Annotated in this window: 50 protein-coding genes (2 of these 50 only partly in view); 25 read left to right on the forward strand and 25 right to left on the reverse strand. The window is 64.4% G+C overall.

All coding sequences use genetic code 11. From position 1 onward, the window contains the following. Positions 1-442, forward strand: the final stretch of a protein-coding gene (locus OKW27_RS15165; RefSeq protein ID WP_090805964.1) for an ABC transporter permease. The gene continues 497 nt to the left of window position 1, outside the view; only the last 442 of its 939 coding nucleotides appear in the window; its start codon lies beyond the left edge, outside the window; it ends in the stop codon at positions 440-442. 213 nt (positions 443-655) lie between these two features. Beyond that, positions 656-1,648 (forward strand): sugar-binding protein, encoded by a 993-nt coding sequence (locus tag OKW27_RS15170; RefSeq protein ID WP_090805965.1) that lies wholly within the window; start codon positions 656-658, stop codon positions 1,646-1,648. A gap of 811 nt (positions 1,649-2,459) precedes the next feature. Here OKW27_RS15170 and uppS read toward each other — a convergent pair. Continuing rightward, positions 2,460-3,200, reverse strand: coding sequence for a polyprenyl diphosphate synthase (gene uppS / locus OKW27_RS15175; protein ID WP_090805968.1), 741 nt, complete (start codon positions 3,198-3,200; stop codon positions 2,460-2,462). A gap of 242 nt (positions 3,201-3,442) precedes the next feature. On the opposite strand from uppS, the gene OKW27_RS15180 reads away from it, so the two are divergent. Beyond that, positions 3,443-3,580, forward strand: coding sequence for a hypothetical protein (locus tag OKW27_RS15180; protein WP_429333970.1), 138 nt, complete (start codon positions 3,443-3,445; stop codon positions 3,578-3,580). 1,105 nt (positions 3,581-4,685) lie between these two features. On the opposite strand, the gene ribA is transcribed toward OKW27_RS15180, so the two are convergent. Beyond that, the gene (gene ribA / locus OKW27_RS15185) at positions 4,686-5,336 is read right to left on the reverse strand and encodes a GTP cyclohydrolase II (RefSeq protein ID WP_090805969.1); all 651 of its coding nucleotides are present in this window, start codon (positions 5,334-5,336) and stop codon (positions 4,686-4,688) included. Between the two features lie 338 nt (positions 5,337-5,674). Here ribA and OKW27_RS15190 point away from each other — a divergent pair, with 338 nt between their 5' ends. Further along, the gene (locus OKW27_RS15190) at positions 5,675-6,118 is read left to right on the forward strand and encodes a CBS domain-containing protein (protein ID WP_090805971.1); all 444 of its coding nucleotides are present in this window, start codon (positions 5,675-5,677) and stop codon (positions 6,116-6,118) included. Positions 6,119-7,074: 956 nt separating this feature from the next. On the opposite strand, the gene OKW27_RS15195 is transcribed toward OKW27_RS15190, so the two are convergent. Together OKW27_RS15195 and OKW27_RS15200 are read right to left on the reverse strand one after the other, a co-directional pair. After that, on the reverse strand, positions 7,075-7,416 hold the full coding sequence (locus tag OKW27_RS15195; RefSeq protein ID WP_090805972.1) for a DUF4148 domain-containing protein: 342 nt from the start codon (positions 7,414-7,416) through the stop codon (positions 7,075-7,077). Positions 7,417-7,719: 303 nt separating this feature from the next. After that, positions 7,720-8,349, reverse strand: a complete 630-nt coding sequence (locus tag OKW27_RS15200) for a DNA-3-methyladenine glycosylase (protein WP_429333971.1) — start codon at positions 8,347-8,349, stop codon at positions 7,720-7,722. Between the two features lie 370 nt (positions 8,350-8,719). Here OKW27_RS15200 and OKW27_RS15205 point away from each other — a divergent pair, with 370 nt between their 5' ends. Together OKW27_RS15205 and OKW27_RS15210 are read left to right on the forward strand one after the other, a co-directional pair. After that, positions 8,720-9,079, forward strand: a complete 360-nt coding sequence (locus OKW27_RS15205; RefSeq protein WP_429333972.1) for a BON domain-containing protein — start codon at positions 8,720-8,722, stop codon at positions 9,077-9,079. Between the two features lie 298 nt (positions 9,080-9,377). Then, complete coding sequence (locus tag OKW27_RS15210; RefSeq protein ID WP_184069344.1) at positions 9,378-10,460, forward strand: calcium:proton antiporter; 1,083 nt, start codon at positions 9,378-9,380, stop codon at positions 10,458-10,460. Positions 10,461-10,495: 35 nt separating this feature from the next. Here the strand turns inward: OKW27_RS15210 and OKW27_RS15215 are convergent, their stop codons facing one another. Beyond that, positions 10,496-11,389: a LysR substrate-binding domain-containing protein gene (locus tag OKW27_RS15215; RefSeq protein WP_018420889.1), complete on the reverse strand. Its 894-nt coding sequence runs from the start codon at positions 11,387-11,389 to the stop codon at positions 10,496-10,498. Positions 11,390-11,881: 492 nt separating this feature from the next. Between OKW27_RS15215 and OKW27_RS15220 the strand changes: the two genes are divergently transcribed. The 7 genes from OKW27_RS15220 to OKW27_RS15250 all read left to right on the forward strand — a co-directional run bounded on the left by OKW27_RS15220 (position 11,882) and on the right by OKW27_RS15250 (position 18,348). Beyond that, positions 11,882-12,976 carry an ABC transporter substrate-binding protein gene (locus OKW27_RS15220; RefSeq protein ID WP_187610264.1) on the forward strand — a complete coding sequence of 365 codons (1,095 nt, stop codon included), beginning with the start codon at positions 11,882-11,884 and terminating at the stop codon, positions 12,974-12,976. 5 nt (positions 12,977-12,981) lie between these two features. Beyond that, positions 12,982-13,965, forward strand: coding sequence for an ABC transporter permease (locus tag OKW27_RS15225; RefSeq protein WP_429334611.1), 984 nt, complete (start codon positions 12,982-12,984; stop codon positions 13,963-13,965). Continuing rightward, a complete protein-coding gene (locus OKW27_RS15230; protein ID WP_429333973.1) occupies positions 13,962-14,855 on the forward strand; it encodes an ABC transporter permease in 894 nt (297 codons plus the stop codon). The genes OKW27_RS15225 and OKW27_RS15230 overlap by 4 nt, the downstream gene beginning before the upstream one ends. A gap of 25 nt (positions 14,856-14,880) precedes the next feature. Next, positions 14,881-15,975, forward strand: a complete 1,095-nt coding sequence (locus OKW27_RS15235; protein ID WP_429333974.1) for an ABC transporter ATP-binding protein — start codon at positions 14,881-14,883, stop codon at positions 15,973-15,975. A 62-nt stretch (positions 15,976-16,037) separates the two neighbouring features. Beyond that, entirely contained in the window at positions 16,038-16,859 is an 822-nt protein-coding gene (locus tag OKW27_RS15240) for a transporter substrate-binding domain-containing protein (protein WP_090805986.1), read from the forward strand. Between the two features lie 62 nt (positions 16,860-16,921). Then, the gene (locus tag OKW27_RS15245) at positions 16,922-17,689 is read left to right on the forward strand and encodes an amino acid ABC transporter permease (protein WP_429333975.1); all 768 of its coding nucleotides are present in this window, start codon (positions 16,922-16,924) and stop codon (positions 17,687-17,689) included. A 2-nt stretch (positions 17,690-17,691) separates the two neighbouring features. Further along, positions 17,692-18,348, forward strand: coding sequence for an amino acid ABC transporter permease (locus OKW27_RS15250; protein ID WP_090810062.1), 657 nt, complete (start codon positions 17,692-17,694; stop codon positions 18,346-18,348). A 25-nt stretch (positions 18,349-18,373) separates the two neighbouring features. Here the strand turns inward: OKW27_RS15250 and OKW27_RS15255 are convergent, their stop codons facing one another. From OKW27_RS15255 to OKW27_RS15270, 4 genes are all read right to left on the reverse strand, one after another. Beyond that, positions 18,374-19,696, reverse strand: a complete 1,323-nt coding sequence (locus tag OKW27_RS15255; protein WP_429333976.1) for an MFS transporter — start codon at positions 19,694-19,696, stop codon at positions 18,374-18,376. Between the two features lie 273 nt (positions 19,697-19,969). After that, positions 19,970-21,274, reverse strand: a complete 1,305-nt coding sequence (locus OKW27_RS15260; RefSeq protein WP_429333977.1) for a c-type cytochrome — start codon at positions 21,272-21,274, stop codon at positions 19,970-19,972. Between the two features lie 17 nt (positions 21,275-21,291). Next, the gene (locus OKW27_RS15265; protein WP_429333978.1) at positions 21,292-23,544 is read right to left on the reverse strand and encodes a molybdopterin cofactor-binding domain-containing protein; all 2,253 of its coding nucleotides are present in this window, start codon (positions 23,542-23,544) and stop codon (positions 21,292-21,294) included. Position 23,545: 1 nt separating this feature from the next. Continuing rightward, complete coding sequence (locus OKW27_RS15270; protein WP_018420878.1) at positions 23,546-24,001, reverse strand: (2Fe-2S)-binding protein; 456 nt, start codon at positions 23,999-24,001, stop codon at positions 23,546-23,548. A gap of 361 nt (positions 24,002-24,362) precedes the next feature. Between OKW27_RS15270 and OKW27_RS15275 the strand changes: the two genes are divergently transcribed. Continuing rightward, positions 24,363-24,761, forward strand: coding sequence for a hypothetical protein (locus tag OKW27_RS15275; RefSeq protein WP_429333979.1), 399 nt, complete (start codon positions 24,363-24,365; stop codon positions 24,759-24,761). A gap of 249 nt (positions 24,762-25,010) precedes the next feature. Here the strand turns inward: OKW27_RS15275 and OKW27_RS15280 are convergent, their stop codons facing one another. Beyond that, complete coding sequence (locus tag OKW27_RS15280) at positions 25,011-25,958, reverse strand: peptidoglycan DD-metalloendopeptidase family protein (protein WP_429333980.1); 948 nt, start codon at positions 25,956-25,958, stop codon at positions 25,011-25,013. A gap of 428 nt (positions 25,959-26,386) precedes the next feature. Continuing rightward, a complete protein-coding gene (locus OKW27_RS15285; RefSeq protein ID WP_429333981.1) occupies positions 26,387-27,565 on the reverse strand; it encodes a porin in 1,179 nt (392 codons plus the stop codon). A gap of 527 nt (positions 27,566-28,092) precedes the next feature. Between OKW27_RS15285 and OKW27_RS15290 the strand changes: the two genes are divergently transcribed. Together OKW27_RS15290 and OKW27_RS15295 are read left to right on the forward strand one after the other, a co-directional pair. Further along, positions 28,093-29,202, forward strand: coding sequence for an OpgC domain-containing protein (locus tag OKW27_RS15290; RefSeq protein ID WP_429333982.1), 1,110 nt, complete (start codon positions 28,093-28,095; stop codon positions 29,200-29,202). Between the two features lie 212 nt (positions 29,203-29,414). Then, complete coding sequence (locus OKW27_RS15295; protein WP_429333983.1) at positions 29,415-30,287, forward strand: alpha/beta hydrolase; 873 nt, start codon at positions 29,415-29,417, stop codon at positions 30,285-30,287. 57 nt (positions 30,288-30,344) lie between these two features. On the opposite strand, the gene OKW27_RS15300 is transcribed toward OKW27_RS15295, so the two are convergent. Further along, the gene (locus OKW27_RS15300; protein WP_090806004.1) at positions 30,345-31,439 is read right to left on the reverse strand and encodes an AI-2E family transporter; all 1,095 of its coding nucleotides are present in this window, start codon (positions 31,437-31,439) and stop codon (positions 30,345-30,347) included. Positions 31,440-31,782: 343 nt separating this feature from the next. Between OKW27_RS15300 and OKW27_RS15305 the strand changes: the two genes are divergently transcribed. Together OKW27_RS15305 and OKW27_RS15310 are read left to right on the forward strand one after the other, a co-directional pair. After that, entirely contained in the window at positions 31,783-32,070 is a 288-nt protein-coding gene (locus tag OKW27_RS15305; RefSeq protein ID WP_429333984.1) for a DUF3331 domain-containing protein, read from the forward strand. A gap of 283 nt (positions 32,071-32,353) precedes the next feature. Then, positions 32,354-34,939, forward strand: coding sequence for an adenosylcobalamin-dependent ribonucleoside-diphosphate reductase (locus OKW27_RS15310; protein ID WP_429333985.1), 2,586 nt, complete (start codon positions 32,354-32,356; stop codon positions 34,937-34,939). A gap of 57 nt (positions 34,940-34,996) precedes the next feature. On the opposite strand, the gene OKW27_RS15315 is transcribed toward OKW27_RS15310, so the two are convergent. The 5 genes from OKW27_RS15315 to OKW27_RS15335 form a co-directional block, all read right to left on the reverse strand. Beyond that, on the reverse strand, positions 34,997-35,950 hold the full coding sequence (locus OKW27_RS15315) for a dimethyl sulfoxide reductase anchor subunit family protein (protein WP_187610247.1): 954 nt from the start codon (positions 35,948-35,950) through the stop codon (positions 34,997-34,999). A gap of 19 nt (positions 35,951-35,969) precedes the next feature. Next, a complete protein-coding gene (locus tag OKW27_RS15320) occupies positions 35,970-36,740 on the reverse strand; it encodes a 4Fe-4S dicluster domain-containing protein (protein WP_090806011.1) in 771 nt (256 codons plus the stop codon). A gap of 21 nt (positions 36,741-36,761) precedes the next feature. Beyond that, positions 36,762-39,713, reverse strand: a complete 2,952-nt coding sequence (locus tag OKW27_RS15325) for a molybdopterin-dependent oxidoreductase (RefSeq protein WP_429333986.1) — start codon at positions 39,711-39,713, stop codon at positions 36,762-36,764. A 220-nt stretch (positions 39,714-39,933) separates the two neighbouring features. Continuing rightward, positions 39,934-40,236 (reverse strand): Ldh family oxidoreductase, encoded by a 303-nt coding sequence (locus OKW27_RS15330; RefSeq protein WP_425273254.1) that lies wholly within the window; start codon positions 40,234-40,236, stop codon positions 39,934-39,936. Continuing rightward, on the reverse strand, positions 40,230-40,571 hold the full coding sequence (locus OKW27_RS15335; RefSeq protein ID WP_429333987.1) for a UxaA family hydrolase: 342 nt from the start codon (positions 40,569-40,571) through the stop codon (positions 40,230-40,232). Before OKW27_RS15335 ends, OKW27_RS15330 begins: the two co-directional genes overlap by 7 nt. Before the next feature lie 269 nt (positions 40,572-40,840). On the opposite strand from OKW27_RS15335, the gene OKW27_RS15340 reads away from it, so the two are divergent. Further along, positions 40,841-41,599, forward strand: coding sequence for a GntR family transcriptional regulator (locus tag OKW27_RS15340; RefSeq protein WP_184008499.1), 759 nt, complete (start codon positions 40,841-40,843; stop codon positions 41,597-41,599). A gap of 123 nt (positions 41,600-41,722) precedes the next feature. Then, complete coding sequence (locus tag OKW27_RS15345) at positions 41,723-43,201, forward strand: diguanylate cyclase domain-containing protein (protein ID WP_429333988.1); 1,479 nt, start codon at positions 41,723-41,725, stop codon at positions 43,199-43,201. Positions 43,202-43,247: 46 nt separating this feature from the next. Here the strand turns inward: OKW27_RS15345 and OKW27_RS15350 are convergent, their stop codons facing one another. The 3 genes from OKW27_RS15350 to OKW27_RS15360 form a co-directional block, all read right to left on the reverse strand. Next, positions 43,248-43,550, reverse strand: a complete 303-nt coding sequence (locus OKW27_RS15350; protein WP_090806017.1) for a putative quinol monooxygenase — start codon at positions 43,548-43,550, stop codon at positions 43,248-43,250. 104 nt (positions 43,551-43,654) lie between these two features. Continuing rightward, a complete protein-coding gene (locus tag OKW27_RS15355; RefSeq protein WP_429333989.1) occupies positions 43,655-45,055 on the reverse strand; it encodes a heavy metal sensor histidine kinase in 1,401 nt (466 codons plus the stop codon). Next, positions 45,052-45,723, reverse strand: coding sequence for a heavy metal response regulator transcription factor (locus OKW27_RS15360; RefSeq protein WP_090806021.1), 672 nt, complete (start codon positions 45,721-45,723; stop codon positions 45,052-45,054). The genes OKW27_RS15355 and OKW27_RS15360 overlap by 4 nt, the downstream gene beginning before the upstream one ends. A 231-nt stretch (positions 45,724-45,954) precedes the next feature. Here OKW27_RS15360 and OKW27_RS15365 point away from each other — a divergent pair, with 231 nt between their 5' ends. From OKW27_RS15365 to OKW27_RS15375, 3 genes are read left to right on the forward strand one after another with little or no spacing between them, the layout of a single operon-like run. After that, positions 45,955-46,596, forward strand: a complete 642-nt coding sequence (locus OKW27_RS15365; RefSeq protein WP_429333990.1) for a hypothetical protein — start codon at positions 45,955-45,957, stop codon at positions 46,594-46,596. 43 nt (positions 46,597-46,639) lie between these two features. After that, positions 46,640-47,290 (forward strand): cytochrome b/b6 domain-containing protein, encoded by a 651-nt coding sequence (locus OKW27_RS15370; RefSeq protein WP_090806025.1) that lies wholly within the window; start codon positions 46,640-46,642, stop codon positions 47,288-47,290. Further along, the gene (locus OKW27_RS15375) at positions 47,287-48,093 is read left to right on the forward strand and encodes a molybdopterin-dependent oxidoreductase (protein WP_090806027.1); all 807 of its coding nucleotides are present in this window, start codon (positions 47,287-47,289) and stop codon (positions 48,091-48,093) included. Before OKW27_RS15370 ends, OKW27_RS15375 begins: the two co-directional genes overlap by 4 nt. Here OKW27_RS15375 and OKW27_RS15380 read toward each other — a convergent pair. Further along, positions 48,090-49,058, reverse strand: coding sequence for an AraC family transcriptional regulator (locus OKW27_RS15380; protein ID WP_429333991.1), 969 nt, complete (start codon positions 49,056-49,058; stop codon positions 48,090-48,092). The genes OKW27_RS15375 and OKW27_RS15380 overlap by 4 nt on opposite strands. Before the next feature lie 337 nt (positions 49,059-49,395). Between OKW27_RS15380 and OKW27_RS15385 the strand changes: the two genes are divergently transcribed. Together OKW27_RS15385 and OKW27_RS15390 are read left to right on the forward strand one after the other, a co-directional pair. Next, entirely contained in the window at positions 49,396-50,448 is a 1,053-nt protein-coding gene (locus OKW27_RS15385; RefSeq protein WP_429333992.1) for an NAD(P)-dependent alcohol dehydrogenase, read from the forward strand. A 742-nt stretch (positions 50,449-51,190) separates the two neighbouring features. Beyond that, a complete protein-coding gene (locus OKW27_RS15390) occupies positions 51,191-52,147 on the forward strand; it encodes a LysR family transcriptional regulator (RefSeq protein ID WP_429333993.1) in 957 nt (318 codons plus the stop codon). A gap of 32 nt (positions 52,148-52,179) precedes the next feature. Here OKW27_RS15390 and OKW27_RS15395 read toward each other — a convergent pair whose 3' ends face one another. The 4 genes from OKW27_RS15395 to OKW27_RS15410 form a co-directional block, all read right to left on the reverse strand. Further along, a complete protein-coding gene (locus OKW27_RS15395; RefSeq protein ID WP_429334612.1) occupies positions 52,180-53,325 on the reverse strand; it encodes a nucleoside hydrolase in 1,146 nt (381 codons plus the stop codon). 170 nt (positions 53,326-53,495) lie between these two features. Then, positions 53,496-54,977, reverse strand: coding sequence for a glucose-6-phosphate dehydrogenase (gene zwf, locus OKW27_RS15400; RefSeq protein WP_090806032.1), 1,482 nt, complete (start codon positions 54,975-54,977; stop codon positions 53,496-53,498). 236 nt (positions 54,978-55,213) lie between these two features. Continuing rightward, complete coding sequence (gene lhpI / locus OKW27_RS15405; RefSeq protein WP_429333994.1) at positions 55,214-56,146, reverse strand: bifunctional Delta(1)-pyrroline-2-carboxylate/Delta(1)-piperideine-2-carboxylate reductase; 933 nt, start codon at positions 56,144-56,146, stop codon at positions 55,214-55,216. An 82-nt stretch (positions 56,147-56,228) separates the two neighbouring features. After that, positions 56,229-57,135, reverse strand: partial view of an FAD-dependent oxidoreductase gene (locus tag OKW27_RS15410; protein WP_429334613.1) — the 3' portion only. It continues 53 nt past the right edge of the window; the window shows 907 of its 960 coding nt (coding positions 54-960); its start codon lies beyond the right edge, outside the window; it ends in the stop codon at positions 56,229-56,231.

The following is a 57,135-nucleotide window of genomic DNA, read 5'->3' on the forward strand; positions in this document are numbered from 1 at the left end:
CCTGCTTGGGCTGTTGTTCTGGTTCGCGTTCGGCTGGACCCGCTGGGGCCGCTATGTGTTCGCGATCGGCGGCAACCGTCATGCGGCGACTCTCACCGGCGTACCGGTGCGCCGCATCGTTTGTTCCGTCTACATGCTCTGCGGCCTCATGGCGGGCGTCGCGGCGATTCTCGAAGTCGGCTGGCTAGGTGCGGTGACGACAGGCCTCGGCACGGGCGACGAACTGCGTGTGATCGCTGCTACCGTGGTCGGCGGGACCAATCTGATCGGCGGGGTTGGCAGCGCCTTCGGCACGATCGTCGGCGCGGCGCTCATCGAGGTCATCCGCAACAGCCTGATCCTGCTCGGCGTCGACGCGTTCTGGCAGGGCACGGTCGTCGGCAGCTTCATCGTCGTCGCGGTGCTCTTTAACAGGCTCGGTGGCGAGCGGCAAGGTGATTGAAATGTCGTTGGACGCGCCGGCCGCTTCCCGGCCGGTGCCGCGGGAAGGGGGTGCGGCCGGATTAAGCGCGGAACTGCCGCACGCATGGGTTCACAAGACCGCGAGGATCCGCTCCAAGGCCGAGTTCCGATTTCGGGCCTGACGTTGGATCGTTATGAAGACTGTGTAGGCCCACATGGGCACCGTAGAGCCGGCGCCGAACAGGAGGAAGCAATGAAGAAACTGTGGATGTGTCTTGCCGCGGCTGGAGGACTCGCGATGCTGGCGTCCTCTGGCTTCGCGGCCGATAAGACCCTTGCGCTGGTGGTGAAGGGTCTCGACAACCCGTACTTCGACCTCATGCATCAAGGATGCGAACGGGCGAACAAGGAACTCAACAAGGAAGGCTACAACTGCTACTACACCGGTCCCGCGACCGCCGCGGACGAGAGCGCGCAAGTGCAGATCATCGACGACCTGCTGACCAAGGGCGTCGCGAGCATGGCGATCTCGCCCGCGAACGCGCCGGCTGTGGCGGAGGTGCTGCGCCGCCGCGGCGGATCGGTCCCGATCATCACCGCGGATGCCGATCTGCTGCCGAAGGATGCGTCGCTGCGCAAGGCCTATGTCGGCACCGACAACTACGAACTGGGCGCCAAGCTTGGCGAGCAGTTGAAGATGCTGATGCCGAAAGGCGGCAATGTCTGCCTGGTGATGGGCAATCCGGCAGCGGAGAACATCAACCAGCGGGCCCAGGGCGCGCGCGATGTGCTCTCCGGGAAGAAAGGGATCACGAAGCTCGCTGGCGAGAACGGCTGGCATGAGATCAGTGGCTGTCCGCTCTACGTGAACGACGACGCCGCCAAGGCGAACCAGATGATGCAGGACACGCTGACCGCCCACCCTACCGGTCTCGACGCCTTTCTGCTAGCGGGCGGCTGGCCTCTCTTTGCGCCGCAGGCCTATTCGCAGGTTGTCGCGCCGATAATGGACAAGATCAAGAACGGCAAGTTCGTGATCGTCTCGGCGGATACGCTCGGGCCCGAACTGCAAGCGCTCAAGGAACACAAGGTGAATGTGCTCGTCGGCCAGCGGCCCGAGGAAATGGGCTACCGCGCCGCGATGGTCATGCGTGACCTCGCGGAAGGGAAGTCGGTACCTCCGGTCATTCACACCGGACTCGACGTCTGCACATGGAAGAACGCCGACACTTGCCTGAAGCATTGAAGGCCGGCGGCCCACATCATCACGATAACGCGCGAGCCGGATCGACACCGAGCCGACTCTGCGCTGCCTCAATGCATCGACGACACCATTTGCCTGCTCTTCCTGAAAGAGGCCGGGCGCGGCATTGAACACCAATAGCGCGCCGACAATGCACGCTTCGACACCTTCGCCGTTGATGCGCATCGTTAACCTCCGCCTTAAGTTGCCCAGGAGTACGCTGATTACATGAGAAATCCCACGGCTCGAAGCATCGCTCCGGTTTGTTCAGTCATCCCAAACATGACGTCGCTAAGCATCAGATAAGCTTCGCATCCTGGACTTCTTTCACGTTCTTCTCATTGCACCGCAGGGTTTTGACGTTGGTCAAATGACCCGGCGTCTCCGCATTGCAGCAACCACAGGCCAGCCCGCCTGAGCGAATCCTGCACGGCGAGCACCGAGTCCCAAGGAAATGCATGGACCGAACCTCCTTATAAGCCCAGTAGCCCATAGTTCGTCTCCTGCAAATCACAGCTTTTGAGCCAAATGTCGCTGGGTCGCGATAACTAAACAGAGCGTCTTGAATAATGCAGCATAATCTTCGCAAAATCTCGTTTGACCTGATCCAGTGTCGGAAACAGGCCTCGACGGCCTTAAGCACTTCGACGAGCGGGGAAAAGTAGCGGTTGCGCAATTCGCCAGTGGCGTGCCGCGATCGCGGCGCGGCTGACAGAATGGCACCGGCCATTTCGTACAGCAGGAGATTGTCTGAGTGACCCATCTCCTCCCGATAAAGTAGGCGTCTAGCATGAGTGAATACTTCACACCTCTGTCATGCATTTGCGCGCCCAAAACGACGTTCGCGCGCCCGATATGATGCGAGTGCGGCATCAAGCGCGGCGTCGTCAAAATCTGGCCAGAATATGTCGGTGAAGTAGAGTTCAGTGTACGCGAGCTGCCATAGCAGGAAGTTGCTGATGCGCTGCTCACCTCCGGTCCGGATCAGCAGATCGGGTTCCGGCGCGTACGCCATCGCCAGATATTGCGCGAAGCTGGCTTCGTCGACCGGCACGGCGTGACCATCGACGGCACTCCGTGCGGGTAGCTCGCTTATAGCGTGAAGGATATCCCAACGACCGCCGTAATTCGCCGCAATGGTCAGCGTCATACGTGTATTGTGGGCGGTTCTGATTTCCCCTCGCTTCACGAGCGCCCGAAGGTGCGCATCGAACGCCGATAGATCACCAACGACGCGCAAGCGGATGCCATTCTTGTGCAACCGTGCCGTTTCACGCTGTAGCGTCGCCCCGAACAGACGCATCAGGAACGACACTTCGTCCTCCGGCCGGCGCCAGTTCTCCGAACTGAATGCAAACAGCGTCAGGAATTCGACGCCGCGCCGCGCGCAGCCCTCGACGATCGCGCGGACCGCTTCGACACCCTTCACGTGACCGGCCACTCGGGGCAGCTTGCGCTGCGCCGCCCAGCGGCCATTGCCGTCCATAATGATTGCAATGTGCCGCGGCACGTCGGTCACGGCCGGTACGCTAACGGTCGAACTTTTATGGATCATGGGAACCGCCGCGAGTCAGGCGGAACACGAAAGTCCCCGAAGGTCATGAAGGTGCCCCTGGACTCTTTTCCTGGTGATCAACTCGACCGCCACCAAATCACGTGGACATCGGCTGGGCCACCGGACGAAATGGACAATCGTATGGTATGCAGACGAAACTGAAAGGATGCTTAAGACAGAGATACTCTCCAGGCTTTGTTCACGTATCGGCAGGTTTAAGGGGCCCGGCGATGATTTCGTTCATGAAAGCAGCCGCCCAACAGAACGATACCGCCGTCGACAACCGGCTCTCCTATGTTGGCTATCGATTTCCACCCGACGTGATCAGCTACAACCTGGACAGCGCGGCTGGGCCCAAACGCCATATCCTGGCAGGATGACAAGACGAAAAATAAGCAACGAGATCTGGGCGGCGCTGGAGCCGCCAGGCGATGCGACAGCTGCGTGAGCCACTCACGCCTTTCCCTGTGATAAGTATGGCGGTTGTAGACGCCGATGATTCCGGGCTGTACGTGGCCGAGGACTGCCTCGGCAATATCGTTGGGACATCCCAGCGTTGCAAGAAGCGTCCGAGTTGCGCGTCGAAGGTCGTGGGCGGACCAATGCGTGACGGGCAAGCGCGGGGGGTGTCCGGAATTTTGTGTAAACGGGTTGAGGTTTAACCCGGCACCAGCCGCTCTTCGAACTGGATCGCGAAGCGGTTCAGTGCGGCCTTCCAGTCGCGGATCGGCATCATCCACTTCTTGCTGATGTTGTTCAGGAAGACGACCAGCATCAAGCGCGTAATGCCAGGCGCTACCCAGGTCCATGCGAAGGCGCCGGCGTCGACCGGTACGACTCGAGGAAATCGAAAGCCTGGGCGCGTGTGACGGCTGTGACGCGCATATCCCTATAGGCCCCAGCATCGCCTTGAATATACGTGCGACCTCGACCGCTCCCTTTGTCTTCCGATTTACTTCTACATACCCTTCCAGATAGTCGCGGCACAGCTGTCTGACGGTGTAATCGCCTGGGTGCGCAGCCGCTGATTCCCGTTCTCCGCAGTGTCGAAGGTTCGGCACCGGAATCGCGTTCGACGCGCTTCGTTTGCCACTCAGCGATCGCTGCGGCAAATGAGGTCGACGGCCACTCACGAACTTCACCTGTCGCATGCGACCGTCGATCGGCGACTTATAGCGATACGTCCATGACTTGCGGCTCGTTGAAGCCTGGTAGGCGTAGGCCTGGAAATCCCTCAAACGTCATGTGCTCGCCGCTCGGCAGCCTGGCCACGGCACGTGCATCAAAGCGCATTCTTCCCTCGGCGCAGGTTTTCTGCATAACGGCACAAAAACCTATGCCAGCATCACAAGTTTGGGTAAGCGGAGACACGCATCGACACACCAACCGATGGGCCTGAAGTGTTAATATTTTTCTTAAAATTCAGTTACTTGCGGCATATCCCGGGAAGGCTTTGGCCTTACCGAGGCAAGCCTGAAAACAGGGCTATTCGTTCTCGTCGAAGTAATGCCCGAACTTCAACTGCTTCGTGCGGATATACCGCTCGTTTTCCTCGCGCATCGGAATCGCGAGCGCGACACGCTCGCACACCGGAATGCCGTGCTTCGACAGCGTGTCGAACTTTTCGGGATTGTTACTCATCAGCCGCACCGACGTGACCTTCAGCGTGCGCAGGATGCCCGCGGCCGAATCGTATTCGCGTGAATCGTCGGGCAGGCCGAGATCGAGGTTGGCTTCGACGGTATCGCGCCCTTGCTCCTGCAGCGCATACGCGCGGATCTTGTTCGACAGACCGATGCCGCGTCCTTCGTGGCCGCGCAGATACAGCAGTACGCCGCAACCCTCTGCCGCGATATAGCGCAGCGCGAGATCGAGTTGCTCGCCGCAGTCGCAGCGATAGGAGCCGAGCACGTCGCCCGTCAGACATTCCGAATGCAGGCGCGTCAGCACCGACGACTGGTTGGCGACATCGCCCATCACGAGCGCGAGATGTTCGGCGCCGCTGTCGACCACGCGAAACACATAGGAAGTGAACGTGCCGTAGCGCGTGGGCAGCGTGGCGGTGGCGTCGAGCACGACGCATTCGCCGGTGACGGCGCCGTCCGCTGCGGGCGATGGATCCTGAGACGTGAGCATGGCGTTGAACAATGGTGCTGGCATGAACCCGGTCGAGCCGGGGATAAGGTGTGGACTGCGAGTTTACCGCTAATCCGCATGCAGCACGTGGATGCCCCTTCGCTTGCACGGGACGCTGCCCCGCGACAAGCCGCACCCGGCAGACGCGCATCACGCGAAACACGAGCCCGAGACCCGAAACAAGCCCGCGCGGACCGCGTCGATCCAGCGGGCATCGTCCGGCGCGCCCGAGGTATTCCCGGTGTACCGCGGGCGCACGTCGCGCCTATACTGGTATCGCCTGTCCCTCACGACAGTGCGCCACTTCGGCGTGCTGCATTGCGAAACGGAGCCGCTCCATGACAAGCGTTGCACAGCTTCTTAAAACGAAACCGAACCCCTCCGACGTCTACACGATCGGCGCCGACGATTCCGTCTACGAGGCGATCCGGTTGATGGCCGAGAAAAGCATCGGCGCGCTGGTGGTGACGGACGGCGACAGCATCGCCGGCATCATCACGGAGCGCGACTACGCGCGCAAGATCGTGCTGATGGACCGGTCGTCGAAGGCGACGCCGGTGCGCGACATCATGAGCAAGGCGGTGCGCTTCGTTCGTCCGAACCAGACGACTGAAGAGTGCATGGCGCTGATGACCGAGCGGCGCATGCGTCACCTGCCTGTCATCGACAACGAGAGGCTGGTCGGCATGGTGTCGATTGGCGACCTCGTGAAGGACATCATCGCGGAACAGCAGTTCACGATTCAGCAACTCGAGTTCTATATTCACGGCGAACGGCTCTGACAGGCAGCACGGTTTTCGCTGAGCGACACCGCATCGATCATCCGCGCGGGACCAGACGATCGGGTAGGAGGCGGGGTTGCCCCCGCCGTCCTCCCACAACACCGGACGTACGGATCACGTATCCGGCGTTTCCTGACGACTGGATTGCTCCAGCGAGCTTCGTTTCGTTCGTCGTGTCGCCTGTCGTTCAATGGACACCCCAACCTCTCTCAGGCTTCCGGCCGTCAAGTTTGATCGCAGGCTCCCGGCTGTGCCGAGACTTGTGCCCAAACGCTCAGAGAGCACGCGTGACTATCCACTCTCGTCAGGTTCGGCCCTTCACTGCTCCGGTTCCGAGCCGCTACTATGGCCTCTGCTGACTCCCGCCAGCCCATCCCGGCACCTTGCGATGCCAGTAGCACAAGGCAGACTGACGGGGCTCCCAGGGTAATGCGCGCGACCTTCCTGCTTATGCCTGTCGGATCTACGTCGTGGCGTTCCGTGCAAGTATTGGGCTTTACAGATCTTGGACTGCTCACCCCGCCACACCGCCTGATATCCGCTTCCTGTTCGTCAGGCCAGCATTTTGCCTGCGGCTTCCTTCAGATTCCGCCTTACGACGGACACCCTTGCCGTTCAGCTAGCACTTCCCCTTGCCGGGTGTGCAGAGGACTTTCACCCCCAAGTCATCCGGCTCGCCACCACAGCGGGTCGGACAGCGCCAGTCACGGCGCTACGCGCCATGCCTGGCGCACCAAAAAAAGCCCAAACCTCTAAGAGCTTGGGCCAAGCTACCTTGCGGCAGCGGAGGTTCCTTCGGAAAGAGGAACGCAACGCGCGCGGATAACACGCTCTCGGGCGCATGAGTGCGGCGCGCTCGTTTGAAACAGTACCGGGTATGAAACGCTGTGTGCGCCGTCAAACGACGCGCACACAGATTCTGCTGCCTGCTTAGTTACCGAAATTAGTTACCGAAATTAGTTACCGAAATAGACGCTCTTCGGGCCGCTCATCGGCTGCTTCATGCCGCCCGCCTGGGTCGATCCGCTCATCGGCGCGCCGTAACCGCTGGTATCAGCGCTCGGCTGGGTTTGCGCGACGGCCGGATTTTGCGCTTGCACGCGCTGCTCGGCGGCCTGGATGTCGGCCGGATAATTCGGGTCGCTCGAGGTCGACGGGTTGTAGCCCGCGTGCTCCAGCTGGATCAGTTCGCTGCGGACTTCCGCGCGGGTGACCGGCTGCTGGCTCGACTGCGCGAACGATACGACCGGCGCGGCGACAAGGGCCGCAATGGCAACTGCCTTGATCAGCGATTTCATGGTGACTTCCCTCCAATGTGGTTTTATCTGCATCGCCGACACTTCGGTGTCCAGCGAATCACTTGAGTCTAGTCACCGCACTGCCAAGGGAAAACCCTTAATTTAGAGATAGAAAATTGCTCGGTTCGCAACGATCTCGGGAAATATCGTGGAACCGCCTCCGTTAGCATGATCTTCGGGGTAACAATTGCCCGGATCGTCACCTTTGCGTCTGATGTTTCCGAAATACGTCTGATCGAAGAAAAAATTCGCCCGCCCCGCACGCCGAAACGTCTGAATCGATGTACGCGCGTAGCTGCGACGTCATGCGCCCGAATGCGGAATCGTCAGTAGCTTGCGCGGGCCGCTGACGAACGCGCTGCCCGGCTCGAAAAATCGCAACGGACGGTGCATCTCGCGCGACAGGCCGATGCGCGTCGTCACGCCGATCGGCGCGTCGCCAGTCTCGATCACGCCGATCCATAGCCCCCGCCCCGTACACAAATCGCGGCCGTCGAACCCCTGGCCGATGTCGAACGCCACCGTCAGCCGTCCGGGTCCGCGCGCGAGATCGCGCAGCGGCACGCCGGGACGGCGCGCTTCCATCAGCGCGAGTCCTTCGAGCGGTTCGATCGCGCGCAGCAGGATGCCGGCGCCGACCTCCTCCGCTTCGGACGACATGTTGAGCATGTAAGACACGCCGTAGGTCAGCCGCACATAAGCATGACCGCGCGCGAGGAACATCGACCCGTTGTACGGACGACGTCCGATGAACGCATGGCTCGTCGAGTCGCCGAGCGGATACGCCTCGGTCTCGACGATGCGTCCGCTCAGGCGTCCTTCGGGCAGATCGTGCACGAGATATTTGCCGACCATGAAGCGCGCGAGTTCCACGGTATCGATCGGCAGATCCTCGCGGCGCAACGGTAGGATCGGAAGAGCTTCGTTTCGCATGCGCTGGGTGTCCTTGAGTCGGTGCTGAAATCGGTGCTGAAACCTACGGCCTCGCGACAAGCGCGCAGTCGCCCCACTCCCACGTCATCGACCGGTTGCGCTCGACAAATTCGTTGTACCGAAGCCTCATTTTCTGCGCCATGGAAGTCAACATGGCACCAATTGTTGTATTGTGTTCATCCGGCCGGTCACACGGCCGTTTGCATGTTTCGGCGCGCGCTTCGCGGCTCGCTGAAACCGCGTGTCGGCTGAAAGCGTTCGCAGACTGCTGTACCTGTTCCATTGGCATGGAATCCCGCCGTACCCGCTGGTGTAAAAAAAATCGATCCCATCCGGGGATCGACGTTCTACGACAACAGGAGATGGTTGAATGAAAGCATTCTCGGCAATCAAGATGATCGGCGGCGCGCTGGTCGTTCTCGCTTCCCTCAATGCGTACGCGCAAAGCAGCGAGGCGGCCGCGACCGCAGCGCCGGCGGCAACGGCACCGACCACCAAGCAGACTCGCGCGGCTAATCGCGCGCTGCAGAAGAAGGTCCGCGCGACGCTCGCACGTACGAAGGGCCTGACCGTCGGCAACATCACCGTGCGCGCACGCGAAGGCGCCGTCACGCTGGAAGGCTCGGTGCCGGAACAGGCTCAGATCGAACTCGCGACGAACGCCGCTCAAGGCGTGGCAGGCGTGACGTCGGTGAAGAGCGCGCTGTCGATCCGCGCGATGGGCCAGTAATCCGGTCGAACGGCCGAAGAAGTTGCGGTAACAGCAGCAAGCTGGCGTCGACGGCGGAAAGCTCCGCCGCGACGCCAATTCACCCTCCGATGCAGCGCTCGACACCATTGCCTCACGACCCGGCGATTCCCCGCGCCCCCGAAACCGCGATATTTTTAATGCGCTACGCGCGTCGCGATGACGACCCGACCGCGTGGCGACGGCTTCTCGTAACGAGTTATTCCCGATAATTTAATAGCTTAACGCCACTTGTTAAGATATTACTTCAAGTTTATACATGCACCGAAAGGAAGGCCGCATGACTTCGTCCGCGACCGTCTTGCCTCGTTGGACTCTCGTCGCGCCGATCGTTAGCTGGATCGTGCTCGGCGCCGCCTACGCGATGCCGGGCAACACGCTGCTGCTCGCACTGGCCGGCATGTCGCTATGCGCGGCCGTGTTTGCCGCCGTGCATCATGCCGAAGTGGTCGCGCATCGCGTCGGCGAGCCGTTTGGCACGCTGGTGCTCGCGGTCGCCGTCACGGTGATCGAGGTGGCGCTGATCGTCTCGGTGATGCTGACGTCCGGTCCCGAGAAAGCCGGCCTCGCGCGCGATACGGTATTCGCGGCCGTGATGATCGTCTGCAACGGGCTCGTCGGGCTGTGTCTGCTGGTGGGCGGCATCCGCCATCTGGAACAGGACTTCCAGAGCCGCGGCGCGGCGGCCGCGCTGGCGGTGCTCGCGTCGCTGTCGGTACTGACGCTCGTGATGCCGAATTTCACGACCACCAGCCCCGGGCCTGTCCTGTCGCCGTCGCAGCTCGCGTTTGCCGGCGTGTCGTCGCTGGTGCTGTACTGCGTGTTCGTGTTCGTGCAGACGGTGCGCCATCGCGACTACTTCCTCGCCGGCGTGCCCGACGAAGACGTCCATGCCGAGCCGCCCGGCGCGCGCCTCGCCGCCATCAGCGGCGTGCTGCTGCTCGTGAGCCTCGTCGCGGTCGTGCTGCTCGCGAAAGTGCTGTCGCCGGTGGTCGAGTCAGCGGTGCTGAGCGCGGGCGCGCCGCCGGCGGTGGTCGGTATCGTGATTGCGTCGCTGGTGCTGTTGCCGGAAGGACTCGCGGCGCTGCGCGCAGCGCGCGCCGACCGTCTGCAGACCAGCCTGAACCTTGCGCTCGGCTCATCACTGGCGAGTATCGGCCTGACCATTCCCACCGTTGCCGGCGTGTTCCTGTACATCGGTCAGCCCATCGTGCTCGGCATCGATGGCAAGGACATGGTGCTGCTCGCGCTCACGCTGGTGGTCGCGACGCTGACGCTCAGCACCGGGCGCACGACGATTCTGCAAGGCGCCGTGCATCTGTCGCTGTTCGCGGCTTATCTGTTTCTGTCGTTCGCGCCGTGACGCGATGCCTTATCCGGCACGGGCGGACGGCAACCTCACTCTTCCCAATGCTCGGCGATCCAGTCGCGGAACAGATTCAGCTTCTGCTGTTGCGCGACTGAGTCCGGATACACGAAGTAATAGCGCCAGCCGGTCTTCAGCACCGTATCGAACGGCCGCACGAGGCGCCGGGCGGCGACGTCCTCGTCGATTAGCGCGAGGTCGCTGATCGCGACACCGAAGCCCTGCGCGGCGGCGTTGGTCGCCATGTCGAGCGTATCGAAGCTCGGGCCGAGCTCCGCGTCGATCGTCGCGGCGCCCGCCGAATCGGCTTCCGCGACTTTCGCGAGCCACATCTTCCAGTCGCGGTGATCGCGCGTCGGATGCAGCAGCGTGTGGCGCCCGAGATCGGCCACCTGCGCGAGCGGCTTGTCCTTCAGCAGCTCGGGCGTGCAGACCGGCGTCAGACGCTCCTCGAACAGCGACACCGCCTGCACGTCCGCACCGGGCGACGAACCGTAGATGATCGCCGCGTCGAACGGCTCGCTCTGGAAATCGACGTCGTGCTGCCAGGTGGTCGTGATCTGCACGTGCAGATCGGGATAGTCGGACTGGAAGCGCATGATCTTCGGCAGCATCAAGCGCATCACGCAGGTCGGCACCTTCAGCGCGAGATCGGTGCGCTGCCTTGTCAAGCGCAGCGACATTTCCTCGATCCGCGCGAAGCTCTCCTTGACCGCCGGCAGCAGCATTTCGCCCTCGGCGGTCAGCGTCAGCCCCTTTGCGTGCCGCTTGAACAGCGGAAACTTGTAGTACTCCTCGAGCGCGATGATCTGCCGGCTCACCGCGCCTTGCGTCAGGCACAGATGGTCGGCGGCACGCGTGAAGCTGCGATGGCGCGCGACGGTTTCGAAAATCTGCAGCGCGTTGAGCGGCGGTAGGCGTCGCATCAAAAGTCCAGGATCAGAAAAAATCATTGCTTGGCTGCGGCAGCGCCCCTCGCCGCCCTGCCCGCCAAGCCCACAGCATACGCGATCGGCTATGCGCGCACGAGTGGGCGCGCAGGCAAACCCGCATGCGTTCGACTCATGGCATGCGTGAAAAACGCCCGTACCGAGGAATGTCGCACCGGCGCGGTGCAAAAAAGCCTTCAGCAACCGCACCAGAACCGAGCTTTCCTCATACCTCGACGCGCGCTGGGATTCCTCAGCCAGATATGGACGTTAACCCGGATAAGCCATCGCCCGTAGCTTCCCGGCGCGTCGCCCAATCGCTCGCCACCGCGTTCGCCGGCGGCGAGCCATGAGCGTACGTCATGCGATCCATGCGCATATTTCGATTGTTGCGTGATTTTGGCAAACCTACAGTGCATCCACGCACGGTATATCCGGCAGCGGTCACGGCGAATCATGGGCAACGGGCGTTCAACACAGGAGACCGCCATGCAGCAGATCAAACGGGGTAGAAGGCAGGCCATCAAGACGATCGGTACGGCGCTCGCGGCATCCGCGCTGCCGATGCCGTTCCTCAATCTGCGCGCGCAGGAGCACAACTTCAGCGGCAAGACGCTGCGCATCCTGACATGGTCGGACGATACCGGCACGGCCGCGCTGCGCAACATCGCCGCGACCTTCACGGCGAAGACCGGCGCGAAGGTCATCGCCGACCGCGCCGACGGCACCTCCGGCATGGTCGCCAAAGTCAAGGCAGCGGGCGAGCGCCCCACCTATGACGTGATCACGCTCGCCGGCGTCGGCGCCTCCGGCCTCGCCGACGCGGGCCTGCTGATGAAGCCCGACCTCGACCGCCTGCCGAACCTGAAAGAAGTCGCGCCGCCATACCGCACCGGCGCGAACGGTTTCGGCGTCGGCTATCTGCTGTGGTCCGACGGCCTCATCTACAACACCGCGACGGTCAAGACGCCGCCTTCGTCGTACGAGGCGCTGTGGGACCCGAAATACGCCGGCCGCATTTTCCTGCCGCCGCCCGAATGGGCCGAAGCGGTCGATCTCGCGATCATCGCCGCGAAGATGAACGGCGGCTCGCAGCAGAACATCGAGCCCGGCTTCAAGAAGCTCGCGCAGCTCAAAGACCGCGTGATGACGCTCGGCGAGAACCCGAACCAGGTGGCCGACCTGTTCCGCACGGGCTCGCTCGACATCGGCGGCATCTACTCGCCCGCGTTTTTCCCGGATCAGATTCGCAAGCCCGAATACAAGATGGGCGTGACCTACGGCATGAAGGAAGGCTTCGCGACGCAACTGATGTTCACGGTGATTCCGAAAGCGCATCCGGGCGACACCGACCTGATCCACGCGTTCATCAATCACTCGCTCGACGCCGGTGTGCAAGGCCGCATGGCCGCCGATGTGCTGAACGGCCCAGTCAATTCGAAAGCGATGATTCCGGCCGAGAGCCGCGCGTTCGTGCCGAGCCCGCAGCAGATCGCCGAGAAAGCCGTGCTGCATGACGACAAGGCGCTCGCCGCCGTGCAGCCGGCATGGATCAAGCGCTACACCGAAATCTTCTCGGCGTAACCACGATGCTCGCGCGCTTCCCGCGGCGTGCCGCGATGATGCCGGACGAAGCGGCGCCGGGCCCGACGCCCGGCGGCGCTGCTTGCGCTTGCGCAGTCGTCGAGACTGCCGTGACCGACCCCGCTGCCGGCGCAACGACGCTCGCGAAAGCCCGGCCGTGGTTGCTGCTCGCGCCGATCCTGCTGTTTCTGGCGATACTCGGCGCGGCTGCGCTGGTCGTGCTGCGCATGAGCTTCGGCACGTCCGGCAATGAATGGCGCAGCTTCACGCTGCAGAACTACGCGGACCTGCTCGACGGCTACTTCCTGAAATCGTTGTGGCTGACGCTGCGGCTCGCGTTCCAGAGCATGCTGTGCGCGGTCGTGCTCGCGATTCCGGTCGCGCTCGCGATGGCGCGCACGACATCGCGGCTCGCGCGCCGGCTGCTGCTCGCGGGTGTGCTGCTGCCGCTGCTCGTCAATCTGCTGCTGCAAGGCTATGGCTGGCTCGTGATCCTCGGCCCGGCGGGTCTGCTCAATCACGCGCTGCTCGCGAGCGGACTCGTCGAGCGTCCGGTGATGTGGCTGTATCGCGAGCATGGCGTGCTGCTGGGGCTGATCCAGACCGCGTTTCCGCTCGCCGTGCTGCCGCTGTCCAGCGCGATGCGCGCGGTGTCGATCTCGTACGAGGAAGCCGCCGCGACGCTCGGCGCGACGCGCTGGCAAACGCTGCGTCACGTGCTGCTGCCGCTCGCGATGCCGGGCCTCGTGTCGGGCGCGCTGCTGGTGTTCGCGTACAACGCGAGCGCGTTCGCGGTGCCGCTGCTGCTCGGCGGCCGGCGTGTGCCGATGCTCGCGGTGCTGGTGCACGATCAGGTCGCGCCGCTCTTGAACTGGCCGGCCGCCTCCGCTTCCGGCGTGGTGCTGATGATCGCGACGCTCGCCGTGATGGCGCTGTCGCAACGGCTCGTGCGCCGCACCCAACGTCTGACCGGGGAGCCACACGCATGAGCACGCCGCTGCCGAGTTCGCACCTGCCGCGCACCGAACGTCGTTCGCCGCGCTTCCCGCGCCTGCCTCAGACGATGCCCGGCCAGCTCGGCCGCGCGACCGCGCTCGTCGCCGGCGTGGTGCTGTTTCTCGCCGCGCTGCCGATCCTGACGATGATCGCGATGTCGTTCAGCGCGGCCGACACGCTCGAATTCCCGCCGCACGCGTACAGCCTGCACTGGTACCGCGCGGCGTGGCACAGCTTCGTGTCACCGGACGCGACCGATACGCTGTCGATGGGCGCCGCGCTGAGCACGAGCCTCGTCGTCGCGCTAGCGACGATGCTGATCGCGACGCTGGTCTCCGTGCCCGCCGCGTACGCGCTGTCGCGCTACCGTTTTCACGGCAAGCCGGTGGTCGAGCAACTGGTCGCGCTGCCGCTCGTCTATCCGCTCGTGATGCTCGGCCTGTCGCTGCTGCTGGTGTTCAACGTGCTGCCGGTCGAGCTGGGCGTCGGCCGTCTGATCATCGCGCATGTGATCCTGGCGCTGCCGTTCACGGTGAAGAACTGCGCGGCGTCGGTCGCGTCGATCGGCCCCGAGTTCGAGGAAGCCGCGCTCGTGATGGGCGCGAGCCCCGGCCGCGCGCTCATCGACGTGGTGCTGCCGCTGATGCGCCCCGGCATTCTCGCCGGCATGCTGTTCGCCTTCATCGTGTCGTTCAACGAGTTCACGGTGACGTTCTTCCTGTACAGCATCGATACGATCACGCTGCCGGTGTGGCTCTATAGCCGCACGGTGTCGTCGCTCGATCCGACCGTGTTCTGTTTCGCGGTGGTCATCGTCGCGATCGACTTCGCGCTGATCTGGCTGCTCGAAAAGCTGATCGGCGACGAAGGCGTCGCGCTGTGAACCCGCCACCTTGCTGGAGCTTCCGATGACCCATCTGACCTTGCAGGCCGTCACGCGGCGCTTCGGCGCCGTGCATGCCGTCGACGACGTCGACCTGAGCGTGCCCGACGGCAAGCTCGTGTGCTTTCTCGGCCCGTCCGGCTGCGGCAAGACCACGCTGCTGCGGATGATCGCAGGCCTCGAAACGCCGACCGAGGGCAGCATCCATTTCGCCGGCCGCGACATCACGCGACTGCCGGCCAATCGGCGCGACTTCGGCATGGTGTTCCAGTCGCTCGCGCTGTTTCCGCATATGACGGTCGCGCAGAACGTCGCGTATCCGCTGAAGCTGCGCAAGGTCGCGAAAGCACGGCAAACGCGCCGCGTCGCCGAACTGCTCGAGCTGATCCAGCTGCCGCACATGGCGAACCGGCCGGTCACGCAACTGTCGGGCGGTCAGCGCCAACGCGTCGCGATCGCGCGCGCGATCGCTTCGGAGCCGCAACTGCTGCTGCTCGACGAACCGCTGTCCGCGCTCGACGCGAAGCTGCGCGAAGCGATGCAGGTCGAAATCCGCCTGCTGCAGCAACGCCTCGGCATCACGACGATCATGGTCACGCACGACCAGCGCGAAGCGATGACGATGGCCGACGAGATCGTCGTGATGGAGAAAGGCCGCATCGCGCAGGTCGGCAAGCCGCTCGACATCTACCGCGATCCGGTCAGCGAGTTCGTCGCCGACTTCATCGGGCTCGGCAACATTCTGCCGGTGCGGTACGACGGCGCGGGCGTCGTGAGCCTGCCGGGCGGACGGCGCATCGCGGTGACGCCGAACCCGGGCGCGCCGCTCGCCGATGCGCGGCAGCCGGGTGCGGCCGGCGACGCGATCCGCCTGCTGATTCGCCCCGAGGACATCTGCGTGAAGGCGGCCACGGAAGCACCGAACCCGAACCGGCTGCCCGGTACCGTCACGTTCATTCGCGACGTCGGCGCCTCGCTCGAAGCGACGATCGATTGCGTGGGCTTCACGCTGACCGCCGCCACCACGCCGCGCGAAACGCCCGGGCTCGCGCTCGGCATGCCGGTGCTCGCCGAGCTGCCGCCGCACGCGTGCAAGCTGATCGCCGCGCGCGCCGCCTGATACCCGAACCCATCACACGGCTTTGCCTGAATAACTACCGTATTACGACAGAGGAACCCATCATGAACCAGCGCCCCGCTCTCCAATCGACCCGCCGCGTGTTCGCGACGCTCGCCGCGACGCTCGCGATGACCGCGCTCGGCGCGCTGTGCGCACTGCCGTCGGCCGCGCATGCCGACGCGCTCGACGACATCGCGAAGTCCGGCACCGTGCGCATCGGCGTATTCGAGGACTATCCGCCGTTCGGCTCGATCGGTCCGGACATGAAACCGGTCGGCTACGACATCGACGTCGCCAATCTGATCGGCAAGGCGCTCAACGCGAAGGTCGAACTGGTGCCGGTCACCGGCGACAACCGCATGGCCTTTCTCGCCGACCACAAGGCCGACATGTTGCTGTCGGTCGGCCAGACGCCCGAGCGCGAAAAAGTGATCGACTTCTCGCAACCCTACGCGCCGTACTACCTCGCGGTGTTCGGCCCGAAGTCGCTGCCGGTGAAGACCGCCGCCGACCTCGGCGGCAAGTCGATCTCGGTCGCGCGCGGCACGCTCGAAGACCTGAGCGTGACGAAGATCGCGCCGCCGTCGGCGAACATCAAACGTTTCGACGATCCGAACGGCGCTATTTCGGCGTTTCTTTCTGGTCAGGTACAGTTGATGGTGGTCGGCAACGACGTCGGCGCGACGATTCTCGCGCGGCATCCGGCGAACGATCCGGAGCAGAAGTTCGCGCTGTTCAGCTCGCCCGATCACGTCGGTCTGAACAAGAACGAGCCGCGCCTGAAGGCGAAGGTCGACGAAACGATTGCCAAGGCCCGCAAGGACGGCACGATGAACGCGATCTCGCAGAAGTGGCTGCGCGCGCCGCTGCCGGCCGATTTTTGAAACCTGTGGCGTGGCGCCGTGAAGGCCGCGCCGCGATCTGATCCTACGATGGGCACGAGGCCATGACTTACGCGTTCGATTTCAGCGGCTTCGGCCTGTATGCGGGGATGCTCGCGCGCGGCGCCGCCGTGACGCTCGGCCTCACGGCCGTGTCGACCCTGGCGGGCGGGATGGTGGGGATCGCCGGCGCGAGCATCGCGGCGGCCGGGCCGAAGTGGGCGCGCTGGCTCGTCGCGAGCTACGTCGAGCTGATCCGCAACACGCCGTTTCTGGTGCAGTTGTTCTTCGTGTTTTTCGGCCTGCCGAGCCTCGGCATTCATATCGACGAGATAGAGGCCGCGATTCTTGCGATGACCGTCAATCTCGGCGCGTACGCGATCGAGATCGTGCGCGCCGGCATCGATTCGATTTCGCGCGGTCAGGTGCAGGCCGCGCAGGCGCTCGGCCTGCATGGGCGCCAGGTGTTCCGCTACGTCGTGCTGCCGCAGGCGCTCGCCAACGTGTTTCCCGCGCTGCTCGGCCAGGTGCTGATCGTGATGCTCGGCTCGGCCGTCGTGTCGCAGATCTCGGTGCCCGACCTGACCTATGCGGCGAACTTCATCCAGTCGCGCAACTTCCGCTCGTTCGAGAGCTACGTGATCATCACGGCCGCCTATCTGCTGATGTCGATCGTGTTGCGGCAGCTGTTGAACCGCTTCGGCCGCGGGCTGTTCGCGGGCCGCGCGGCGCGAGGTAACAACAGCAGTAGTAGCGGCAACGACGGCTTGCCGCGCAACTGGCGCAGCCGCCTGATGTGGCGCGGCGTGCGCACCCTGCCGACGGAGCGCTGATCATGGTCGAATTCACGCTGTGGGACATCGCCCGCAACCTGCTGCTCGCCGCGCGCTGGACCGTGCTGCTGTCGCTGATCGCGTTCGTCGGCGGCGGGATCGTCGGGCTCGTGCTGCTCGCGATGCGCGTGTCGCCGATCGCGTGGCTGCGCCGCGTCGTCGTGCTGTACGTCGAGGTGTTTCAGGGCACGCCGCTCTTGATGCAGCTTTTTCTCGCCTTCTTCGGCTTGCCGCTCATCGGCATCGACGTGTCGCCGTGGGCCGCCGCGACCGTCACGCTGACGCTCTATACGAGCGCGTATCTGGTCGACATCTGGCGCGGCTGCGTCGAAGCGGTGCCGCGCGGTCAGTGGGCCGCGGGTGCGAGCCTCGGTATGACGTTCGGCCAGCAGTTGCGCTACATCGTGTGGCCGCAGGCGCTGAAGATCGCGGTCGCGCCGAGCGTCGGTTTTCTCGTGCAGGTGGTCAAGAGCACCGCGCTCGCGTCGATCATCGGCTTCGCCGAGCTGACCAAGACCGGCACGATGATCACGAATGCCGCGTTCCGGCCGTTTCCGATCTACGGCATGGTCGCGATGATCTACTTCGCGATGTGTTTTCCGCTGACCTGGTATGCTCGCGTGCTCGAAAAGCGGCAGAAGGCGGGACAGCATCGGTGAGGTGAGGTGATTCGCGGTCTGTAGTTCAAGTCACGGATACGTGCTGCCGGGAAGCAATCTTGATGCGCGAGACGAACCACGCCGCGAGCACGAACCACCCCGCTGCGACGACGAACGCGACGACATAGGCGGGTCCGGCACCGGCAAACGCCTTGACCCATGACAGCATCCACCCGGTGGCGGCAGGGCCGAGGATCTGCGGTAGCACCATCGACACTTGCCAGATGCCCATGTCCTTGCCGCTGGACGCATCGTCTGGCAACACTTGCAGCGCGAGTGCCCAGTCGACGGCTTGATAGGTTCCGTAAGCGGCGCAGAAAACCAGCCCGACCGCGATCACCAGCAACAGGTTTGGATGCAACGCCAGCAGGACAAAGCCAATCGCGGCTCCGGCCATGATCCAGCTGGTCAGGCGGACGACGGGAACGACACCGTGCCGGTCGGCGAGCCATGCGCCCAGCAGGCTGGCCGGGATCGCTAGCACCACGCCGACGCCAAGCAGCCCATTCAGGAGATTGGTCGGATGACGAATGCCGATCACGTCCTGCAGGTAGTACAACATGAAGGCGAAGATCGACCAGATTCCCATGTTGCCGAACAGACGGGTTACCAGCACCCAGTAAAAGTTTCGGTGCAGACGTGGATCGAGATAGAACGAGCGCATGAACGTGACGAGTTCGAACCGTTGTCGGGATCTGACAGGTGTCGGCTCGCGCGAGCCGCGAATCGTCAGCCAAAGGCAGAGCAACATGATCGCAATGAACGCGGCAACCGTAGGATACAGGTGGCCCGGCGAATAGAGGACAACGAGCACCACGTTGCCAGTGATCGTGCCGAGCACGGTCATCACGTTGAGCCACGCGCTCGCGCGGTTGGTTTCCTGTTTTGGCACGACATCGGGCACCAGCCCGGCGTACGGCCCCGCCGCCCAGTTCCACCAGAACTGGAGATGCAGGAACGCGAGGGTATACATCCCCACGCTGCCCCCGCCGTTGAATGAAGCAAGCCATACCAGTGCAACCGCAATGCCGAACACGCCGGTGACGAGAAACGGTCGCCGGCGTCCATGTTTTGCAGAGCAGCGATCTGAAAGCGCGCCGGCCAGTGGCGCCACGATCATCGCAATGAATGCGCCGGACGCAATGACGGAGCCGGCCACGCCTTCCTTCAACGCGGCATCGCGTCCGAGCATATCGGCGACCTGTGCCGGCACGAGCACCGGAACGACCGTCATCCATTGGGTAAAGAGCGCAAACCACAGCGACGCGATCTGTATGTGACTGAGCGTCGACAGGCGAGAAGCCGACGGTGTGACCGACACGTTTCGGGCTTGACTGGATAGGGTCATGTCGGAAGTCCATCAGCTTCGCGCAGAGACTTCGACGCCGCACGGCGGACGAAGGTCGTTGCCAATTCCGAGAGCCGTTCGAACACGACGGGGACTCCCATAGGACCAATGCGCCTGTATCGGTCGTGGTGCAAATGTCGGCATTGGCCGACGGCGAGTCCATCGACGAAGGCGCGGTGTGCCGTCCCACGATGATAGCTGCCGTCGGTTGGCCCACAACCTGAAACGGCGCGAGGTCGGCAAGCGCGCTTCTGCGCCGCACTCAGCGGCCGATCAACGCCCCGCCTGCGTCGACTGCCGCAACTTCGCCACCTCCGCCGCACCGACCGCCGGCGCGCCGTTGTTCCAGCCAGCCCGCACGAAGCTCAGCACATCGGCGATCTGCTGATCGTCGAGCACCGCGGCGAAGCCGGGCATCGGAAACGGCGACGGCACGCCGTCGATCACGAGATCGCCGGTGCCGTTCAACGTGACGTTGATCAGCGACGACGCGTTCTTCGCGAGCACGTTCGGATTGCCGGCGAGCGGCGCGAGCATCGGCGCGAAGCCGTGCCCGTCGACGCCGTGGCAATGCATGCAATACGCCGTATAGACGCGTGCGCCGGCATCGTTCGCGGGGCGATCGAGCGACACCTTCGTCGCCTGCGGATCGTACGTATAGGCCGCCGCGCCGGTGCCGCCGACCGGCGGCAGCGACTTCAGATACGTCGAGACTGCCGCGACGTCCTGATCGCTCATCGCTTGCGTGCTGTTGTTGATCACGCTCGTCATCGCGCCGAACGCCGATGCATGGCGATTCGCGCCGGTCTTCAGGAACGTGCGCAGATCCTCGTCGCTCCAGCGGCCGAGCCCGGTGTTGTGCTCGCCCGTGAGGTTCGACGCGAACCAGCCGTCGAGCAGCGCGCCGCTCAGGAATGCGCTGCCGCTTTCGTCGAGCGCGCTTTCCTGGAACGCAACACCGCGCGGCGTGTGACACGACCCGCAATGTCCGAGCCCTTGCACCAGATACGCGCCGCGATTCCACGCGACGTCCTTGCCCGGCTTGTCGCGATACGCACCCTTCTCGAGAAACGCCATGTTCCAGAACATCAGCGGCCAGCGCATGTTCAACGGCCACTTGATGTCGGACTCGCGATTCGCCTGCTGCACTGGCGCGACGCCGTGCATGAAGAACGCGTACAGCGCCTTCACGTCGTCGTCGTCGACCTTCGCGTAGGACGGATACGGCATCGCCGGATACAGGTTGTGGCCGTCTTTCGCGACGCCCTCACGCAGCGCCCGCGCGAAGTCGGCTTGCGTGTAACCGCCGATGCCGGTCCGTGCGTCGGGCGTGATATTGGTCACGTAGATGCGGCCCATCGGCGTGTTCATCGGCAGGCCGCCGGCGAACGGCTTGCCTTTCGGCGCGGTGTGGCAGGCGGCGCAATCGCCGAGTTGAGCGAGGTAAGCGCCGCGTTGCACGAGCGTTTGATCGGCTGCGCCGGTGGCTGACGGAGCTGCGGCATCAGCAGGCGCCTGGGCGATAAACGGCAACGCGACGCATAGCGCCGCGCCAAGACCCTTCAGCATTTTTTTCATGTCGGGCTCCTTTCGCGTCAGGCGTTGTGCAGTTGGCGGCCAACCGGCAATTGCCGCAGCCGCGTGCCGGTGGCCGCATAGATCGCGTTGGTCAGCGCGGGCGCGAGCGCCGCGGTGCCGGGTTCGCCGATGCCGCCGGGCGCCTCGCCGCTCTTCACGATATGCACGTCGATCGGCGGCGTCTGGTTGATGCGCAGCATCCGGTAGTCGGTGAAGTTGTTCTGCTCGACGCGACCGTCCTTGATCGTGATCTCGCTATAAAGCGCCGCCGTGATGCCGAAGATGATGCCGCCCTGCACCTGCGCTTCGATCGTGTTCGGGTTGACGAACATCCCGCAATCGACCGCGCAGTTGACGCGCTTGACCGTCACTTCGCCCTGCTCGAGCGCGACCTCGACGACGATCGCGAAGAAGCTGCCGAACGCGTGCATCACCGAGATGCCGCGCCCTTGCCCCTTGGGCAGCGCGCTGCCCCAGTTGCCCGCTTGCGCGGCCAGGTTGAGTACGTTCAACGCGCGCGGCGATTTGCCGAGCAGATCGCGCCGGTACTGCACCGGATCGATCTTCGCGTGCGCGGCGAGTTCGTCGATGAAACTCTCGACGACGAACGTGCCGCGCGTCGGCCCGACGCCGCGCCAGAACGCGGTGGGCACCGCGTGCGGTTCCACGCGCACGTAGTCCACCAGCTGGTTCGGCAGGTCGTACGGCAGATCGGCGGCGACCTCCACCGCATCGGGGTCGAGCCCGTTCCTGAACGCGGGCGGCGCGAAGCGCGCCATGATCGACGACCCGGCAATGCGATGCTGCCACGCGATCGGCTTGCCGTTCGCGTCGAGCCCGGCCGAGATCGTGTCGTAGTAGTACGGCCGGTACATGTCGTGCTGGATGTCCTCCTCGCGCGTCCACAGCACCTTGACCGGCGTCGACACCTGTTTGCCGACCTTCACGGCCTGCGTGACCATGTCGGTTTCGAGCCGCCGTCCGAAGCCGCCGCCGATCAGATGGTTGTGCACGATGATCTTGTCGGCGGGCAAGCCCGTGACCTCGACCGCCGCATCGACGACACGCGTCGGCACCTGCGAGCCGAGCCAGATTTCGCAGGCGTCGCCGCGCACGTGGACCGTGGCGTTGACCGGCTCCATCGTCGCGTGCGCGAGGAACGGCTGCTGGTAGACCGCGTCGACGCGCGACTTCGCATCGCCGAACGCGCGGCCGACGTCGCCGTCCTTGCGCGCCACCGCGCCGCCATGTTGCGAGGCCGCCGCGAGATCGTCGACGATGCGCTTCATCGATAACTGCGCGCCCGCGCCTTCGTTCCACTTGATGTCGAGCGCCTGCAGGCCGCGCTTCGCGGCCCACGTGTGAGCGCCGATCACCGCGACCGCGTTGTCGAGCTTGATGACCTCGCGCACGCCGGGGATCGTCTTCGCATGCGTATCGTCGACGCTCGCGAGCGTGCCGCCGAACACCGGACAGTTCGCGATCGCCGCGTAAACCATCTCGGGCAAGCGCACGTCGAGGCCGAACTGCGCGGTACCGTCGACTTTCTCCGGCGAATCGAGACGCTTCGCCGGCGTGCCGATCAGCTTGAAGTCCTTCGGGTCTTTCAACGGCACGTTCTGCGGCGCGGGCAGCGCGGAGGCGGCCTGCGCGAGCTGACCATAGCTCGCGCTGCGATTACTGGCCGCGTGGATCACCTGACCGGCCTGCGCATGACAACTCGCCGGATCGACCTGCCACTGCTGCGCGGCCGCGTTGATCAGCATCACGCGCGCAGTCGCGCCCGCGCGGCGCATCGGCTCCCACGCGAAGCGGATCGACGTCGAGCCGCCGGTCAACTGGCCGCCGAGCAGCGGGTCCATGAAGAGCTTTTCGTTGGGCGGCGCGTGATCGAGCATGACCGTGCCGAGCGGCACTTCGAGTTCCTCGGCGATCAGCATCGGAATCGACGTATAGACGCCCTGACCCATCTCGACCTTCGGTATCACGAGCGTGACCTTGCCGGCGTTGTCGATCTGGATGAACGCGTTCGGCGCGAACACGCCGCTTTGCGGCGCCTCGTTCGCATCGCCGCCGATCACGCTCTTGCCCGCCTTCTGATCCTGGCTCGCGGCCGGCATGCTGAAGCCGAGCAGCAGACCGCCGCCGGCCGCGGCGCCGACCGTCACGCCGAATTTGAGGAAGCCGCGCCGCGAGATGCCGCGCGCATGCCGCGTGTCGGTGTCAGCCGGCTGCGCGCCGTTCTGTGCATCGAGCAATCCCTGGGACATGTCAGGCCCCCTTCGCGGCGTGCTTGATCGCCGCGCGCACGCGGTGATAGGTTCCGCAACGGCAGATGTTGCCCGCCATCGCGGCGTCGATGTCGGCGTCGCTCGGATTGGGATTGCGCGCGAGCAGCGACGCCGCCGACATCACCTGCCCCGACTGACAGTAGCCGCATTGCACGACGTCGAGCTCACGCCAGGCCTGCTGCACTTTCTGGCCCGTGGGCGTGGCGCCGAGCGCTTCGATCGTGACGATCTTGCGGTCGCCGACCGCCGCCGCCGGGAACACGCACGAGCGCACCGCGACGCCATCGAGATGCACGGTGCATGCGCCGCATTGCGCGATGCCGCAGCCGAACTTGGTGCCGGTCAGCCCGACGAGATCACGCAGCACCCACAGCAGGGGCATGTCGGGCGGGGCATCGACGGTATGGGTTTCGCCGTTGATATTGAGCGTTGTCATGAGCGGCTCCGGATGGGGATGTTGTTGTGGTCACGCGGTTTAGATCGCGACACCGCACCAGACCGCCGACATGCACCGGTTTTGTTCGGCGTGTCGCGCTAATAAGCCATGAAATGCGGCCTGTGAGCGAGCGGGTGTCGCAAGAAAACCGGCCGATTGTAGTCGTGTCGAAAGAAGTTCGCTTTGACGGTGTCAGGCGGCACATCGCATGCTGTGCGCGGTGGATCGCATGTGTGGGCTGGAGCGATGCGTTACCATCGACGAATCGATCCGTTAGCGTGATCGCGCGACCCGCTGCATCGCACTGAGTGGTGTTGCGACGCACGATTCCGTCGAATCACCTCAGCCGCTGGAGCCGCCGATGAACGACCCGCAATGCACTCAATTCCTCACGGACATTCGCCGACCATTGCTTGCGCTGCACAAGGCGATTCTCGATCACGAACGCGCCGCGTACGAAAAGGAGTTCGGCCCGGTAACGCCGGCGGCATTCCTGCAGGTGCTGATCAACGGCTCGGGGTTTCGTTGGCTGACGCCGCTGTCGACGGTGATCGCGAGCGTCGACGAAGTTCTCGACGACGCGGAAGCCGAGGCCGGCGACCGTCTCGCGACCGCCGAGGCCGTGGTCGGCCTGTTCTCGCCCGAGCAACCGCACAATCACTTCCTGCCGCGTTATCTGCCGCTCTTGCAGGCCGATCCCGCGATCCTGCATTACCACGGCGAGGTAGCGCGGCTGCTGCGCGGAGGGCAAACGACGTAACGGCGATTCGCACAGGCACGGCGGCGGCGCGTGCGCTGCCTGCCGGCTCCTGCATTGCCTCACCGTTCATAAACGGCTGCGGGTCGAGGCCGCATGGTTGATCGTCGGTATTCTTGCGCAGATCGAGCGGAATGCTCTGACGTGAAGGTACTTTTGCAACGATTCGTCGACCGCCTGAATGCGCGGTCGATCAAATTACCTGGTTTAGCTGAATAAATTCAAGGTGAGCTTTTGCGGGAACGTGGAAGCTCAGCCGCGCCCCTGCGGCAGATAAGGCAGCGGATCGACCGGCTTGCCGTCGCGCCGCACTTCGAACCCCACCGACACACGCGAGTTGTTCTCGTCGCCCATCTCCGCGATCTGCTGTCCCTTGCGGACGATGTCGCCCATCTTGACCATCAGCTTGCGGTTGTGCGAATACGCGGTCAGAAAATCCTTGTTGTGCTGGACGATGATCAGACTGCCATAGCTGTTCAGTCCGGTGCCCGCGTACATCACCTTGCCGTCGGCGGCGGCTCGCACCGGATCGCCCGCGTTGCCGCCGATTTCGATGCCGCGTGTTTCGCCGGGCTGGAACGCTTCGACGACGCTGCCCGCGGCAGGCCACGCGAGCGTCACGCTGCTCGCGTGCCGGCGGGTTTCCTGCGTGACTTCGCGCACTGCGGTGGCATCCGGAGCCGGCGCGGCGGACTGTGTCGAAGCTTGCGCCGACGTTTGCGCTGTCGCTTGTGACGCACGCTGCGCCGCGGATTGCGCCGCCGCCTTCGCGGCGGCCGCCGCATTGGCCGCCTGCACCGCGCGCACCGTTTCCGGCGACGCAACGTGCAGCACCTGCCCCGGCTTCAGCCGCGCCGACGCCTTCAACCCGTTCCATACCTGCAACTGCTTGACGCTGATGTGATGATGCTGCGCAACCCGCGCGAGCGTGTCGCCGCGCCTGACCCGATACACGAGCGGCGGCGACTTTTTCAGCGGCGCGTTATCGCTGGCGTCGATCGACAGCGGCGCGGCTGCCGCCGGGTCGCCGGACGCCGCTCCTGTCGCATTCGCCGCCGGCACGCCGGACGCCGCATTGGCGCTGGTTGCCGCACCGTTCTGCGCATTGGGCTGCCCCACGTTCGCACAACCGCTGACGGCCAGCGCGACCCACGCGCCGGCGAGACTGGCCAATAACGTTCTGTCGAAACGCATTCTCATCCTGTTCGACTCCTGCTCTATGAATGCGCAAGCCGGATAGCCCGATGCCGCGGACGAGGTGCGCGATCCTCGGCCGCGCGGCCTTCCCGACGGCACGGCGAAGCCGCCTCGTATGGCGCTCATTTCCTGCCTGCTTGCCAATCAAATTTCTCGCGGAATTCTAAAGTGTCGTTTAATAGAAACGCCTGCCCCACACACTCTGATACAGACGTTACGAGCCGTATTTCCGCGTTACGACCGCACGTGTATTGGGACGCCAACGACGCACACATCACCGCTTCGCCGCGGCGCGTTCAGACTTGTTGACATTCGACTTATCGGCAGGCGCGAGGCGAACTTGAATAGCCACGCGTCGCGTCGGAGGGGCGCAAAAAAGGCCAGCCTTCGAAATCCGAAGGCTGGCCGATCTGCGTTTGACGGGCAGCGAACTAGAACTTATGCCGGATCGCCGCGCGCACGACGACCTGCTTCGACGTCGACGACGGCGACTGCGTGCCGGGGATGAATGCGAAATCGAGGATCGATAGGGTGGAATCGCCGGTGACCTGTTGATAGGCGCCCTGCAGATAGAGGTCGGTGCGTTTGGACAGGTTGTAGTCGGCCATCAGGCCGAACGTATGGATGCGCGGCTTCACGCCGCCGTTCGATGCGTCGTAGGTTTCCATCGTGTACACGTACTGCGCGCCGACGAACAGCACCGGCGAAATCTGATATTTGCCGTTGAACTCGAAGTTCTGATACTTGAGCGAATTCAGCAGCACGCCCGGCGGTGTGACGGGCACGAGCGGCACCAGCGGCTCGATGCCGAGATAGCCGTTTGCGGTCGGCTCCAGGTAGTTCGAATTGCTATAGACGAAGCCCGCCGTCGCCGGTCCGAACGTATAGGTGATGCCGCCGCCGAACACGCGCAGGCGCGTCGCGACGAAGCCGGCGTCGTTCGCGGTGATCGCCCCGTTCGAGCCGTTGCCCGGATTGTCGGCCTGCAGATAGGCGGCCGCGACCAGCAGCCCACCGTACGTGTACTGGCCGCCGAAGCTGTAGGCGCGATTGTTGGCGAAGTTCGTGTCGTTGCTGAAGCTGTAGGTGCCGCCGAACTGGAAGCCCGAGATCGACGGGGTCGTGTACTTGACGGTGTTGTCGAGGCGGAACGTGTTGTCGGTGTTGTCGTTGTCGTACGGATGCGAGAACAGCTCGCCGCCCCAATTGCCGTTGGCCGTGGTCTGCGCGAGATAATCGACGACCGAGTCGTATTGCCGGCCGACCGTCAGCGTGCCGTACGCCTCTGAACTGAGTCCGACGAAAGCCTGCCGGCCGAACAGGCGGCCGCCCTGCCCGAGCTGCCCGGAATTCAGATCGAAACCATTCTCGAGCTGGAAGATCGCCTTCAGGCCGCCGCCGAGATCTTCGGAACCCTTCAGGCCCCAGCGGCTTCCCTGCGCAAGACCGCTGGCGAGTTCATAAACATGGCCGTGGCCGACATTGTTCGTGTAGTTGATGCCTTCGTCGATCACGCCGTACAGCGTGACGCTAGTCTGCGCAGCGGCAGGCGCGGCAAGAACGGCAGACGCAGCAATGGAGACAGCCAGCGCGAACACTTGCTTGTTCATGATGATCTCCCTGCACCGCGAGTGATAGGACAACTCGATCCGGCCGCTTTGTTCTCTTTGCTCTTTATTCTCGTCACTTTTCCAGCAGTTCTGAAGACTGCTCCAATGGCTGCGCTTTTCCGGAAATCCTCACATGTCATCGTCCGGGCGTCCATGAGTGGATGCGCCAAGCATCGAGAATGTTGCTAATTCTCCACTGCGTGTTGCTGCCTCTTTTTTCGTAACGTCGCTTCAGGTAAACAGCAGCCGCTGCTGCCCGTCTCGCTGCGTCATTGTCATGAAAAGAAATATAATCCTGCGCCTTGCTGCGATGCAACGGAACTCGGCGTCACCGCGAAGGTCATCTTCACAGCCCGCTGACACGGCCGCCTTGCGATACCGGTCGAGCGTGGCGAGATGGGCCACAGGCGACGCCGGCACGGATCACCTCACCGCCGCAGCACCGAATCCCATATTAAAAAGCCTTGTGAGACGCCCGCCGCGCTGGATCAGCGCGCCGTCGCACGGGGCTGCTTTTGACGCAAACAATGGCCAAGTCATCTTCCCGCCTGATCGAGCTCGACTTTTTCCGCGGACTGGTTCTGCTGATCATCGTCGTCGATCACATCGGCGGCAGCATTCTGTCGCGCGTGACGCTGCACGCGTACGCGCTGTGCGATGCCACCGAAGTATTCGTGTTCCTCGGCGGCTTCGCGACCGCCACCGCCTATGCGACGCTCGCCGAGCGGCGCAATGAGACGATCGCTCGCGGCCGCTTCCTGCGCCGCTCGTTCGAGATCTATCGCGCGTTTCTCGTCACCGCCGGGCTGATGCTGCTGGTCAGCGCGGTGCTAACCGCATTCAGCATCGACGGGCCGAATCTCGCCACGACCGATCTCGACGACCTGATCGACACGCCGCTTGCCGCGCTGCGCGACATCGTGCTGCTACGCCGCCAGCCGTACCTCGCGTCCGTGCTGCCGATGTACGCGTTCTTCGCGCTGCTGGTGCCCGCGATCCTGCCGCTCGCGCGCAGCAAGCCTTGGCTGCTGGTCGCCGGCAGCGTCGCGCTGTGGGCCGGCGCACCGGCGGTCAGCCAGTACCTTCCCGCCGCGCCCGACATGCACTGGGACTTCAACCCGTTCGCGTGGCAACTGATGTTCGTGCTCGGCGTGCTCGCGCGCTGCCAGCCGGTGTATCAGCGCACCAGCGCGCATCGATCCGGGTGGCTCGTCAGCGTGCTGGCGTTCGCGGTGGTCGTGGGCGCCGCGTACTACAAGCTCGTTCTGCTGGATGCGCCACTTGCCGCGAGCCTCAAGCAGAACCTGTCCTACCTGCGCGCTGGGAACTTCCTCGCGATCGCGTGGCTCGTCGCCAATCTGGTCGAGCTCGGCTGGGCGAAGAAGGTCGCGCGGCGGCTGCCGTGGGTCGGCGTGATCGGGCGTCAGGGTTTGCTGTGCTTCATTGCCGGCGCGGTGATTTCGCTGGTGATCGACTCGGTGCTCTACGCGGCGACCGATGGTTACCTGAACTATCCGCTCGGACTGCTCGCCGATGCGGCCGCGGTCGGCGCGCTGTTTGCCGTCGCGTTGGCCGTGGAACCGCTGAAGCGGGTCGTCGGGCGGCTCGTGGACGGGCGGCTGCGGACGTCGGGCTGAAGAACTTTTCGGCAACGTTTCGAGCGCCCTTCGAGCGCGTCCCTGACGCGTCGCGATCTTCGGGGCACTTGACGTACCCTTGGCGCCCGAAGAACTTTGCGCGCATAAAGCGCCGTCCTTCTCTGCGCCGCTTTCCATCTCAAATCTGGCGCCAATGCTGATAGCATGACGGCCGCGCGCGAGTCCCGCGCCCGCCGGCCTTTCCTACTGACATGCGTCGATTCCTCAGTTTCGCCCTCGCACTGCTTGCCTTCGCCGTCGGCGCGCCCGCGTTCGCGAGCACGGTCGCGAGCCGCAGCTTCCATTCCGATGCGCTCGGCCGCGACTGGAACTACACGATCTACCTGCCGGGCGGCTATCGCGCGGACGGTCCGCGCCTGCCGGTTCTCTACCTGCTGCACGGCAATAACGGCGACGCCAACGACTGGCTCACGCAAGGTCATTTGCAGAACGCCGCGGACACGCTGATCAAGCGCAAGGAGATTGCCCCGGTCGTCATCGTGATGCCGCAAGGCGGCACGGACTGGTACGTCGACCGCAAGGAAAAGATGGAGAGCGCGTTCTTCGACGATCTGCTGCCCGAGATCGAAACGCACTACGCGGTCGCGACGCAGCGCGGCGGCCGCATGATCGGCGGCGTGTCGATGGGCGGCTTCGGCGCGCTGCGCTACGCGCTGACGCAGCCCGAGATGTTTTGCGGCGCGCTGCTGCTCAGTCCGGCGATCTACGCGAACGAGCCGCCGCGCGCGTCGGCGGCGCGGCGGGTCGGCGTATTCGGCGAGCGCCAGTTCGATCCGCAAGTGTGGCACGAGCTCAACTATCCGGCGCAGTGGGACCGCTACATGAGCCAGGCGTACCGCCTGCCGATGTTCATCGCATCCGGCGACGACGACCTCGACATCCAGGCCAACGCCTCGCTGCTGTACACGCACCTGCGGCTCGCGGGCAATCCGGCGGCGCTGCGCATCATCGACGGCGGCCACACGTGGGACGTGTGGAGCGCGCTGTTGCCCGCCGCGCTCAAATACACGCTCGGCTGCGTGAAGCCGCCGGCGCAGGAGCATCCGTCGAATCAGCGCCCTTGAGCCGGCGCGGCACGCGAGGCGCACGGCCGCCCAGCCCCGCGTCCCTCGACGCCCGCGCTACTCCACGAGATCGGTCCACAGCACCATCAGCACCGTCATCAACGCGGGGCCGATGAAAATCCCCAGCAGCCCGAACGTCTCCGCGCCGCCGAGAATGCCGAACAGCACGAGCAGAAACGGCAGGCGCGTCGAGTTGCCGATCAGCACAGGCCGCACGAAGTGCTCGGCGACGAACACGACGACCGCGCCGAACACCAGCAGCCCGGCCGCCGCGACCATCGAGCCCTGCACGAGCAACCACAGCGCCGCAAGACCGAACACGATCGGCGCGCAGAACGGCAGCATCGCGGCGATCGCCGTGACGAAGCCGAGCAGCGCCGCATGCGGCAGCCCAGTCGCGAAGTAGGCGACGCCAAGCAGCAGGCCTTCGCCGACGCCGACCACGATCAACCCCGACACGGTGCCGCGCACCGCGGTACCCATATGCGCGACGAGGTCCGCGCCGCTATCGCCGAAACCGCGTCGCGCGGCCTTCAGCAGCGAGCCGGACAACCGCGGCCCCGCCTGAAAAATCACGAACAGCGTGACCAGCATGAACGCGAACACCATTGCCGCATGCGCGGCGCGCGCGCCGAAAAGCCGGCCGAGCGTCATCACCGTATTGCTGTGCAAGCCTTTCATCGCGGCCGAGTCGCGCAGCGGCTGAGCAAGATTGGCCTGCCACCAGGAAGTGATCTGCTGCACGCCGAACGGCAGACGGTTGATGAAGTCCGGCAGCGCGATGCCGTTCTCCTGCACGCTGCGGAACCAGTCGTTCAGCTCGTGCGCCTCGCGCAGCGCCTGGGCGATGCCGAGCCCGACCGGCAGCAGCACGAGCACGGCGATCACCAGCGTGAAGACCGTCGCGAGCAAGGTCGCGCGCCCCTTGAACCAGTGGCTGCCCGCCACCTTGTGCAGCAGCGGCCACAGCGCGATCGCGACGACCCCGGCCCACGCCACCACCACGATGAAATCGCGCACCACCCACAATGCGAGCAGCGCGAGACCTATATAGAGCACGATCGATGCGGCCTTCTGCTTTTTCAGGCGCTCGGCGGCGACGGACGACGCTTCGGGAGAGTTGGGGGGGACGGCGGGAGGGCGTGGAATCATGTGAACTCTTGTGTTTTTGAACGGTGTGCGCGCGAGCCGACCTGAAAAATTCAAACCCGCTACACTGACGGCTCAGTTCGCCGCCCGACATTCGACATCTTAAAGGAAGCGTTGCCGCCTCTTTCCCGGCCGCCCGCCTCGTCGCGCCACAGGCAACACAGCGTTGCAAAAATATGCCTTATTAAAAAATTACATAAAAAATGCTTGCAACGCCTGTCATTTCGGCGAATCGCTAATGTCAAGTCTGATTATTGCTAATTCCGGAACGGTGTTTCAACGGTGACACAATAGCTATCCGGCGCGCGCGGGACTACATTCGGCACTCCACAACACGGAGCCGATGATGACCCTGGAGTCCATCCCCCTCGACGGTAGCAATGGCGTACGCATCGAAATTCTCGAGAGCTCCGACACGACGCTGGTGATCCGCTGGGTCGAGCCGGGCCGCTGCCACTACGGTGAGCAGCGCTGGCGCCGTCGCTCGGCGCATTCTTCCGGCACCTGCGCGGTGTCGCGCCGCAAGATCCGTCGCGGTGACCCGGTGTTCAAGCCGGCCGAGCGCCCGGCGCCGTCGAATGCGTCCGCGATGATCTGCGCGGCAATCCTCGAACCGCTGCTTGAAGCGGCCTGACGCACGGAACGTTCCCGAGTCCCGCGCACTAAGCGCGGGTTTCAACCCGTTGTTCCGGCGGCGATCTCCCTACTGCCCACGTGCCCTTAGCGAGCGCGTGCCCGGCGGCCGCGGCATCGCAAGATGCGGCGCCGCGCCGGCCCCGCTGCCGGTTGCCGCCCCGCGCCTCGTGCGTTAAGGTGGACTCGTTGCGCCCGCCCGACCGCCGGCTCGCTATCCGGTGCCGGCCGCGCGCCTTCCACCACCGCGCCGCGCCCGCCGCGACGCCGTTTGAGGGCCGATCATGGCAGAAGACACGCCGCAAACCCGCGCGGCCAACGCCGCTTCCACGCCTCCCGCCTCCTCCGCTCCTCCCGCTTTGCTAATCCCGCCGCAGCAGTTCTCTCTCGACGTGCTGCTCGAAAAGTATGCGAAAGGCGACGAGCAATCGGCCGACGATGTATATCGCCGCGTCGCGCGCGGCGTCGCCGAGGCCGAGCCGCCCGAATTGCGCGCGTCGGTCGAGGAACAGTTCGTCGACAACATGCGCCACGGCGCGCTCGGCGCGGGCCGCATCATGAGCGCGGCGGGCAGCGGCATCGCCGCGACGCTGATCAACTGCTTCGTGCAGCCGGTTGGCGATTCGATCCAGGGCGTCGATGAACAGGGCTTGCCCGGCATCTACGTGGCGCTGCTGCAGGCGGCCGAAACGATGCGGCGCGGCGGCGGCGTCGGCTACAACTTCTCCGCGATCCGGCCGAAGGGCGCGCGCGTTCACACCACGAGTTCGGCCGCCTCGGGTCCGTGCAGCTACATGGACGTGTTCGACGCGTCGTGCCGTACCGTCGAAAGCGCGGGCTCGCGGCGCGGCGCGCAGATGGCGGTGCTCGACTGCAACCACCCCGACCTGCTCGAATTCATCGAGGCCAAGCATTCGAAGGGACGCTGGAACAACTTCAACGTGTCGGTCAGCGTCACCGACGAGTTCATGCGCGCGGTCGAAAACGACGAGGCGTGGCAACTGGTCCATCGCGCCGAGCCGTCGCCGGCGCTGCGCGCGGCCGGCGACGTGCGGCAGCGCGAAGACGGCCTGTGGGTCTACAGCGAACACCCGGCGCGCGCGATCTGGGACCGCATCATGCGCTCGACGTACGACGTCGCCGAGCCCGGCGTCGTGTTCATCTCGCGGATGAACGAGGACAACAATCTGCGCGCCGTCGAAACGATCCGCGCCACCAATCCGTGCGGCGAGCAGCCGCTGCCCGCGTACGGCTGCTGCAATCTGGGGCCGCTCAATCTGACGCGCTTCGTCGTCGATCCGTTTGCGCAGTTGCAGGGCCGCCAGCCGTCGTTCGACTGGGACGGCCTCGCGCGGCGCACCCGCACGCAGGTGCGTTTCCTCGACGACGTGCTCGACGTCACGCTGTGGCCGCTGCCGCAGCAATACGACGAATCGCGCGCGAAGCGGCGCATCGGCGTCGGCTTCACCGGCCTCGGCGATACGCTCGTAATGATGGGCCTGCGCTACAACTCGCAGGAAGGCCGCGATTTCGCGGTGCGCATCGCGCGGCTGATGCGTGACGAGGCGTATCGCGCGTCGGTCGAACTCGCGAAGGAGCGCGGCGCGTTCGAGCTGTTCGACGCCGCGCGCTATCTGGAAGCCGGCACGTTTGCCTCGCGCCTGCCCGATGACATTCAGCAGGCGATCCGCCGCGACGGCATTCGCAACAGCCACCTGCTGTCGATCGCGCCGACCGGCACCGTGAGCCTCGCGTTCGCCGACAACGCGTCGAACGGCATCGAGCCGGCGTTCTCGTGGACTTATACGCGCGTGAAAGTGATGGCCGACGGCGGCCGCGAATCGTTCGACGTCGAGGACTACGCGTACCGGCTCTATCGCGAGCTCGGCGGCGACGTGAGCCGGCTACCCGACTATTTCGTCAGCGCGCTGCAGATGTCGGCGCGCGACCATCTCGACATGATGGCGGCCGTCCAGCCATACGTCGACACGTCGATCTCGAAGACCGTCAACGTGCCAGCCGACTATCCGTTCGACGCGTTCGAAAGCCTCTACTTCGATGCATGGAAAAGCGGGCTGAAGGGCCTTGCCACCTATCGCCCCAACGACACGCTCGGCGCGGTGCTGAGCGTGACGCCCGCGCAGGCCGACGACACGCTCGCCGAGATGGACCAGGACCCGCTGCGTATCGCGATCGATCATCGGCCCAGAGGCGAGTTGCCGGCGATCATCGAGAAGGTCGAGTATCTGACCCAGGCGGGCAAGAAGTCGCTGTACGTCGCGGCGTCCTTCATCGAGGTGACGGGGCGGCTCGGCGGCGAGGACGTGACGATCGAGCGGCCGATCGAGTTCTTCATTCCGACCGGTCAGCGCGACGAGTCGCAGCAGTGGATCACCGCGACGATGCGTTCGCTGTCGCTGGCCGCGCGCGGCGGCTTCGTTGCGCGCAATCTGCAGGATATGCGCAAGGTGTCATGGGATCGCGGACAGGTGCGGCTTGGCGACGTGCAGCGTCTCGACGGTCACCGCGCGCCGCGCTGGCACGATTCCGAAGTGGCCGCGCTCGCGTTCGCGATCCAGCAAATCCTGTATCGACGCGGCTTTCTCGACGCCGAGGGCAATCAGGTCGCGTCGCGGATGCTCGCGCGTTTGCCGCGCGGGCACATGAAAACCGACATGGCGCTGTCCGCCGATTTCGGCATCCGTCCGAATCCAGCGGATAGCGCCGACACCTTGCTGCAGCCGAACGGCACGCAAGGACTGCACACGATGCTCGGACGCAAATGCGCTTCGTGCGGCGCGAATGCGGTGATTCGCAAGGACGGCTGCGATTTTTGCACCGCGTGTGGGGAGGTGGGGGCGTGCGGGTAGTGTGAGGCGAGGAGCGCGCTGGCCCGGAGGCCAAACGCGCTCGTTGAAGGCTATGCCTCACCCCACCCTCGCGTAGTAAAGATTCTGCGGATGCTTCGCCTCCGCGAAGAAAAACCAGCGCTCCGCCACGAGCCCCGCATACTGCACGAGACAAGCCGCGGCCAGCAAGCCGAACGACCCGCCGGGCGAACGCAGCCCCGCGCCCAGCACGATCAACACGACCGGCACGACGAACGCACCCACGAGAAAGCCCCATTTGACGCCACGCAACGTCCGCGCCGATTTGCCGTGAAAGAACTCGCGCAAATTGAACGCACCGGCGGTGAAGCCGCGTGACACCTGCACGAGCTTCGGATTGCGGATGCCCGTCGCGCTCTGCACCGTCGATTTCGGCCGCAAGCGCGCATTGCGCATGAGCGACGCGTAGCGGCTCGCGCAACCGGCGAGCGTCAGTAGGCACGCGCAGACCGCCAGTCCCGCCGTCAGCGCGGGCGCGAACCATGCGCTCAGTGCGGTCGCGAGCGTCAAGCCCGATGCGCAGCCGAGCAGCACGAAGTTCACCAGCGTCAGCGGCGTCGCCCACTCCTGCAGAAAGCGCAGGCACGCATAGATCATCGCGGTGCAGACGAACAGCGCGGCGCTCGCGAGCACGCCGAGCCAGCCGAGCGCGAGCGACCACGGCGAGCCGAGCCAGTGCGCGACGCCGTACAGGAACGCGCACGCCAGAAACGCCGGCAGGCACAGGCATTCGCGCGACAGCCACGAGGTGCGCCACATCGCGATCGCGCGCCACGCGCGTTCCGGATGGCCCAGATGGAAGAACGACGCGATCAGACCAAGACCGCCCAGCAGCACCGCGAGCGCCGCGCCGCTCACGTAGAACGCGGTGGCGGCGGGTTGCGCAACGACGCCCAGGCACGCCGCACTTTCGACGCCGACGAGCGCGATCAACAGCCCCTGCGCCGCGCCGCTCAGCGTGGTCAGGAAGACTACGGAAAAAGCCGGATTCATCGTATGGCCTCGTTGTCGTTCAAATGCGCTTCGCGATCGACGCGAGATGCACTTCGCCATGCGCGAGCTGCCCCTCGAGCTGCGAGTCGGGCGAGCCCGGCGTGTGCATGACATCGCCGGTGGTCGTTCCTGACGATTTGCACGAGCACCCGTCGCCGCCGCAACTCGCGGACGTGATCGGCACGCGCGGCAAATAGTGATTCGCGGGGCGCGTGCCCCACTCCGGCATCAACTGATAGCCGCCGCGCTCGCGGATCGCTTGCGACACCACCGACTCCGGATCGTGGATATCGCCGAACAGCCGCGCGGATGTCGGACATGCGAGCACGCAGGCCGGCTTGCGATCGCGCTCGGACAGATGCTCGTCATGAATGCGATCGACGCACAGCGTGCACTTGGTCATCTCCTTGCGCGCTTCGTCGAGTTCGCGCGCGCCGTACGGGCACGCCCAGGCGCAATACTTGCAGCCGATGCAGCGATCGAAATCGACCAGCACGAGACCGTCTTCCTTGCGCTTGTAGCTCGCGCCCGTGGGACACACCGGCACGCACGGCGGGTCCTCGCAATGCAGGCACGACTTCGGGAAATGGATCATCTCCGTGTCGGGGAAGCTGCCCGCTTCGAAACTCTGCACACGGTTGAAGAACGTGCCGGACGGGTCCGCGTCGTACGGATTGAAATCGGCGAGGCTGCCCGATTCGCCTGACGTGTTCCACTCCTTGCAGCTCGTCACGCACGCCTGGCATCCCACGCATACGTTCAGATCGATCACCAGCGCCATCTGGGTCATTGCAAGCTCCTTGCCGTGGCTTTAGCGGTCGTCGCCGTTAGTTTCGGCGCGGCGCAACGTCCCGCGCAGGCGAGCCGCGAATTCTCCGCGTCCCGCGAAATAGGTCTGGACGATGCGCGACACCACACTCTTCTGTGCAACCGCGCCGGGCAATTCGGGCATCGCCTCGAACTGCGGCAGCGTGTGCCGCGCGTCGGCTTCGGCCGGATAGATGCGCACGCGCACGTCGTACCAGGCGGCCTGGCCCGTCACCGGATCGGAGTTCGACATGCGCGCGGGTGCCTCGTCGCAGCCCGGCAGCTCGTCGGTGATCAGGTGATTGAGCAGGAAGCCGCGCTGCGACTCGTTCGCGTCGGGACCGAGATTCCATGCGCCCGCCGCTTTGCCGATCGCGTTCCACGTCCATACGGTGCCCGGTTCGACGGTCTCGCTGTAGCGCGCCATACAGCGCACGCGGCCCCATTGCGATTCGACGTAGATCCAGCTGCCGTCGGCGATGCCGTTCGCGCTCGCCGTTTTCGGATTCACATAAAGGTAGTTTTCCCCATGAATCTGCCGCAGCCACGCGTTCTGCGAATCCCACGAGTGATACATCGCCATCGGCCGCTGGGTGACCGCAGCGAGCGGGAATCGCGCGAGATCCGTCGCCGCGCTTTCGAGCGGTGCGTACCAGAACGGCAGCGGATCGAAGTACCTGTCGACGCGCGCGCGCAGATGGTCGGGCGGCTGCCGGCCGCTCGTGCGTCCTTGCGCGGCGAGCCTGAACTTCTGCATCACGTCCGAGTAAAGCTGGATCAGAATCGGTTCGCTGAATTTGCGGAAACCGTTTTTGACCGCCCAGTCGAGATACGGTCCGTTGCAGTTGCGCATGTACTGCAAGGTCTCGGGCAAGCGGTAATGGAATACGCAGTTGTTCTTCGCGTACTGCTCCCATTGATTCGGATTCGGCTCGCCGACGAGCGCCTTGTCGCCATCCTTGCCGCGCCAGCCGATCAGAAAGCCGACCCCGGAACCGGGCGACGTGGTGTGATTGACGATGAAGTCCGGATAGTCGCGAAAGCGCCGGCCGCCATCCGCATTGGTGAACGCCGGAAACCTCAGGCGCGACGCCAGTTCGATCAGCACTTCCTGGAACGGCTTGCATTCGCCGGTCGGCGGCACGACCGGTACACGCACCGAATCGACGGGGCCGTCGAACTCGGAGATCGGCCGGTCGAGCATCGACATCGCGTCGTAACGTTCGAGGTAAGTCGTGTCCGGCAGGATCAGATCGGCGAACGCGGTCATCTCCGACTGGAACGCGTCGCACACGACGAGAAACGGAATCTTGTAGTCGCCGTTGGCGTGTTTGTCGGCGAGCATCTCGCGCACCTTCATCGTGTTCATCGACGAATTCCACGCCATGTTGGCCATGAAAATCATCAGCGTGTCGATGGGATACGGATCGCCGCGCCACGCGTTGGTGATCACGCTGTGCATGACGCCGTGCACCGCGAGCGGATATTCCCACGAGAACGCCCGGTCGATGCGCACCGGGGCGCCGTGCTCGTCGATGAACAGATCCTCGGGCGCGGCGGGCCAGCCTAGCGGGCCCGTCGCAAGCGGTGTATTGGGCTTCACCGCGGCGGGGTCGTTCGGTGGTTTCGCCGATGGCGGCACCGCGCGCGGGAACGGCGACTTGTGACGAAAGCCGCCGGGCCGGTCGATCGTGCCCAGGAGCGACATCAGCACGGCGAGCGCGCGGATCGACTGAAAGCCGTTCGAATGCGCGGCGAGCCCGCGCATCGCATGAAAAGCGACCGGGTTGCCCGTGACCGTCTCGTGCGTTTCGCCCCACGCGTCGGTCCAGCGGATCGGCAGCGTGATGCGGTGCCGGCGGCCCGTCTCGATCATCTCGCCCGCGAGCCGCCGGATCGTCTCGGCCGCGATGCCGGTGATCGCCGCCGCCCATTCGGGCGTGCACTCGGCGACGCGCTCGCGCAGCAATGCAAACGACGGCGTGACCGGCTTGCCGTTGTCGAGCGTGTAACGGCCGTCGAGCGCGGGCCTCACGCCGCTCGCATGATGCGGCACCGCGCGCTGGGTGGCCGGGTCCCACCACAGATGATTCTGCGGAAACAGCGGATTGCCTTCGGCCCGTTCGGGATCGCGCACGAACAAACCGAAGTTTTCGCTCGCTTCGTCGAGATCGATCAGCTCCGCCGCGTTCGTGTAGCGCTGCACGAACTCGTGATCCCACGCGTCGGCGGCGATCAGTTCGTGCAGGAACGCCATGAACAGCGCGCCGTCGGTGCCAGGCTTGATCGGCACCCATTCGTCCGCGATCGCCGCATAGCCGGTGCGGATCGGATTGATCGCGATGAAGCGGCCACCCGCGCGCTTGAACTTCGCAATCGCGATCTTCAGCGGATTCGAATGATGATCTTCCGCGGTGCCGATCATGAAGAACAGCTTCGCGCTGTCGAGATCCGGTCCGCCGAATTCCCAGAACGAACCGCCGATCGTATAGATCATGCCGGCCGCCATGTTCGACGAGCAAAAGCCGCCGTGCGCCGCATAGTTAGGCGTACCGAACTGCTTGGCGAACAGGCCGGTCAGCGCCTGCATCTGGTCGCGGCCCGTGAACAGCGCGAACTTCTTCGGATCGCTCGAGCGAATCGCGGCGAGACGCTTTTCGAGCACGTCGAACGCGGTGTCCCACGAGACCGGCTCGAACTGCGCGCTGCCGCGCTGCGCGCCGGCCTTGCGCATCAAAGGCTGCGTAAGGCGCGCGGGCGAGTACTGCTTCATGATGCCGGAGGCACCCTTCGCGCAGATGACGCCCTGATTGAGCGGATGCTCCGGATTGCCGTCGATATAGCGCACCTCGCCGTCGCGCAGATGCACGCGGATGCCGCAGCGGCACGCGCACATGTAGCAGGTGGTGGTCTTGACATCGAGCCGTTCGTTCTGCGTGCGGGCGTGGTGCTCCATGGCCATCTCCGTCGTTGCTTCTGGTGGGCCGAAGCGCGCGTCATACGCGCTGCTCATACGATACCGACCATCGTATTCGCACCTGCCTCACAAGGGAAATCGCGATTTGCGAGCAAAACTATCTGGCGCACCGATAGTTTCGGTTTCGCTTTCAGCTATGCGCTTTTTTCGACGGCGTGTCCAGTCGGGTGAGATCGGTTGGGTGCGGTGGGACGCTCGTTTAAGCGCGGCCCTCCAGTTGCGCGATCAGCGCATCCGGAATTTCGACGCCCTCCTCGTATGCCGCCTGCGCAAGCTGCTCCCGGCGATAACCGGGCAGGCGCACGTCGTCATCCATCAGCATCATCTCGATCAGCGCCTCGACACGCGACAGATACGCGTCGTCGCCGGCCAGCGCGCCCGGGTCGATCACCCAGAACAGGTGGCCGATGCGCGAGCGCTCGCCCTCCTCGGTCAGGAACGAGCCCGCTTCGCAGCCGAAGTTCGCGCCGCTCAGCGCGCGCGGCGCTGCTCGGCCTACCAGCGCTTCGTCTTGATGTTGTGCACGTGGGCGTGCTCGCCGGCCTTGATCGGCGCGACCACCTTGCCGATGTCGACGCCGTACTTGAACACCGTGTCGCCAACGGCCATGTCCTTCAGCGCGATCTTGTGACCGATCGGAATGTCCTGCTTCGCCGGCACGGTGACGATTTCGTCGTCATCCATGATCCATGCGTTGAGCAGCGTGCCCGCCTTGATGCCCTCGACCACCGCCACGCCGACCGTGTCTTTCGCCTCGTGCAGCACGACGTGGATCGTTCTGCGCGGCGCCGACGCGCCCGCTGCGGTGTCGTTGATGTCTGCCGTGGGATTGCTCATGAGCGTCTCCATTCGTAGTTTGAATGCGGTGAGGGTGCCGCCGGGGCAGCGCAGCCAGGTGCGCCGCGGTGAATCGATATTAGGCGGCGACTTACCCAATGTCAACTAGGTCATATATATGTGTTAGACGACTGGGCGAGAACCGGGCTGTTGTCGCGATTCACCGACAACATACGATTCATCCAGATGGATTAGATGACCTCGTCGTTTAGAATCAGGGCAGGTTCAACCCCGGCGAGCGGCACGACTCGCGTATCCCAGAGGTTTTCATGAGCACGCTCGCGATCAATGCGCCCGCAGTGGGAGGCACACGGTACAAGGAGGTCAAGAGCGCGATTCTCGCGGCGCTCGCGGCCGGCGAATGGAAAGGCGGCGAATGCATTCCTTCGGAAAAGCGCCTCGCCGAACGCTTCGGCGTGTCGATCGGCACGCTGCGCAAAGCCATCGACGAACTGTGCGCCGAGAACATTCTGATCCGTCATCAGGGGCTCGGCACGTTCGTGGCGATGCATCAGCGCGACCGGCACTTCTTCCGCTTCTTTCGCATCGTGCGGCGCGACGGCGACAAGGCCTACCCGGTCGTCACGCTGATCGGGTTCAGGAAGGCGCGTGCCTCGCGCGAGGCGGCCGCCGCGCTCGGCATCGACACTGGCGCGCGCGTTCTGCAGTTCGTCAACGGGCTCGCGCTGCACGGCAAGACCGTGCTGATCGAACATATCACCGTGCCCGAAGCGCTGTTTCCCGGCTTGACGGAAAGCAAGCTGCGCAACCGGCCGAACACGCTGTACAACTTCTATCAGGACGGTTTCGGCATCAACGTGGTCGAGACCGATGAGCATGTGAGCGTTGCGCTCGCCAATGAGCTCGAAAGCACACAACTAGGCGTCGAAGTCGGCGCGCCGCTGCTCGAGATCCGGCGCATCGCGTACTCGTATCACCGCAGCGCGGTCGAACTGCGCATTTCGCGGCTCAATACCGAGGAGTACGAGTACATCGGCACGCGCGCGGCGCGCGACGATCAGAAATAGCGGACCTCGGTCGCCGCCTGCGCTTCATATCACATCTGCGCAAAAACGACAGGCCAATCGTCTTTCATTTTCGGCCGGCGCCAACCTGTCTAAAATAGCCGCACTTCCGCCCCCAAGAACCCCATGCTGGATACCCTCACGAGCGGCTCCGCGCCCATCAACGACGACTCCGGGATGTTCGAACTCGCGCCCGTGTCGCTGTGGCTCGAAGATTTCAGCGGCGTGCGCGCATTGTTCGACGCGTGGCGAGCCGCCGGCGTGACCGATCTGCGCGCCCATTTCGCCGAAGACCCGCGCCGCGTGGCCGAATGCGCTCATCGCATCCGCGTGATCAAGGTCAATCGCCAGACGCTCACGCAATTCGAGGCCGCCGATTTCGACATGCTGACGAGCAATCTCGCCTCGGTGTTCCGCGACGACATGCTGAAAACGCACCTCGAAGAGCTGTGCCAGCTATGGGCCGGACAGTCGAACTTCACGAGCCACACGGTCAACTACACGCTCGGTGGACGGCGCCTCGACGTACTGCTGAAAGGCGCGGTGCTGCCCGGTCACGAGGAACGCTGGGACCGCGTGCTGGTGTCGACCGAAGACATCACCGAGCTCGAAGGCGCGCGGCGCCGCGTCGCGCAAGCGGAGGAATACGCGCGCGGGCTCTTCGAGCATTCGCCGGTATCGCTGTGGGTCGAGGATTTCAGCGCCGTCAAACGCCTGCTCGACGGCGCGCGCGCGGCCGGCATCAACGATTTCCGCGTGTTTACCGACGTCCATCCCGAGTTCGTCGAACGCTGCATGGCTGAAATCCATGTGCTCGACGTCAACCATCACACGCTCGGAATGTTCGGCGCGAAGGACAAGAAAACGCTGCTCGCGCGCCTCGCCGACGTGTTCCGCGACGACATGCGTCCGCATTTCCGCGAGCAGTTGATCGAGCTATGGGACAACAAGCTGTTCCAGCAGCGCGAGGTGCTCAACTATTCACTCGACGGCAACGAGGTGCACGTACACCTGCAATTCTCGGTGCTGCCAGGCCACGAACAGGACTGGGACCTCGTACTCGTCGCGCTGACCGACATCACCGCGCGCAAGAAGGCCGAGGCCTACCTCGAATTCCTCGGCAAGCACGACGTGCTGACCAAGCTGCGCAACCGCTCGTTCTACGTCGACGAGCTGAACCGGCTCGAACGCAAGGGACCGTGGCCCGTGACGATCATCATGGCCGACCTGAACGGCCTGAAGCGCGTGAACGATCAGCTCGGTCACGCGGCCGGCGACGCGCTGCTGCGGCGTGCCGGCGAAGTGCTCGCGAAGGCGATGGAATCGCCGTTCCACGCGGCCCGCATCGGCGGCGACGAGTTCGCGATCCTGATGCCCGATACCGACGAGCGCGGCGGCGCGGCGATGATCGACGCGATCCGCCAGCTCGTCGAGATGAACAACCAGTTCTATCCGGGCTCGCCGCTGAGCTTCTCGATGGGCGCGGCAACCTGCCAGCGCGGCGATCGGCTGGAAGCGGGCGTGCAGCGCGCCGACCTGCTGATGTACGAGGAAAAGCGCGCGCACTACGGGGCGCAGCCGGGGGCGGACGCGGCGGCGAAGTAACGCTCGCCGGCGTCAGGCGTTCACCACGCCAACGCAACGCTCAACCTCAGCCCGGCAGTTTGGCCGCGAGCACATCCAGCTTGACGATGCTCGGTGGCGACGCGAACAGCTCGCCCGCCTTCTCCATCAACGCGGCCGCGACCTTGCCGTTCAGATGCGCGTCGCGGCCGGCTTCGTCTTCGAACGCGTCGAAAATGGCGTACGTCGACGGACCGAGCTTCAGACCGAACCACGCGGCGGTGGCCGGCTCCTGCTCGACGAGCGGCAGGCCGCCGAGCAGAAACGCCTCGACTTCCTTTTCCTTACCGGGCTTGGCTTCCAGACGGACATACAAAGCGAGCTTGACCATGATGCGACTCCTGGTGAGTTCGGCAGCGAACGGTCCTTTCAAAGCGCTTTGAAAAGTATAGGCGGCGTCGGCTGAGGCGGCGCCGGACTTACCCCGCTAGCAAGTCACGCGCCCGGAAAGCGCAGCTCGAAGCGCACGACGCCTGGCAGCGGACACACCACACGCGCGCTGCCGCCATGCAGATGCATGATCGCCTGCACGATCGCGAGCCCGAGTCCGTTCGATTCGGTGAACGCGCTGCGCGCCGCGTCGCCGCGATAGAAGCGGTCGAACAGCCGGTCGAGTTGCATGGCGGGAATCGGCTCGCCCTCGTTTTCGACCGTCACCAGCGCGCCTGCTTCGTCCTGCGCGCCCCGCAGGCGCACGATCGTGTCGCCCGCGCCGTAACGCACCGCGTTGACGACCAGATTGTTGATGGCGCGGCGGCACAGCATCGGATTGGCAGACGCGACGCCCGCCGCGTCGACTTCGAAACGCATCCCGCGTTCGTCGGCCAGGCCTTCGAAATAGTCGGCGATCCTGATGAGCTCGCCATGCAGATCGACCGGCTGCCGCTCGATCGACAACGCCGCATGATCCGCATGCGCGAGAAACAGGATGTTCTCCGCGATATGGCTCAGGCGATTCAACTCCTCGAGATTCGATTCCAGCAGTTGCTGATATTCGTCGGCTTCGCGCGGCTGGGCGAGCGTCACCTGGGTTTGGCCGACCAGCGCGCCGACCGGCGTGCGAATCTCGTGCGCGAGATCGGCGGAAAACTGCTGCAGGCGTTGATAGCCGTCGGCGAGACGATCGAGCATCGCGTTGAACGCGTGTGTGAGTTGACGCAGTTCCACCGGCGCCGCTTCGTCGTCGAGCCGGACCGCCAGGTTCGTCGGACTGATTTGCGCGGCCCGCGTGGCGATCTCGCGAACCGGTCGCAGCGCGCGGCGCAGCACGCCGTAAGCGAGCAGCGTCGCGGCCAGCATGCCGCTCAGCGTCGCCAGCACGATGCGGTTGCGGTATTCGTCCAGCATGCGCATTTCGTTCGTCATCGGATGGCCTGCGATCACCTCGACTTCGGCGCCATCCTCGCGCGCTGTCGCGGTCGCAATCGCCCAATGCACCGGCACGCCGTCGGAGAGGCGCGTCTGACGCATGTCGGCGGCACCCGGCGGATTGCCCGCCGGGCCGACCTGTAGATCAGGCACCGCGAGCCTGCCCGGATTCACGTCGACGAACGGTGCTTCGCCCGGCCGTCGGAAGATCAGCACGTCCTCTTCCGCGCCGAGCATCGTCTCGAACAGCAGCGGGCGCTTTTTTAATTCGCTAACCGAATAAAGGTCGTGCACGATGCGGCTGAAATGCTCGACACGGCCGCTCAGCACGACGTCGGCGCGGCGTTGCAGCGAGACTTCGGCGGAATGATAAAAATACGCGCCGAGCGAGCCGATCACCGCGCAGGCGATCAGCGCGAACAGCAACGTGGTGTGCGCGATCAGCGAGCGTTCGCTCCAGAGTTTCATGCGCCGTCGCCGAACGTGTAGCCGATGCTGCGCACCGTGTGAATCAGCTTCTTCCCGAACGGGTGATCGACCTTCGCGCGCAAGCGCTTGATCGCCACGTCGACCACGTTGGTGTCGCTATCGAAGTTCATGTCCCACACTTCCGACGCGATCTGCGAGCGTGACAGCGCTTCGCCCTCGCGGCGCACCAGCAGATGCAGCAGCATGAACTCCTTGTTGGTCAGCGCAATGTCGACGCCCTCGCGCGTGACCCGGCGGCGCAATACGTCGAGCTTGAGGTCGGCGACTTCGAACACGTCGCTCTCGCGGATCACGCCACGGCGCAACAGCGTGCGAACGCGCAGCACCAGCTCGGTAAACGAAAACGGTTTGACCAGGTAGTCGTCGGCGCCGAGTTCGAGACCGCGAATGCGGTCGCTGACCTGATCGCGCGCGGTCAGGAAAATCACCCGCAGATCGCGCCGCGCACGCAACGCCCGCATGATTTCCCATCCGTCGATGCCGGGCAGCATCACGTCGAGAACGACCAGTTCGTATTCATGCTCGAGCGCCAGATGCAGGCCGTCCGTGCCGGTGCGCGCGAGGTCGACCGCGTAGCCATGCTCGCGCAGGCCCTTCTTCAGATAGTCGCCGGTTTTCGGATCGTCTTCGATGACCAGAATGCTCATGATGCCCGCTGCTCCTCTCGCGCGATGCGACCGTAAAGGCCGCGCTCGCACGCGCAAAAAGCCTGATGACAGCGCTCGAGAACAACTGCAGCGCTCCCGGCGGCCATTCTACGTGGCCGCCATCGACCCTTGATGACGTTTTTGTCATCCTCCCGTCACTCTGACGAGCCGATGCGACGGCTAGTCTGAACGCACCGTCCACCACGCTGCATCCCTTCCTGGAGTTGCCTCATGAAGACCCGCATGAAGATCGCCCGCGCACGAACGCTGCGCGCCCTCGCCGTCCCCGCATTCGCCGCCGTGCTGCTCGCGACGACGTTCGCGGCTTCGGCCCAGACCGCCGCGCCGACCGGCGTGCGCGGCACGGTGACGTCGCTGTCGGGCGATCTGCTCAAAGTCCACACGCGCAATGGTCAGGACGTCGACGTGAAGCTGGCCGCCGACACGCCGATTCGCGGCGTCACGCTCGCCAACGTCAGCGACATCAAGCCGGACAGCTACGTCGGCACCGCCGCGATTCCGCAGCCCGACGGCACGTTGAAGGCGCTCGAAGTGCATGTATTCCCGCCGAGCATGCGCGGTTCGGGCGAAGGTCATCGGCCGTGGGATCTCGGCGCGAACAGCACGATGACGAACGGCACGGTCGGCTCGCTCGTGGTCAGCAACGGCCGCACGATTACCATCAAGTACAAGGATGGCGAGAAGAAGATCGTGATTCCGCAGGACGTGCCCATCGTCAGTCTGGAGCCGGGCAACCGCGCGTTGCTCACGCCCGGCACGAAGGTCGTGCTGTTCGCGCACAAGGAAGCGGACGGCGCGATGGCGGCGAATTTCATTTCGGCCGGCGAGCATGGCGTGACGCCGCCGATGTAAAGCGGCGCGTCGTTCGTCTTCCTCCCCCTCGTCTTTGAAGACTATGCCCGACTCGCAAGCATTTCTGGTCGTTCATCCCCTCGTCGTTCGCGTGACGCACTGGATCAATGCGTTCGCGATGGTCTGCATGGTGATGAGCGGCTGGGCGATTTATAACGCGTCGCCGATCTTTCCGTTCCGGTTCCCCGTGTGGGCGACGGTCGGCGGATGGCTCGGCGGCTCGATCGCATGGCACTTCGCGGCGATGTGGCTGCTGTGCGCGAACGGCCTGCTGTATCTCGCGTATGGCGTCGCGAGCGGCCATTTGCGTCGCAAGCTGCTGCCGGTGCGTGCCCGCGAGCTGGCGCGCGACGCGGCGCTCGCGTTGCGCCTCAGACTGCCGCACGAAACCGGCAAGTACAACGCCGTGCAGCGCGCGTTGTATCTGCTGGTACTGCTGCTCGGCGTGCTGCTGGTCGCATCGGGACTGTCGATCTGGAAGCCGGTGCAATTGTCGTGGCTGACCGCGCTGTTCGGCGGCTTCGATTTTGCGCGCCGCGTGCATTTCGTCGCGATGGCCGGCGTGGTCGGCTTTGTCGTCGTGCATCTGCTGCTGGTGCTGCTGGTGCCGCGCACGTTGCCGCCGATGGTCACCGGACGCGCCCGGCGCAACGCGCAGCGCATCGATCAAGCCTCCCAGAGGACTCGCGCATGAGCGCCCCGCAACGAACCGACACGGCGAACGATACGCACGCCAATACAGAAGACGCGCGCCGCTCACGCATCGTGCTTGCCGAGCACCGGCCGCGGATCGAGCAGTTGCAACGCCGCTTGTTTCTGCGCTCGTCGCTATCGATCGGCGCGCTCGCGATGCTGTCCGGCTGCAACCTGCAGGACAACGATTCCGTCGACAAGGTGCTATGGGCGATGTCGCGCTGGAACGACCGCGTGCAGGCGTGGCTGTTCAATCGCAACAAACTCGCGCCGACCTATTCGGCGCGCGATGTCACCGATCCGTTTCCGTTCAACGCGTTCTATCCCGAGTTCGACGCGCCCGATATCGACGGCTCGACCTATCGGCTCGAAGTATCGGGGCTCGTCGCGGATAAACGCGGCTGGAGTCTCGAGCAGCTGCGCAGGTTGCCGCAGGTCTCGCAGATCACGCGTCACGTGTGCATCGAAGGATGGAGCGCGATCGGACAATGGAGCGGCGTGCCGTTTCGCACGTTTCTCGAACTGATCGGTGCCGATCTGAGCGCGCGCTACGTCGGTTTCAAATGCGCGGACCGCTATTACTCGAGCCTCGACATGGCGACCGCGCTGCATCCGCAAACGCAATTGACGCTCGATTTCCGCAACGCGCCGCTGCCGGCCAGATACGGCTATCCGCTGAAGCTGCGCGTGCCGACCAAGCTCGGCTTCAAGAACCCGAAGCACATCGCCGCGATCTTCGTGACCAACACGAACCCGGGCGGCTACTGGGAAGATCAGGGCTACAACTGGTTCAGCGGGCTTTAGACCGCGGTCACATAACGCGGCACCGGCTTGTGCGCGCGCGGCGGCGGCGCATCGTGAGCGACGCGCATGCGCTTGACCTCGTCGACGGGACTCAGGCCGAACAGCCGCTTGAACTCGCGGCTGAACTGCGACGCGCTTTCGTAACCGACCCGCACGGCGGCCGCGCCCGCATTCAAGCCATCCTGCACCATCAACAGACGCGCGTGATGCAGACGCGTGGTCTTCACGTACTGCATCGGCGAGGTCGCGGTGACCGCCTTGAATTGCGCATGAAACACCGCGAGGCTCATGCCGGCCTCGGCCGCGAGCGTATCGACGTCGAGCGACGCGTGGTAGTCCGCATGAATGCGCCGCAGCGCCTTCGCGATGCGGCCAAAGTGATTCTGATGCGTGAGCGCCGCGCGAATCGCGCCGCCCTGCTCGCCGGTCAACACGCGATAACAGATTTCCCGGACGATGCCAGGCGCCAGGATTTGCGCGTCGAGCGGCGACGCGAGCGCCTCCAGCAGACGCTGCACCGCGCTGCTCAGTGCGGCATCGAGCGGCGTCGAATACATGCCGGCGGGTTCGTATTGCGCGAGGCCCTGGGTTTCGTTGAGCGCCATCAGCAGTTCGGCGACCATCGTCAGATCGACGCGCACCGACATGCCGAGAAACGGCTCCTGTTCGCTTGCCTCGGTCTCGCATTCGAACGGCAACGGCACCGACAGCACCAGGTACTGCTGCGCGTCGTACTGGAACACCTGATCGCCGAGATAGCCGCGCTTGCGCCCCTGACAGACGATCACGATGCTCGGCTCGTACATGACCGGCATGCGCGGCATCGGACGATTCGCGCGCAGCAGGCTGACGCCTTCGAGGCTCGAGCGCGTCATGCCGGCATTCGGCGCGAGCTGGTTGAACAGTTCGAGCAAGCGGCGTTGCGCGGGGTCTTCCGGAATGGAACCGACAGCTTGAGTGGACATGACGATATGGCGACGGCCAAGAGAATAATGCTTGAAATTTAGCATCAAACAGCCTGTCGCGCTGCCCCTCCAGAGTTCTAGGCAAACCTTCAAGACGATCAGGTATTCCCCGGGCAGCGCCGGGTCCCTAAGATGGGAACCCTGCCGGATCGCCTTTTTCGACGCGCGCAGCATGCGCGGTCATCGACCGCCATGCGCCGACAGCTTGCCAATGGCGGCCCCCAACGCTCGCGCCCCGATCCCGGTTCATGCTGCGGCCCGCCGCATCCGCAACCCAGTGTTGCGCATCGTCGGCGCGTCGCATGTTACGCCATCACCCTCTTTGCTGGAGCCATCCATGAGCACGACGTATGCCTATGCAGCGACCGACGCGACCGCGCCGCTCGCCCCATTTGAAATCCAGCGCCGCGCACCCCGCGCCCACGACGTGCAGATGGAAGTGCTGTACTGCGGCGTGTGCCATTCCGACCTGCATCAGGCGCGCAACGAATGGAAGAACACGATCTACCCGGTCGTGCCGGGCCACGAGATCGTAGGCCGTGTGACCGCGGTTGGTCCGAACGTGACGAAGTACAAGGTCGGTGAACTGGTCGCGGTCGGCTGTCTGGTCGATTCGTGCCGCACCTGTTCAAGCTGCGCGGAAGGTCTCGAGCAGTATTGCGAGAACGGTTGGGTGGGCACGTATAACGGTGTCGATCGCGTCGACGGACAGGTCACTTACGGTGGCTATTCGACGCAACTGGTCGTCGATGAGGCTTTTACGCTGCGCGTGCCGCGGAATCTCGACGCCGCGGGTGTCGCGCCGCTGCTGTGCGCAGGCATCACCACGTATTCGCCGCTACGCACGTGGGGCGTGGGCCCGGGCAAGAAAGTCGGGATTGTCGGCCTCGGTGGACTCGGCCATATGGGTGTGAAGCTCGCTCGGGCGATGGGCGCGCATGTCGTGCTGTTTACGACTTCGCCGTCGAAGATCGAGGATGCGAAGCGGCTTGGCGCGCATGAAGTCGTGATTTCGAAGAATCCGCAGGAGATGGAAGCGCATGTGAATAGCTTCGATTTCATTCTCAATACGGTGGCTGCGCAGCATGATCTGAATCCGTTTTTGAATCTGCTCAAGCGTGACGCGACGATGACGTTGGTGGGCGCTCCGGAGCACGATCATCCGTCGCCGCAGGTGTTCAATCTGATCTTCAAGCGGCGGCGCCTTGCTGGTTCGCTGATTGGCGGTATTGCCGAGACGCAGGAGATGCTCGATTTCTGTGGCGAGCATGGCATTACTTCCGATATTGAAATGATTCCGATGCAGAAGATCAATGAAGCTTATGAGCGCATGCTCAAGAGCGATGTGAAGTATCGGTTTGTGGTTGATATGGATTCGATGCGGAAGTAATAGCAACTTTTTTGGCCGCGCAGCGGGTGGTTTTTTTGCGCCTGCGGCGCGGGGTTCTGTTTTGTTGTTGTGTTTTTTTTGCCTTCGCCCTTTTTTTCTGGGTTCTTAGGGCGTTGGCCTTTCCTTGATTTCTTGTCGGTCTATTGGCGTTGCCCCTGTGCGGGGCGGCACCTACTTTCTTTGCTGCTGCAAAGAAAGTAGGCAAAGAAGACAGCTCAAACCGCTAACTCTTAAGCGGGTCCCTTTGTCCACCGCGGGTAGTGGTGCATCTGGAATCTGTGTTCCCGCACACTCCGCGTTAGTGACAAGGCCATCATTCTTCCGGCGGCGCTGCGCGCGCCGAAGCGCTGTTCTCAAACCATTGGTCGTTTCGGCGCGTCGCCGAGGCGCAGCCGATGGTCCCACTAACATAAAAAAACAGCCTGGTTTCCCTTGCATACGCGTCCGCGACGCACGTAGTGCGGAGTGGGATGGATGACGGCTTTGTCACTGCCGTGGAATGTGCGGGGGCACGGATTCCAGATGCACCACTGCCATTCGTGGAGCACGGTGCCCGCTTAAGAATTGGCGGTTTGAGCTGTCTTCTTTGCCTACTTTCTTTGCAGCAGCAAAGAAAGTAGGTGCCGCCCCGCACAGGGGCAACGCTAATAGACCGATAAGTCAGCAAGGAAAGGCCAACACCACAAGAACAAAGACAAATCCGCCGCAGGCAAAAAAGACAAAAACCATTTGGAGCATCCCAGTGATCGACAGAATAACTGCAATGCGCACATTCATCCGAATTGTGGACACCAACAGCTTCACCCGCGCAGCGGAGTCATTAAACATTCCGCGCGCAACGGCGACGACGATCGTCCAGAACCTGGAAGCCCTGCTAGGCACAGCGCTGTTAGTCCGCACGACGCGCCGCCTGAGCATCACGCCGGAGGGCGCCGCCTACTACGAACGCTGCGCGCAAATCCTGGCCGACATCGACGAAATGGAAGCCAGCCTCCGTAATTCGACCGACAACCTGACCGGCCGCCTCCGCATCGAAATGCCCAGCGCGGTAGCGAGTGCAATCGTGCTGCCGTCGCTAGACGAGTTCCACACCCGTTACCCGAACCTCGACCTCGCGATCGGCGTCAGCAACCGCACCATCGATCTGGTCTCCGAAGCAATCGACTGCAGCATCCAGCTCGGTGAATTGCCCGATTCCAATCTCGTCGCGCGGCAACTCGGCACGCTCGATCAGGTCACCTGCGCGAGTCCGGCCTACCTGGCCCGCCACGGCACGCCCGCCGATCTCGACGATCTGCGCGCGCACGTCGCGGTCAACTGCGTGTCGCCGCATAGCGGCCGCGAATGCGACTTCGATTTCGAAGTGGGCGGCGAAGCGCGCAAGGTCAAGCTCAACGGCTTCGTACAAGTCAGCGACGAACAGGCGTACCTGACCTGCGGACTGCAAGGCCTCGGCATGATCCAGCCCGCGCGCATCGCCGCGCAGCCTTACCTCGATTCGGGCTTGCTGCATGAAGTGCTGCCGCAATGGAAACCCGTGCCGATGCCGGTCTCGGTCGCGTATGTGAAGAACCGCCGCGTGTCGCCGCGCGTGCGCGCGTTCGTCGATTGGCTCGCGGAGCTGTTCGAGAAAGCCGGGCACGTCGAGCAGGATCTGTCGCGCGTGCGTCAGTTGCTGCGCGGCCTGCATCCCGCGTGAAGCGGGTCCGGGTGCGGGCGCTCGCGCGTTGACTAGTCCAACGGCCGCACCGGCACCGGCCGCGTCAGCAGATCGACATAGAAATTAAAAAACGCCGGATTATCAAATCGTTTGACGACCGTCATCTTCTGCAAACCCGGCGGCGGCGAACTCGTGTAGCCCCTTGCCTTGCCATCGTTGGCGCCGAAGCCCGTATCCACATCCACCCACTCCTCGACGGTCTGCGTCGCGAACGACGGATGCATCAGATAAGCGAGCGTCAGCGTGTCCCAGATGTTCGTCGTGTAGTTCGGATTGGTCTCGAAGCCGTTCTTGCCGTCGTATCCGTAGCCGTTCAGCGTCCTGAACAGTTGCGTGATGATGGTCTGCTTCGCCGGATCGTGCGCGACGCGATCGTACAGTGCCTTGTCCATTTTCACGGTATCCGTCACGTCGAGCGGAATCACCGTCTGTTTGATCGGCAGACGCAGCACCGCTTTCGCCGCTGCGGGATCGAACCACCAGTTGAATTCGGCGGCGGGCGTGGTATTGCCACGCACGTCGATCGCGCCGCCCATGTAAATGATCTGCTTGATCAGCGGCACGATCTCGGGATGCTCGCGCGTGGCCAACGCGATGTTGGTCAGCGGGCCGATCGCGAGGATCGTCACCTCGCCCGGGTACCGCTTGACCGATTCGGCGATGAAGTCGATCGCGCTCTGGCTCTGCACCTTCGTGTGCGTCGCGAAGCCGTCCGGCGGCGCGACGAGGTCGCTAGCCGATTTCGGCTCGGGCTTGCTCCATGCGCCAACATAGCCATCGCCGCCGGGGAATTCCTTCAGTTCCCGCCGGATCGTTTTGAAGTCGTGCGTCATTGCGTAGTTGGCGCCCGCATAGACGCCGATCTGTTGTTCGACGCCGAGTCGTTCGACCGATTTCAGCGCATCGGCAACACCTTGCTTCAGCCACTGATTGCCCGACACCACGGTAATGCCGAGCACTTTCAGCGCGCCCTGCGCCTGCAATTGCGCGGCCATCACGCCGAGCTGGCCGTCGTCGCCGAGCGTGTTGTAGTCGCTGTCGATGATCACCTTCGGCGGATCGCTCCGGGCATCGAGACTGCTGCTGGCGCAAGCCGTGAAATCGAGTGTGATTGCCACGCTTGCCGCCCAGATCAATGCCACGAGAATTCGCCCCATCGATGCCCCGTTAGGAATGCCGCCGAGTGACGCGGACAAGGAAACCATCATAGGCGCAAGCCGGATGAATGACGAATGATCAGCGCGGCAACGACAGCACACGCAAAAGCGGCTCGCGACGCCACTGCCACGTCGCGAGCCGCTTCGAATAGCGCGCTGTCAAAAGCCCGTTACTGCGATTCCTCCGCCCACACGGCGTTCTCCCGCGTCATCAACGCGGTCGATGCCGCCGGTCCGAACGTGCCCGCCGAATATGAGCGCGGCCGCTCGCCCGACTTCGCCCAGCCTTCGAGAATCGGCTCGGCCCACGCCCATGCCGCTTCGAGTTCATCGCGGCGCATGAAGTGCGTCAGACGTCCGCGGATCACGTCGATCAGAAGCCGCTCATAGGCTTCCGCGCGACGCTCGGTGAACGCCTGCTGCAGGTCGAGGTTCAGGCTCACCGGCAGCATGTGCATGCCGCTGCCCGGCTCTTTCGCGAGCACTTGCAGCTGGATCGACTCTTCGGGTTGCAACTGGATCACCAGACGATTGCCGTAGGTTCGTCCACCGCTCGGGATGATCGAGAACGGCAGATCGGAGAATTCGATGACGATCTCCGACAGCTTCTTCTGCATCCGCTTGCCGGTGCGCAGGAAGAACGGCACGTTGGCCCAGCGCCAGTTGTTGATCCGCGCGCGCAACGCGACAAAGGTTTCGGCGCGGCTGCCCGCCGGCACGTTGTCTTCCTCGAGGTAGCCCTTGACCGCCTCGCCATCCACCGCGCCCGCCGTGTACTGGCCGCGCACCGTGTCGCGCGCGATGTCCTCGGGCGTCATCGGCCGCAGCGAGCGCAGCACCTTCAGCTTTTCGTCGCGCACCGCGTCGGGATCGAGCGACACCGGCGGCTCCATCGCGACGATGCACAGCAGTTGCAGCAGGTGGTTCTGCACCATGTCGCGCAGCGCGCCGGTCTTGTCGTAGAACCCCGCGCGGCTGCCCACGCCGACCGTTTCGGCCACTGTGATCTGCACGCTCTTGATGTACGGCGCCTGCCACAGCGGCCCGAAAATCGGATTGCCGAAGCGCAGCACCATCAGGTTCTGCACGGTTTCCTTGCCGAGGTAGTGGTCGATCCGGTAGATCTGCGCTTCTTCGAAATGCTTGCCGACCGCGTTGTTGATTTCCTGAGCGGACGCGAGATCGTGGCCGAGCGGCTTTTCGAGCACCACCCGCGAATTGCCGTCGACGAGCCCGGCCGACGACAGGTTGTCGCAGATATGGGTGAACAGATCCGGCGAGGTCGCCAGATAGAACACGCGGTTCACGCCGTCGCGCGACGCTTCCTTCAGGCGCAGGTAGTCCTCGGCCGCATCGACGTCCATCCGCACGTATTCGAAAATCGCGAGGAATTTGTCCCACGCCGACGCGTCGAACGCTTTTTCGTCGATGAAGGGCTTGGCCTTCTGCTCCATGAATTCGCTGATGTATTCCTCGCGCGACCAGGGCTTGCGCCCGATCGTCAGAATGCGGGTGTCGGGTGGCAGGTTACAGTGCAGATGCGCCATGTACAGCGCGGGCAGCAGCTTGCGGAACGACAGGTCGCCGGTGCCGCCGAAGATGATCATGTCGAGCGGCAGGTCGGGTGTGGCAGGAGCTTGTTGGGTCGTCATGGCACGGTCGCAGCGTCTAGGGGGAAGGCGTCGATCAGGAATCGGCGGCGGGCGGACGGGCTACGGCTCACGTCCGCTATGGCGCTTTTTCCGGCAAACATCTATGGTGCAACGTTTTGAGATAGTTTGCACGGCAGCATCTGCCGCAGGTTAGCGCAAGTTGCCAACCTTGCGCGCCAGACAGTCGTTTTTTCCGGATATTTTGCGGGATTATTTGCCGGTTGGGCCGCTGACGGTCAGCCGCGCGCCAGCCCGTCACGCGCGACCCGGCATGCGGCCAGATCCCACGCCGCGCAGCCGACGCTCTTGAACACCACCGGCCCCGCCGGCAAGGGCTGCGTCTGCTCGAGCACCGCGGCGATCCCGCCCACCCGCGCCCAATCGACACCGGCCTGGATGAAATCGCCGGCCTCGTGCATTGCGCCAGCCTGATCGTCGACGAACAGCGCGCTGCCCGCGATCGTAGTCGCGCCGATCTCGACCATCTGCGGCGTGAAAGCGCCGACGCCGATCACGAGCCGCTCGGCGCGCGCCGTCTCGTCGTAGACCGGCTGTTTGCTCGTGGTCAACGCGATCACGACGTCGACCGAAGCGGGAATCGTCGCGCCCGCATCCGCGAGCGGCCGCAGCTCACGCACCTTGCCGCGCTGCGCCGCGCAGAACGCTTCGGCGCGCGCGGGCGCGCTGCCCTTGACCCACACGCGCGCGTCGGGAAACACTTCGCCGATCGCCTCCAGATGATTGAGCGCCTGCGTGCCGGTGCCGATCAGCAGGAATTCACGCGGCGCGCCCGCGGCGAACGTCGCGATGCCGAGCATCGACATCGCCGCGGTCCGGCGCCCCGTCACTGTCGGACCATCGAGGATGAACAGCGTCTCGCCGGTATCGGCATCGAAGGCCATGACCTGACCGTGGATCGTCGGCAGATGGCGCGCGCCGTTGCTCGCGCACACATTGACGAGCTTGTGGATCGCGAGATCGGGCGCGGTGGCGGGCATCGACAGCATGACGCCGCCGGCGTTCAGCGGCACGACGAGCCGCTCGGGGCTCACGATGCGTCGTTGCGCGTAGTCGATGCTAGCGAGCCTCAACGCGTCGACAAGCGCTGCGTAAGGCATCAGCCGCGCGGTGGCGGCGGCGTCGAAGATCTGCGTGGTCGGGCGGGTCATGGGCGGAACGATCCAATGGGGATGGAGTGGGCATGACGTCACCGTAACCGAGCGCGAAAAAATTGACCAGTCGTGTGGACGTCTACTGCCCGCCGAATCGCGAACTCCGCTTCATGCCCAGCGCGCCGGCTAGCTCGTGCCGCGGCTGAGCGTCATCCCCCGCCCTGCATGGAAACGCGAGATCGTCGCGAACGGCAGGTACACGTCGGACTGATGCGGCGCGACGCCCGACGGGTTGTGAAACCACACGCCGCCGCGATCCCGCCCGTGCAGCAGGATCAGATGACCGCCCCGCCGCCGGTTCGTCCGCTCCGGATAGCGGATCTCGGGACTCACCGACACGATCGCGAGCGTATCGGCGTCGAGCCGCGCCGCGATCTCCTCGAGCGACGCCTGCGGCAGCACCTCGATATCGAGGCCGAACGCCGGGCCCGCCCAGTCGGCGAACGGCCGGTAGATCAGACCGTCGACGCCACCATCGTCGCGCAACCGGTATACGCCGTGCCGCAGCGCGTCGTCGAGCAGTGCGGCGCGCGGCGCGTGATCGATGCTCCAGTAGTCGAGAGCCGACTCGAGGCACGTCAGCCCGCACAGGCGTTGCGCCCAGAAGCGATAGCGCTCGGGGTCGGCGAAACCGCTGCGCTGCCAGTGCGGATCGTCGCACGGGTCGCGCTGCTGTTCGACGATGGCGTGCACCCACTCGGGGCTGCCCCATTGCGTGTAGTACGGGACGTCGGCGTGGCGGAGAACGGGTTCGGTCATCGGTGGTATCGGTCGGGTTGGGTTGTATCGGGCGGGGTTGCGCGGGGTTTACCTCCGCGGCTTCGCGACCCTGCTGACGCACGAAGCCCCACGCGCGCGATGACTGCTGCCCGGCGATCCGCGACTTGTCGAGCACCGCCACCGACAGGCCGCGCCACGCCAGGAAATAAGCGGCCGCGCAGCCCATGATGCCGGCACCGCCGATCACGACGTCGGCGTGGCTGGGA

The organism is Paraburkholderia sp. 35.1 (genome assembly GCF_050436525.1).
GTDB lineage: Bacteria > Pseudomonadota > Gammaproteobacteria > Burkholderiales > Burkholderiaceae > Paraburkholderia > Paraburkholderia tuberum.

Coding starts and splice junctions, on each gene's coding strand:
- OKW27_RS15170 (WP_090805965.1), top strand. CDS start 656: ATGAAGAAACTGTGGATGTGTCTTGCCGCGGCTGGAGGACTCGCGATG.
- uppS (WP_090805968.1), bottom strand. CDS start 3,200: ATGATCCATAAAAGTTCGACCGTTAGCGTACCGGCCGTGACCGACGTG.
- OKW27_RS15180 (WP_429333970.1), top strand. CDS start 3,443: ATGAAAGCAGCCGCCCAACAGAACGATACCGCCGTCGACAACCGGCTC.
- ribA (WP_090805969.1), bottom strand. CDS start 5,336: ATGCTCACGTCTCAGGATCCATCGCCCGCAGCGGACGGCGCCGTCACC.
- OKW27_RS15190 (WP_090805971.1), top strand. CDS start 5,675: ATGACAAGCGTTGCACAGCTTCTTAAAACGAAACCGAACCCCTCCGAC.
- OKW27_RS15195 (WP_090805972.1), bottom strand. CDS start 7,416: ATGAAATCGCTGATCAAGGCAGTTGCCATTGCGGCCCTTGTCGCCGCG.
- OKW27_RS15200 (WP_429333971.1), bottom strand. CDS start 8,349: ATGCGAAACGAAGCTCTTCCGATCCTACCGTTGCGCCGCGAGGATCTG.
- OKW27_RS15205 (WP_429333972.1), top strand. CDS start 8,720: ATGAAAGCATTCTCGGCAATCAAGATGATCGGCGGCGCGCTGGTCGTT.
- OKW27_RS15210 (WP_184069344.1), top strand. CDS start 9,378: ATGACTTCGTCCGCGACCGTCTTGCCTCGTTGGACTCTCGTCGCGCCG.
- OKW27_RS15215 (WP_018420889.1), bottom strand. CDS start 11,389: ATGCGACGCCTACCGCCGCTCAACGCGCTGCAGATTTTCGAAACCGTC.
- OKW27_RS15220 (WP_187610264.1), top strand. CDS start 11,882: ATGCAGCAGATCAAACGGGGTAGAAGGCAGGCCATCAAGACGATCGGT.
- OKW27_RS15225 (WP_429334611.1), top strand. CDS start 12,982: ATGCTCGCGCGCTTCCCGCGGCGTGCCGCGATGATGCCGGACGAAGCG.
- OKW27_RS15230 (WP_429333973.1), top strand. CDS start 13,962: ATGAGCACGCCGCTGCCGAGTTCGCACCTGCCGCGCACCGAACGTCGT.
- OKW27_RS15235 (WP_429333974.1), top strand. CDS start 14,881: ATGACCCATCTGACCTTGCAGGCCGTCACGCGGCGCTTCGGCGCCGTG.
- OKW27_RS15240 (WP_090805986.1), top strand. CDS start 16,038: ATGAACCAGCGCCCCGCTCTCCAATCGACCCGCCGCGTGTTCGCGACG.
- OKW27_RS15245 (WP_429333975.1), top strand. CDS start 16,922: ATGACTTACGCGTTCGATTTCAGCGGCTTCGGCCTGTATGCGGGGATG.
- OKW27_RS15250 (WP_090810062.1), top strand. CDS start 17,692: ATGGTCGAATTCACGCTGTGGGACATCGCCCGCAACCTGCTGCTCGCC.
- OKW27_RS15255 (WP_429333976.1), bottom strand. CDS start 19,696: ATGACCCTATCCAGTCAAGCCCGAAACGTGTCGGTCACACCGTCGGCT.
- OKW27_RS15260 (WP_429333977.1), bottom strand. CDS start 21,274: ATGAAAAAAATGCTGAAGGGTCTTGGCGCGGCGCTATGCGTCGCGTTG.
- OKW27_RS15265 (WP_429333978.1), bottom strand. CDS start 23,544: ATGTCCCAGGGATTGCTCGATGCACAGAACGGCGCGCAGCCGGCTGAC.
- OKW27_RS15270 (WP_018420878.1), bottom strand. CDS start 24,001: ATGACAACGCTCAATATCAACGGCGAAACCCATACCGTCGATGCCCCG.
- OKW27_RS15275 (WP_429333979.1), top strand. CDS start 24,363: ATGAACGACCCGCAATGCACTCAATTCCTCACGGACATTCGCCGACCA.
- OKW27_RS15280 (WP_429333980.1), bottom strand. CDS start 25,958: ATGAGAATGCGTTTCGACAGAACGTTATTGGCCAGTCTCGCCGGCGCG.
- OKW27_RS15285 (WP_429333981.1), bottom strand. CDS start 27,565: ATGAACAAGCAAGTGTTCGCGCTGGCTGTCTCCATTGCTGCGTCTGCC.
- OKW27_RS15290 (WP_429333982.1), top strand. CDS start 28,093: ATGGCCAAGTCATCTTCCCGCCTGATCGAGCTCGACTTTTTCCGCGGA.
- OKW27_RS15295 (WP_429333983.1), top strand. CDS start 29,415: ATGCGTCGATTCCTCAGTTTCGCCCTCGCACTGCTTGCCTTCGCCGTC.
- OKW27_RS15300 (WP_090806004.1), bottom strand. CDS start 31,439: ATGATTCCACGCCCTCCCGCCGTCCCCCCCAACTCTCCCGAAGCGTCG.
- OKW27_RS15305 (WP_429333984.1), top strand. CDS start 31,783: ATGACCCTGGAGTCCATCCCCCTCGACGGTAGCAATGGCGTACGCATC.
- OKW27_RS15310 (WP_429333985.1), top strand. CDS start 32,354: ATGGCAGAAGACACGCCGCAAACCCGCGCGGCCAACGCCGCTTCCACG.
- OKW27_RS15315 (WP_187610247.1), bottom strand. CDS start 35,950: ATGAATCCGGCTTTTTCCGTAGTCTTCCTGACCACGCTGAGCGGCGCG.
- OKW27_RS15320 (WP_090806011.1), bottom strand. CDS start 36,740: ATGACCCAGATGGCGCTGGTGATCGATCTGAACGTATGCGTGGGATGC.
- OKW27_RS15325 (WP_429333986.1), bottom strand. CDS start 39,713: ATGGAGCACCACGCCCGCACGCAGAACGAACGGCTCGATGTCAAGACC.
- OKW27_RS15335 (WP_429333987.1), bottom strand. CDS start 40,571: ATGAGCAATCCCACGGCAGACATCAACGACACCGCAGCGGGCGCGTCG.
- OKW27_RS15340 (WP_184008499.1), top strand. CDS start 40,841: ATGAGCACGCTCGCGATCAATGCGCCCGCAGTGGGAGGCACACGGTAC.
- OKW27_RS15345 (WP_429333988.1), top strand. CDS start 41,723: ATGCTGGATACCCTCACGAGCGGCTCCGCGCCCATCAACGACGACTCC.
- OKW27_RS15350 (WP_090806017.1), bottom strand. CDS start 43,550: ATGGTCAAGCTCGCTTTGTATGTCCGTCTGGAAGCCAAGCCCGGTAAG.
- OKW27_RS15355 (WP_429333989.1), bottom strand. CDS start 45,055: ATGAAACTCTGGAGCGAACGCTCGCTGATCGCGCACACCACGTTGCTG.
- OKW27_RS15360 (WP_090806021.1), bottom strand. CDS start 45,723: ATGAGCATTCTGGTCATCGAAGACGATCCGAAAACCGGCGACTATCTG.
- OKW27_RS15365 (WP_429333990.1), top strand. CDS start 45,955: ATGAAGACCCGCATGAAGATCGCCCGCGCACGAACGCTGCGCGCCCTC.
- OKW27_RS15370 (WP_090806025.1), top strand. CDS start 46,640: ATGCCCGACTCGCAAGCATTTCTGGTCGTTCATCCCCTCGTCGTTCGC.
- OKW27_RS15375 (WP_090806027.1), top strand. CDS start 47,287: ATGAGCGCCCCGCAACGAACCGACACGGCGAACGATACGCACGCCAAT.
- OKW27_RS15380 (WP_429333991.1), bottom strand. CDS start 49,058: ATGTCCACTCAAGCTGTCGGTTCCATTCCGGAAGACCCCGCGCAACGC.
- OKW27_RS15385 (WP_429333992.1), top strand. CDS start 49,396: ATGAGCACGACGTATGCCTATGCAGCGACCGACGCGACCGCGCCGCTC.
- OKW27_RS15395 (WP_429334612.1), bottom strand. CDS start 53,325: ATGGGGCGAATTCTCGTGGCATTGATCTGGGCGGCAAGCGTGGCAATC.
- zwf (WP_090806032.1), bottom strand. CDS start 54,977: ATGACGACCCAACAAGCTCCTGCCACACCCGACCTGCCGCTCGACATG.
- lhpI (WP_429333994.1), bottom strand. CDS start 56,146: ATGACCCGCCCGACCACGCAGATCTTCGACGCCGCCGCCACCGCGCGG.